This window comes from Mycobacterium sp. E796, from assembly GCF_001672815.1.
Lineage (GTDB): Bacteria > Actinomycetota > Actinomycetes > Mycobacteriales > Mycobacteriaceae > Mycobacterium.
Genome location: NZ_LZKK01000311.1, coordinates 1 through 49,620 on the forward strand (window position 1 = coordinate 1; position 49,620 = coordinate 49,620).

General features: G+C 68.8%; 35 protein-coding genes and 1 pseudogene. 23 read left to right on the forward strand and 13 right to left on the reverse strand.

Going from position 1 to position 49,620, the window contains the following annotated elements; all coding sequences use genetic code 11:
- Nucleotides 1–155 (forward strand): annotated as a pseudogene (locus tag A5706_RS33235) (sulfate ABC transporter ATP-binding protein); the annotation flags it as partial.
- Between the two features lie 6 nt (nucleotides 156–161).
- Here the strand turns inward: A5706_RS33235 and A5706_RS24585 are convergent.
- Nucleotides 162–2,093, reverse strand: a complete 1,932-nt coding sequence (locus A5706_RS24585; RefSeq protein ID WP_369831953.1) for a gamma-glutamyltransferase family protein — start codon at nucleotides 2,091–2,093, stop codon at nucleotides 162–164.
- Nucleotides 2,094–2,209: 116 nt separating this feature from the next.
- Between A5706_RS24585 and A5706_RS24590 the strand changes: the two genes are divergently transcribed.
- Nucleotides 2,210–2,398, forward strand: coding sequence for a hypothetical protein (locus A5706_RS24590; protein ID WP_068136617.1), 189 nt, complete (start codon nucleotides 2,210–2,212; stop codon nucleotides 2,396–2,398).
- A 35-nt stretch (nucleotides 2,399–2,433) separates the two neighbouring features.
- On the opposite strand, the gene A5706_RS24595 is transcribed toward A5706_RS24590, so the two are convergent.
- Genes A5706_RS24595 through A5706_RS24605 form a run of 3 tightly spaced genes read right to left on the reverse strand, consistent with a single transcriptional unit; the run spans nucleotide 2,434 to nucleotide 5,566 of the window.
- Nucleotides 2,434–3,165: a sirohydrochlorin chelatase gene (locus A5706_RS24595; RefSeq protein ID WP_068136621.1), complete on the reverse strand. Its 732-nt coding sequence runs from the start codon at nucleotides 3,163–3,165 to the stop codon at nucleotides 2,434–2,436.
- Nucleotides 3,144–3,887, reverse strand: a complete 744-nt coding sequence (locus A5706_RS24600) for a phosphoadenylyl-sulfate reductase (RefSeq protein WP_068136723.1) — start codon at nucleotides 3,885–3,887, stop codon at nucleotides 3,144–3,146. Before A5706_RS24600 ends, A5706_RS24595 begins: the two co-directional genes overlap by 22 nt.
- Nucleotides 3,887–5,566, reverse strand: coding sequence for a nitrite/sulfite reductase (locus tag A5706_RS24605; protein ID WP_068136624.1), 1,680 nt, complete (start codon nucleotides 5,564–5,566; stop codon nucleotides 3,887–3,889). Before A5706_RS24605 ends, A5706_RS24600 begins: the two co-directional genes overlap by 1 nt.
- A 422-nt stretch (nucleotides 5,567–5,988) precedes the next feature.
- Between A5706_RS24605 and hemW the strand changes: the two genes are divergently transcribed.
- Nucleotides 5,989–7,161: a radical SAM family heme chaperone HemW gene (hemW, locus tag A5706_RS24610; protein WP_068136735.1), complete on the forward strand. Its 1,173-nt coding sequence runs from the start codon at nucleotides 5,989–5,991 to the stop codon at nucleotides 7,159–7,161.
- Between the two features lie 24 nt (nucleotides 7,162–7,185).
- Here hemW and A5706_RS24615 read toward each other — a convergent pair whose 3' ends face one another.
- The 3 genes from A5706_RS24615 to A5706_RS24625 all read right to left on the reverse strand — a co-directional run bounded on the left by A5706_RS24615 (nucleotide 7,186) and on the right by A5706_RS24625 (nucleotide 12,170).
- On the reverse strand, nucleotides 7,186–9,030 hold the full coding sequence (locus A5706_RS24615) for a SulP family inorganic anion transporter (RefSeq protein WP_082964601.1): 1,845 nt from the start codon (nucleotides 9,028–9,030) through the stop codon (nucleotides 7,186–7,188).
- Nucleotides 9,031–9,455: 425 nt separating this feature from the next.
- The gene (locus A5706_RS24620; protein WP_068136631.1) at nucleotides 9,456–10,700 is read right to left on the reverse strand and encodes a sodium-dependent bicarbonate transport family permease; all 1,245 of its coding nucleotides are present in this window, start codon (nucleotides 10,698–10,700) and stop codon (nucleotides 9,456–9,458) included.
- Nucleotides 10,701–10,931: 231 nt separating this feature from the next.
- Complete coding sequence (locus A5706_RS24625) at nucleotides 10,932–12,170, reverse strand: sodium-dependent bicarbonate transport family permease (RefSeq protein WP_068136634.1); 1,239 nt, start codon at nucleotides 12,168–12,170, stop codon at nucleotides 10,932–10,934.
- Nucleotides 12,171–12,549: 379 nt separating this feature from the next.
- Here A5706_RS24625 and A5706_RS24630 point away from each other — a divergent pair, with 379 nt between their 5' ends.
- Together A5706_RS24630 and A5706_RS24635 are read left to right on the forward strand one after the other, a co-directional pair.
- The gene (locus tag A5706_RS24630; protein WP_068136638.1) at nucleotides 12,550–13,902 is read left to right on the forward strand and encodes a salicylate synthase; all 1,353 of its coding nucleotides are present in this window, start codon (nucleotides 12,550–12,552) and stop codon (nucleotides 13,900–13,902) included.
- Between the two features lie 168 nt (nucleotides 13,903–14,070).
- Nucleotides 14,071–15,087, forward strand: a complete 1,017-nt coding sequence (locus tag A5706_RS24635) for an acyl-ACP desaturase (protein WP_068136640.1) — start codon at nucleotides 14,071–14,073, stop codon at nucleotides 15,085–15,087.
- Here A5706_RS24635 and A5706_RS24640 read toward each other — a convergent pair.
- Nucleotides 15,084–16,727, reverse strand: a complete 1,644-nt coding sequence (locus A5706_RS24640) for a (2,3-dihydroxybenzoyl)adenylate synthase (protein WP_068136643.1) — start codon at nucleotides 16,725–16,727, stop codon at nucleotides 15,084–15,086. The two genes, A5706_RS24635 and A5706_RS24640, sit on opposite strands and share 4 nt — an antisense overlap.
- A 103-nt stretch (nucleotides 16,728–16,830) precedes the next feature.
- Between A5706_RS24640 and A5706_RS24645 the strand changes: the two genes are divergently transcribed.
- The 9 genes from A5706_RS24645 (at nucleotide 16,831) to A5706_RS24685 (ending at nucleotide 37,566) form a co-directional block, all read left to right on the forward strand.
- The gene (locus A5706_RS24645) at nucleotides 16,831–21,057 is read left to right on the forward strand and encodes a non-ribosomal peptide synthetase (protein WP_068136646.1); all 4,227 of its coding nucleotides are present in this window, start codon (nucleotides 16,831–16,833) and stop codon (nucleotides 21,055–21,057) included.
- Entirely contained in the window at nucleotides 21,047–22,360 is a 1,314-nt protein-coding gene (locus A5706_RS24650; protein WP_068136653.1) for a polyketide synthase, read from the forward strand. Before A5706_RS24645 ends, A5706_RS24650 begins: the two co-directional genes overlap by 11 nt.
- Nucleotides 22,350–25,349 carry a mycobactin polyketide synthase MbtD gene (gene mbtD, locus A5706_RS24655; RefSeq protein WP_068136659.1) on the forward strand — a complete coding sequence of 1,000 codons (3,000 nt, stop codon included), beginning with the start codon at nucleotides 22,350–22,352 and terminating at the stop codon, nucleotides 25,347–25,349. The genes A5706_RS24650 and mbtD overlap by 11 nt, the downstream gene beginning before the upstream one ends.
- Nucleotides 25,346–30,499, forward strand: coding sequence for a non-ribosomal peptide synthetase (locus tag A5706_RS24660; protein WP_068136660.1), 5,154 nt, complete (start codon nucleotides 25,346–25,348; stop codon nucleotides 30,497–30,499). The genes mbtD and A5706_RS24660 overlap by 4 nt, the downstream gene beginning before the upstream one ends.
- The gene (locus tag A5706_RS24665) at nucleotides 30,496–34,836 is read left to right on the forward strand and encodes a non-ribosomal peptide synthetase (RefSeq protein WP_197517966.1); all 4,341 of its coding nucleotides are present in this window, start codon (nucleotides 30,496–30,498) and stop codon (nucleotides 34,834–34,836) included. The genes A5706_RS24660 and A5706_RS24665 overlap by 4 nt, the downstream gene beginning before the upstream one ends.
- On the forward strand, nucleotides 34,833–36,137 hold the full coding sequence (gene mbtG, locus A5706_RS24670) for an NADPH-dependent L-lysine N(6)-monooxygenase MbtG (RefSeq protein ID WP_068136662.1): 1,305 nt from the start codon (nucleotides 34,833–34,835) through the stop codon (nucleotides 36,135–36,137). The genes A5706_RS24665 and mbtG overlap by 4 nt, the downstream gene beginning before the upstream one ends.
- Nucleotides 36,118–36,333 (forward strand): MbtH family protein, encoded by a 216-nt coding sequence (locus tag A5706_RS24675; protein WP_068136663.1) that lies wholly within the window; start codon nucleotides 36,118–36,120, stop codon nucleotides 36,331–36,333. The genes mbtG and A5706_RS24675 overlap by 20 nt, the downstream gene beginning before the upstream one ends.
- A gap of 106 nt (nucleotides 36,334–36,439) precedes the next feature.
- Nucleotides 36,440–36,913 carry a hypothetical protein gene (locus A5706_RS24680; protein ID WP_068136665.1) on the forward strand — a complete coding sequence of 158 codons (474 nt, stop codon included), beginning with the start codon at nucleotides 36,440–36,442 and terminating at the stop codon, nucleotides 36,911–36,913.
- 149 nt (nucleotides 36,914–37,062) lie between these two features.
- The gene (locus tag A5706_RS24685; protein WP_068136668.1) at nucleotides 37,063–37,566 is read left to right on the forward strand and encodes a hypothetical protein; all 504 of its coding nucleotides are present in this window, start codon (nucleotides 37,063–37,065) and stop codon (nucleotides 37,564–37,566) included.
- On the opposite strand, the gene A5706_RS24690 is transcribed toward A5706_RS24685, so the two are convergent.
- The 3 genes from A5706_RS24690 to A5706_RS24700 form a co-directional block, all read right to left on the reverse strand.
- Complete coding sequence (locus A5706_RS24690) at nucleotides 37,560–38,441, reverse strand: sigma-70 family RNA polymerase sigma factor (RefSeq protein WP_068136671.1); 882 nt, start codon at nucleotides 38,439–38,441, stop codon at nucleotides 37,560–37,562. The genes A5706_RS24685 and A5706_RS24690 overlap by 7 nt on opposite strands.
- On the reverse strand, nucleotides 38,438–39,034 hold the full coding sequence (locus tag A5706_RS24695; protein WP_068136674.1) for a carboxymuconolactone decarboxylase family protein: 597 nt from the start codon (nucleotides 39,032–39,034) through the stop codon (nucleotides 38,438–38,440). Before A5706_RS24695 ends, A5706_RS24690 begins: the two co-directional genes overlap by 4 nt.
- A 63-nt stretch (nucleotides 39,035–39,097) precedes the next feature.
- A complete protein-coding gene (locus A5706_RS24700) occupies nucleotides 39,098–39,412 on the reverse strand; it encodes a type II toxin-antitoxin system VapB family antitoxin (RefSeq protein WP_068136677.1) in 315 nt (104 codons plus the stop codon).
- 164 nt (nucleotides 39,413–39,576) lie between these two features.
- Between A5706_RS24700 and hrcA the strand changes: the two genes are divergently transcribed.
- The 9 genes from hrcA to A5706_RS24745 all read left to right on the forward strand — a co-directional run bounded on the left by hrcA (nucleotide 39,577) and on the right by A5706_RS24745 (nucleotide 47,657).
- Nucleotides 39,577–40,620, forward strand: coding sequence for a heat-inducible transcriptional repressor HrcA (hrcA, locus tag A5706_RS24705; protein ID WP_068136680.1), 1,044 nt, complete (start codon nucleotides 39,577–39,579; stop codon nucleotides 40,618–40,620).
- A gap of 70 nt (nucleotides 40,621–40,690) precedes the next feature.
- Nucleotides 40,691–41,836 carry a molecular chaperone DnaJ gene (gene dnaJ / locus A5706_RS24710; protein WP_068136683.1) on the forward strand — a complete coding sequence of 382 codons (1,146 nt, stop codon included), beginning with the start codon at nucleotides 40,691–40,693 and terminating at the stop codon, nucleotides 41,834–41,836.
- 18 nt (nucleotides 41,837–41,854) lie between these two features.
- On the forward strand, nucleotides 41,855–42,661 hold the full coding sequence (locus A5706_RS24715; protein WP_068136688.1) for a 16S rRNA (uracil(1498)-N(3))-methyltransferase: 807 nt from the start codon (nucleotides 41,855–41,857) through the stop codon (nucleotides 42,659–42,661).
- Nucleotides 42,662–42,718: 57 nt separating this feature from the next.
- Nucleotides 42,719–43,765 (forward strand): PhoH family protein, encoded by a 1,047-nt coding sequence (locus tag A5706_RS24720; RefSeq protein WP_068136695.1) that lies wholly within the window; start codon nucleotides 42,719–42,721, stop codon nucleotides 43,763–43,765.
- The gene (gene ybeY, locus A5706_RS24725; RefSeq protein ID WP_068136698.1) at nucleotides 43,762–44,295 is read left to right on the forward strand and encodes an rRNA maturation RNase YbeY; all 534 of its coding nucleotides are present in this window, start codon (nucleotides 43,762–43,764) and stop codon (nucleotides 44,293–44,295) included. Before A5706_RS24720 ends, ybeY begins: the two co-directional genes overlap by 4 nt.
- Nucleotides 44,292–45,599, forward strand: a complete 1,308-nt coding sequence (locus A5706_RS24730; protein ID WP_068136701.1) for a hemolysin family protein — start codon at nucleotides 44,292–44,294, stop codon at nucleotides 45,597–45,599. The genes ybeY and A5706_RS24730 overlap by 4 nt, the downstream gene beginning before the upstream one ends.
- Before the next feature lie 53 nt (nucleotides 45,600–45,652).
- Nucleotides 45,653–45,916 carry a cytidine deaminase gene (locus A5706_RS24735; protein WP_068136739.1) on the forward strand — a complete coding sequence of 88 codons (264 nt, stop codon included), beginning with the start codon at nucleotides 45,653–45,655 and terminating at the stop codon, nucleotides 45,914–45,916.
- Complete coding sequence (gene era / locus A5706_RS24740) at nucleotides 45,913–46,824, forward strand: GTPase Era (protein WP_068136708.1); 912 nt, start codon at nucleotides 45,913–45,915, stop codon at nucleotides 46,822–46,824. Before A5706_RS24735 ends, era begins: the two co-directional genes overlap by 4 nt.
- Before the next feature lie 41 nt (nucleotides 46,825–46,865).
- The gene (locus A5706_RS24745; RefSeq protein WP_068136711.1) at nucleotides 46,866–47,657 is read left to right on the forward strand and encodes an SDR family oxidoreductase; all 792 of its coding nucleotides are present in this window, start codon (nucleotides 46,866–46,868) and stop codon (nucleotides 47,655–47,657) included.
- Between the two features lies 1 nt (nucleotide 47,658).
- On the opposite strand, the gene A5706_RS24750 is transcribed toward A5706_RS24745, so the two are convergent.
- On the reverse strand, nucleotides 47,659–49,116 hold the full coding sequence (locus A5706_RS24750; protein WP_068136714.1) for an aminotransferase class I/II-fold pyridoxal phosphate-dependent enzyme: 1,458 nt from the start codon (nucleotides 49,114–49,116) through the stop codon (nucleotides 47,659–47,661).
- A 52-nt stretch (nucleotides 49,117–49,168) separates the two neighbouring features.
- Nucleotides 49,169–49,620 (reverse strand): amidase family protein (locus A5706_RS24755; RefSeq protein WP_255406337.1); only part of this gene is annotated, 452 nt, incomplete at its 5' end.

Genomic DNA, 49,620 nt, shown 5'->3' on the forward strand with positions numbered 1-49,620 from the left:
TCACCCGCGGCGACGCCGAGGCCCTGGCCCTGCGCGACGGCGACACCGTCTACGTGCGCGCCACCCGCGTGCCGCCCCTGCCGAGCGACGTCGTGATCACCCGTGGCGGAGTCGGAGACGCGGACGAGGATCAGAGCACGCTGACGTCGGCCTGAGCCGCGTTATCCGTTGTCGCCCATGACCGCACCCTCGCGGCGCGGGTCGGCGCCCCCGGTCCACTGCCCGGTGCTCTGAGCGCTTCGGGTGATCGCCGAAAGCCCGCTGGACTGGTCGGCCAGGTTGACCTGATGTCCCATCGCGCGCAGGCCAGCCACCAACGGGTCGTGGTCGCCGTTGTCGGAGGCGTTGATCTCGGGATCCTCGCCGCCGACGTTCGTCTGCGGTGAGTTTTGCGCACCGAAGTCGACCAGCGACACCGCCTGCTGCGGGTCCAGGCCCCAATCAAGCATCGCCACAAGCGCTTTCACGACGAACTGGATGATGGTCGAACCGCCCGGCGACCCCGCCACCGCGTACAACGCACCCCGTGCGCCCTGCCCACTTGGTGAGGCGTCGAATACCAGCGTCGGCGCCATCGAGCTTCGCGGCCGCTTGCCGGGCTGCACGCGGTTGGCCACCGGCGAACCGTCGGCCGCCCGGGGGTCGGCGGCGAAATCGGTGAGCTGGTTGTTCAGGACGAACCCGTCGACCATGTGGAACGAACCGAACGTCGATTCGACGGTCGTGGTGAACGCGGCCGCGTTGCCGTAGGAATCGATGACGCTGACGTGGCTGGTGCCGTGCTCCGTCCCCGGCGGTGCGACGCCGGTGGGCGCGCCGAAGTCTCCGGGCCTGGCGCTGCCCATGCTGCGCTGCGTTGAGATCAGCGCAGCGCGTCCGGCCAGATAGCCGGGGTCGATCAGCGCGCTGAGGGCACCGCCGGGCATCCCGACGAAATCGGGGTCGGCGACGTACTTGTCGCGGTCGGCGTAGGCCAGCCGCTCGGCTTCGGAGACGAGGTGGACGCCCATCACGCTCGGGCGACCGCCGTTGAGGTCGACGTTGGCGGGCGGGTAGTCGCCCATCGGGAAGTGCTCGAGGATGCCCAGCGTGGCGGCCACCGCGACGCCGCCCGACGACGGCGCGGGCATGCCGCAGATCTGCCGGCCGCGATACGTCATGCACAACGGGTCGCGCCTCTTGGCAACGTAGCTCGCCAGGTCCTGGTTGGTCATCAGGCTCGGCGTGCGGCCCTCCGAGGTGTCCGCCGCCGCGACGATGTCGTGCGCGATGTCGCCGGTGTAGAAGGCGTTGGCACCCGCGGAGGCGATGGCGGACAAGGTTTTTGCGTACGCCGGGTTCGTCAGCCGCGTGCCCGCCGCCTTGGGGCTGCCGTCCGGGTTGAGGAAATATGCGCGGGCCTGCGGGTCGACGCGCAGTGCTGCCGCCGAGTCGGCGATGGCGGCGGCCATCCGGGGGCTGATGTCGAATCCGTTGTCCGCCAACGCCGTCGCGGGGGCGAAGAGATCACGCCAGGGCAGGTGGCCGTGGTCGTCGTGCGCGAGCTCGAGCATTCGCGGAATGCCCGGGACCCCGATCGACCGTCCGGAGGCTCGCGCGTCGGGAATGGGCGCGGTGTGATCGGCGTCGCTGACCCAGCGCAGGTAGTTCTCGCCCGCCGCCGCCGGCGCGGTCTCGCGGCCGTCGTAGGCCTGAACGGAACCGGCGCGGGCGTCATAATAGAGTGCGAAGCCACCGCCGCCGAGCCCCGACGACTGCGGTTCGACCAAACCCAGGACCGCCTGGGCGACCACCATCGCGTCGGCGGCCGTGCCGCCGTCGCGCAGCACCCGGCACGCCGCCTGGGTGGACAGCGGGTTGGCGGTGGCCACCGCGAAGTGATCCGTTCGCACGACGGTCATGTCGCGGCGGTATCCGGTCGCGTTCTCGGGATTTGCCGCGGTGCCCGCCGAAGCCGAAGGCGCCGAAGGCTTTTGCGAAACGGGCGTGCCGTTGGGCACGATCTCACACGGGCCCGCCGCGGTGGGCGCGGCCGGATGCTTTGCGCTACACCCGGCCAGCACCACCAAAAGCGCGCCCAGCAATGCTCCGATCGAGCGGGTGTTCAAGGCACGAAGTTTACTGGACCAATTCGGCCCTCCGCGATGCGCGCCGGCGCGGCGAAACTGATAGCAACGCAAGGTCTTATTATCACTTAGCGATCTAAGTGATGATAAAAAGCGGTCAACTGAACATCGCGATCAGCAACGTCTACCGATACTTGGACCCGCTTGCTGAGGCCAACATAATCGTCGAGTTCACCGATCAGGCCCGTAATCGGGCCTGGCACGCGCCCGAAGTTCTTGGCGCGCTAGACGCCTTCGCGGAGCGCGCCGGCCGTAGAGCGCTGCTGTCGTGACGTTGGCGAGTCAGCGTGATCGGTCGACTCGAGTCTTAGGCGGCGACGCGGCGCGTCCGAGCCTTGCGTGCCTGGTCAAAGCGATCCAACACCGTCTCGGCCACCAACGGGTGCGCGCCCAACGGGGCCGCCAACTCGAGGCCGGCGTAGTCGGCGAACCTCCGCACCCGGTCCGGCAGCCGTCCCGGCGCCAGGAACCATGGCGCGATGACCACCCGCCGGGCCCCCTGTCGCCGCAGTCGGCCGGCGGCCTCGGGCAGCGACGGTTGCGGACGGGTCACCAAGGCCGTCGTCGCACCCGCCCAGCTCGTGCCCACCAGCAGACGGGACGCCACCTGTCGAGTCCGGGCGTTTGCCATGGGGTCGGACGACCCGATCGCCGCCACGAGCACGCCGACCCGCTCGTCGTGCCGGGAGACGCCCAACTCCGTCACGCGCCGGCGCAGCAGCGAGATCAGGCGGGGATCCTCGCCGAGCACGTCGGCTTGGGCGGCATCGACACCGGACCGGGCGATCTGGCGGGGAATGTCGACCTTGGCGTGGTAGGCGTTCGCCAACAACAGCGGGGTGACGACGGCGTCCCCGCAGTCGCCCAGCACGTCGACCAGGCCGGGCGTGTTCAGCTCGCAGAAGGCAAGCCGCACATCCAGGCCGGGCCGCATGCGCGCCACCCGACGGGCGACGGCCCGCGCGTTGGCGGCCGAGCGTGGATCCTCGCTTCCGTGCGCGGTGAGCACGAGGCTGGTCACGACGCGTGCAGCCCGCATTCCGTCTTGGCATGGCCTTGCCAGCGGCCGCTGCGCGGGTCGGCCTCGTCGATCGGCTTGGCCGTGCACGGGGCGCAACCGATCGACGGATAGCCTTCGTAGACAAGGGGATTGACCAGCACGTCGTTCTCGTCGATGTAATTCTGCATGTCGTCGTCGGTCCACGTGGCCAGCGGGTTGATCTTCACCAGCTTGTATCCCTCGTCGAAGCTGATCACCGGGGCGTTGGCGCGCGTCGGTGCGTCGCTGCGGCGCAGCCCGGTCACCCACGCTGAGTAGCCGCGCAGCGCCTTGCCCAACGGGGCGACCTTCCGCAGCCGGCAGCACTCGCCCGGGTCGCGCGCGAACAGGTCCTTGCCCATCAGCCTGTCCTGCTCGGCCACGGTGTGCTCGGGCGTGACGTTGACCACCCGGATGTCGTAGACGGATTCGATGGCGTCCCGGGTACCGATGGTCTCCACGAAGTGGTAGCCGGTGTCCAGGAACATCACCGGCACGCCCGGACGCACCTTGGCGGCCAGATCGATGAGCACGGCCTCCTGCATGCTGGACGCCACGACGTAGTTGCACGTCGCCCAGCCGCGCGGCCCGTTGATTCCGCCGAAGTTCTCGTCGGTCCAACGCAGCAGCTCGGTGGCGCTGGCGCCCTCGAGTTCGGCGGCGCCGCGGGCAGCCAACTCGCGCAGTTGAGCTTCCGTCGGCCTCGTCGTCATTTCTGAGATCATCGCAAGTCGCCTTCCTCGGCGCGAACGACCCACTGCGCGAATCGTTCACCGTCGCTTCGGTGCTTGATAAAGTTGCGTACCACTCGCTCGATGTAGTCGCCCAGCTCGTCGCTGGTGACCTTGTGCTGCCGCAGTTTTCGGCCGAATCCGCTGTCCAGGCCGAGGCTTCCGCCCAGGTGCACCTGGAACCCCTCGACCGAGCCGCCGTGGCCGTCGTCGACCATCTGACCCTTGAAGCCGATGTCGGCGACTTGAATCCGCGCGCACGAGTTCGGGCAACCGTTGATGTTGACCGTGATCGGCACGTCCAGCGCGGCGTTGAGGTCCTCCAGCCGACGCTCCAGCTCGGGCACCAAACCCTGTGCGCGCCCACGGGTTTCGGCGAACGACAACTTACAGAACTCGATCCCGGTGCACGCCATGAGATTTCGGCGCCAACGCGACGGGCGCGATTGAAGCCCCAGCGCCTCCGCGCCGGCGATCAGGTCATCGAGCTTCTCGTCGGGCACGTCGAGGACGATCAGCTTCTGATACGGGGTGAACCGGATGCGGTCCGAACCGGCCCGCTCGGCCAGGTCGGCCACGGCCGAGAGGATGGTGCCCGACACACGCCCGGCGATCGGGGCGAGCCCGACGGCGTTGAGCCCGTTCTTGAGCCGCTGCACTCCGACGTGATCGATCGGATGCGGGACCGGCTCGGGGGCGGGGCCGTCGATCAGCGGGCGCTTGAGGTATTCGGTCTCGAGGACTTCCCGGAACTTTTCGATGCCCCAGTCCTTGATCAGGAACTTCAGCCGGGCCTTGGCCCGCAGCCGCCGATAGCCGTAGTCGCGGAAGATCGAGGTCACCGCGGCCCACACCTCGGGCACCTCGTCCAGCGGAACCCAGGCGCCGACCCGCTGGGCCAGCATCGGGTTCGTCGACAGGCCGCCGCCCACCCACAGGTCCAGGCCGGGACCGTGCTCGGGATGGTTGACGCCGACGAACGCGATGTCGTTGATCTCGTGCACGACGTCCTGCAGGCCGGAGATGGCGGTCTTGTACTTGCGGGGCAGGTCGGCGAAGTCGGGCTTGCCGATGTAGCGGCGCACGATCTCGTCGATCGCCCAGCTGGGGTCGAGCACCTCGTCGAGGGACTCGCCGGCCAGGGGCGAGCCCAGGATCACGCGCGGGCAGTCACCACACGCCTCGGCGGTCTGCAGGCCGACCTCGGCCAGCCGTCGCCAGATATCGGGGACGTTTTCCACCTCGATCCAGTGCATCTGCACGTTCTGCCGGTCGGAGATGTCCGCGGTGTCCCGGCCGAATTCGGTCGAGATCTGGCCCACCGTGCGCAGCGCGGCCGTCGAGAGGGCCCCGCCGTCGCAGCGCACCCGCATCATGAAGTACTTGGCCTCGAGCAAGTCGGCGTTCTCGTCGCCGGTGAACGACCCGTCGTAACCCTGCTCGCGCTGCGTGTAGAGGCCCCACCAGCGAAAGCGGCCCCGCAGATCGGACTTATCGATGCTGTCGAATCCGTCCTTGGCGTAAACGTTTTCGATGCGTTCGCGCACGTCGAGCGGGGCGCCGGCCTGCTTCATCTCTTCGTTCGGATTCAGCGGCTCGCGATCGCCTAACGCCCACTGGCCCTCACTCCGGGCCTTGTTTTGGGCCCTGGCCGGACGGGCTGTGGTCATCGGGTCTCCTTCGCGAACATCGCAGGCTTGGACGCGCAGCACACCGCTTTTATTTCGGCTGCGCAGATCCGGCAGCCAGCTGAGTACAGGTGGGGCGGGTCTACGGCATCAAGGCAGACAGCAACAACAACAGCTGCATACGCGCTTGAGATCGATGTGCCGCCGGGCCACGAGGGCGATACGCAAGCTGCGATTGGCGACGGTCACGGCAGCCATTCTGCCATGGACCGCGGCAAGCTTTGCTATCAGGTCATATTTTTCCTCACGCTGACCCAAAGTAGGACGCGACCCTGGCGGCTCGGGCAGACGCAGCCGCGAATCACCTGGGATCGGCTCCCCCCGATCGAGCCTGCCTCACCCCGTGTGACCTGCCCCGATCGTCTGGCTCGACGGCGGGAGCGGTCGTCGTGGGAAAATTCGGCATGCCCTTTCCCGAGGCCCCGGTTGACCTGCCCGCCCTGCGGCCGAATCCCGGGCACCCGTTCGGGTTGTACATCCACGTCCCGTTCTGCATTACCCGCTGCGGATACTGCGACTTCAACACCTACACCCCGGCCGAGCTGGGCGGCGTCAACCCGGACGCCTGGCTGCAGGCACTGGGAACGGAGCTGCGGCTGGCGGCCGCACGGTTGGACGGACCGACCGTCAGCACGGTGTTCGTCGGCGGGGGCACCCCTTCGCTGCTGGGCGGCGCGCGCGTGGCCAAGCTGCTGGACATGGTGCGTGAGCACTTTGCCCTCGCGCCGGACGCCGAGATCACCACCGAGGCCAACCCGGAGTCGGCGTGGCCCGACTTTTTCGCGGCCGTCCGCGCCGCCGGGTTTACCCGGGTGTCGCTCGGCATGCAGTCGGTGTCTCCGCGGGTGCTCGGCGTCCTCGACCGGATACACACGCCGAACCGTTCGGCGGCCGCGGCCCGCGAGGCGTTAGCCGAGGGCTTCGAACACGTCAGCCTCGACCTGATCTATGGGACGCCGGGAGAGTCCGACGACGACCTGCTGCGCTCCGTCGACACCGCGATCGACACCGGCGTCGACCACGTCTCCGCCTATGCGCTGGTCGTGGAGGAGGGCACGGCGCTGGCGCGGCGGGTCCGGCGCGGGGAGCTGGCCGCCCCCGATGACGACGTGCTGGCGCACCGCTACGAATTGGTCGACGCCCGACTGTCCGAGGCGGGGCTGTCCTGGTACGAGGTGTCCAACTGGTGCCGACCGGGCGGTGAATGCCGGCACAACCTCGGTTACTGGGACGGCGGCCAGTGGTGGGGCGCAGGGCCGGGTGCGCACGGGTATGTCGGTGCGACGCGCTGGTGGAATGTCAAGCACCCCAATGCCTATGCGGAGAAGCTGGCCGGCGGCGAACTGCCGGTGGCCGGTTTCGAGCACTTGGACGGTGACGCGTTGCACACCGAGGAGGTGCTACTGAAAACCCGTCTGCGCCAAGGGCTTCCGCTGGATCGGTTGGGCGCAGCAGAACGCGAACGCGCCGAAACCTCCGTCGCGGACGGGTTGCTGGTATCCGAGGGCGACAACCTGGTGCTCACCCCGCGCGGCCGGCTGCTCGCCGACGCGGTGGTGCGTACTGTGCTGGGATAGTCGTCAGGCGCCCGAGAACCGCCGTCAATCCGTGGCCTGAGCGACCCTCAGCTCTTGTTCGGCTCTATCCATCGCGGCCACCTTCTCGAGATCGATGATGGCGACCTTCTCGATCTCTGTGAGGGCGACCTTTTTGATATCTGCGGAGGCGACCTTCTCGACGGCGGCTATGGCGATCCGCGTGCTCGTTTCGTGTTTGGACAGGGACCGCATGTGATCCCAGCCTTCGATCACCAGCCTCGGACTCTGGTCCTGCCCGCTGAACTCGTCCAGGTAATAACGGAGAGACTCACCCGTAGTGTGATCGACAAGAGGCACCCGGGAACTCAAGTGGAGATACACCGTCCGTGTGCCGTGCGGAAGCTGTCCCAGCTCCCGAATCATGTGGAACAGGTTGAAACACACCAGGGGACCATCCAGGTACAGGTGGTAGGTGTCTTCATCGACTTCTCGTTTGGACACCGGATTGCGGAAGAGACTGAGGAAACGCACGCCGAAATTCGGCTTGGCGCATTCCGACGCGCTGTTCAGGCTGTGCCAGAGGCCCACGTACCACAGGTTCAGTACCAACTCCAGGACGATGCCGGTGACGATGCCCACCAGCAGGTCCGTCGTCACGGTCACGAGCACTGTGGTGACGAAGACGACGAACTGCTCCGTCCCGATCCGCGCCATCTTGAGCCACAGCGCAGGCTTACAAAGCTTGTAGCCGATGAATACCAGGATGGCGCCCAGGACTGCCTTCGGGACCATGTTGATCACCTCACGGCCGAGCAGCACGAACGCCAGTAGGAAGCAGGCGTTGTAGAAGTTCGCCCATTGGGTCCGGCCGCCGGCCATGATGTTCGCCGTGCTCTTCACCATGCCGGGGATGATCGTCAGTCCACCGAGCAGGCTGGAGACGCCGTTGGACGCGCCCATCGCCAGCAAGGTCTTGTCCGGATCGGAGCGGCGGCGATATGGGTCGATATTGTCCACGGCAGCGATCGTTGCCAGGGACTCGGTCGCGTCGATCAAGATCAGGGTGAGAACCAGGTATGCCAAGGGCATCAGCAGTGCGGGGGTGCTGAATGCCTCGGCGAAGTGGGGGAAGACGATCCCGTGAAACAGCGAATCGGGCACGTTGATGAGCTTGGAACTATCGAGCTTCAGGATGAATGTGCTGACCACCGTGCCGCCGACGAACACCCAGACGGGCGCCGGCATGATCTTCAGCAGCCGCAGGGGTAGGGCCGACAGCACAAAGAGCGCCACCACGCAACCAACTCCAAGGGCGAAGCACTTGCCGCTCATCGACGAGAGGTGGCTGGGCACTTCCTCCAGGACCGTCAAGAATTCGTGGGCCTCGAACTTCACTCCCATGAAGTGAGGAATCTGCCTCACGATGATCATCAGGCCGATCGCCGTCAGCATGCCGTGGATGGCCGCGGCCGGGAAGATAGCGCTCAGGCGCGCCACCTTCAACTTGGCAAGGATCACCTGAATCACGCCAGCGATGGCGATCGCGACCAGGATCAGGGGGTAACCCACGGCCAGCAGATCAGATGTCGGGGCGCCGTGCCCGAGGCGGGCCTGTCCCAGGGTGATCATGCCGGCGAACAGGGTCGGCGCCAGTCCCGCGGCTGGGCCGCTGATGGTCACATACGAGCCACCCAACACCGGCAGGATGAACCCGGCGATGATCGCCGACATGATCCCGCAGACCGGCGGCGCACCCGAGGTGATTGCGATTCCCATCGAGAACGGAAGCGAGATCATCGCCACCGTGAGACCCGAGCGAAGGTCGTAGCGCCAGTGTTTGAGACCCGCCAGGCCGTTGCGGGGCTTTCCGGTCGGAACGGCTGCCGGAACGGTTGTGGCTCGTAGCACAGTGGGCGCCCTCTCGACAACGGCTCGAACGGTTTGTGGGCCGAATTCATATGGAACTCATGCAGTTTCCTCCCCGCGGCATCCGTGACGGCCTCAGTTAACCGGTCTTTACGAACAATTGACATCACTTTTACGAACGATCGACGCGCGCTGTGCAAGGTTGGAAACATCTCGGAAACATCCAGTCCGCCTTGGGGTGTCGAACCTTCGGCCTGCCTGGCGTCATCAGGGCGTTGGGTCGGCCCGCATCGGGCCCTGTGTCGTTTGGCGCGCACAGACACCTCACTCGCCGCGAGACAGGCTGCTCCTCACGCGGTGGCGGATCCTGTCTCGCGCTAAATCCGTTCTTAGCTCCCCGGAGATCGGTACCAGTGCGAGACCAGGCGGGCGATCTCGACTCGAGCGGGATTGCGAGACGACGTTCGTCAGACGCCCGGGAACCAGTGCGCGACTAGGCGATTGAACTCGATGTAGAGCGGGATCCCGATGGTGACGTTGTATGAGAACGTCAAACCCAGAGAAGCGGCCAGCGGCAGCGTCGGGCTGGCCTCGGGGATTGCCAGCCGCTGCACCGCCGGCACAGTGATGTAGGACGCCGCGCCGCACAGCACCGCGAACAGCACGTACGTGCCGGGCTGGAAGTGGGTGTCGGTGAGGTCGGCGTAGGTGTAGGCGGCCAGAATCCCCAGGGCCGCAAACAAGTTGGGCGCCAACAGGCCAAAGGCGATGAAACCGCGGCCGGCAAGCTTGAGGTCGTGCAACTTACGGGACGCCGTCATGCCCATCTCGAGTAGGAACAGGCACAGCACACCCTGGAACGCGGCGACGAAGAGCTCGTTCTGGTCGTGAACGACCTTCTGCCCCTGTAGTGCGCTGACGAAGCCGATGACGATGCCGCCGATCAGGAGGATGAGCCCGGGATTGAGGAACACCTCCTGCATCAGCTCCCTAGAGAAGATCGGCATCCTCTTGGCCTTCCCACGGGCCGGCCTGTCGTCGGGTTCCCAGTTCGGATGCTCCAGCTTTTCCAGCGAGAGTTCCAGCTCCTGCTCGACGCCTCGCTGGCCCTCGGCGCTGAGGCTCTCGCCGGGCAGGGGCCGCGCGGCGGTTCCGGGACCGACCCCGACGGTTACCGGTGCGACGTAGCCGGGCTCGTCGGGCATGTAGCCCGAATCGTTGAGACCCCGGTGGCGCAGCCGCATCACCAGGTACAGCGCCACCAGGCAGCCCGGAATCTCCATGATGGCCAACAGAACCGGCATGTAGGCGTTGAATGCGATACCCACGCCGGACAAGACGGCGACACACGTGGCGAAGGTTCCGGCCGAATCCGAACCGTAGTAGCCGGCGACCGTCGCGCGGTCGACTCGGCGCAGATGGGTCGTGTATTTCAGCACCACGTACGCCAGAACTCCGATGAGGAAGTTCAACGCGAAGCCCATCAACGCGAAGCCGGCGATGTTGTCGATGTCGGCCGGCTGGATCTTGGCGAGTTCTTCGCCCCCCTGCCAGCCGATCGACACCAGCAGATACATGGTCAGACCCTGATAGATCACATACGGAAACTCGAACCGCACCTTCATGATTGGGATCAGGAATCCGAAGTAGAAGAACAGCAGTAGCGGCTTGAAGAGATTGTGGGTGAAGTTCTCCCAGAACTCATGAAGCATTAGCGCCTCCGACGGTCAATACGGCGGTGCCGCGGGCAGCGTCCAACGCCGGGGAGTCCACGAACACCATTAGTACCTTGGGGACTCACAGGACTCGAGTCAACGGAGTGAAGCTGTCTTTACGAATCGTTAACAACGCGTAACCGGGGGACACAAACGTCCCGCCCGTCGCACCGGGTTAGACGCGACGCCGGCCAATGGCGTTGGGGGCCATCGGCCTTCGTCCAGGCTTTACGTGAACCAGTGCCCGACCAGGCGGTTGATCTCGATGTAGAGCGGGATTCCGATGGTGACGTTGTAGGAGAACGTCAAACCCAGCGATGCGGCCAGCGGCAGCGTCGGGCTCGCCTCCGGGATTGCCAGGCGCTGCACCGCCGGAACGGCGATGTAGGACGCCGCGCCACACAGCACCGCGAACAGCACGTAGGTCCCCGGCTTGAACTCGCTGTGGGTGAGGTAGGCATAGCTGTGCGCGACCAAGATCCCAAGCGGGGCAAAGATGTTTGGGGCAAGCAGCCCGAAGAAGATGAAACCGAGGCCGGCCGATCGCAGGTCCTTCAGCTTGCGTGACGCCGTCATGCCCATCTCGAGCAGGAAAAGGCACAGCACGCCTTGGAATGCCAAGACGAAGAACTTGTCGTCGTCGGCGACGACCTTCTGTCCCTGCAGCCCACTGATGAGGCCGATGAGGATGCCGCCCATCAGAAGCACGAGCCCGGGGTTGAGGAACACTTCCTGCAGCAACTCACGTGAGAAGATCGGCATCCGCTTGGGCTTGCCCAAGGCCGGGCTTTGATCGGGCTCCCAGTTCGGGTGCTCCAGCTTCTCCATCGAGAGCTCGAGCTCCTGCTCGACCCCCCGCTCGTTTTCGGCCGCGAGGCTCTGGCCGTGCGGCGGTCGCGCCGCGGTGCCGGGCCCGATCCCGACCTTGACCGGCGCGACGTAGCCGGGCTCGTCGGGCATGTAACCGGCTTCGCTCAGGCCGCGGTGGCGCAGCCGTGCCACCAGATACAGCGCGACCAGGCAGCCCGGAATCTCCATGACGGCCAACATGACCGGCATGTAGGCGTTGAACGCCATGCCGATGGCCGTCAGCACGGCCACGCAGGTGGCAAACGTTCCCGCCGAGTCCGACCCGTAATAGCCTGCGACCGTGGCCTTGTCGATTCGTCGCATCGAACTCATGCGCCCCAGGAGCAGGTAGGCCAACCCCCCGATCACGAAGTTCAACACGAAGCCCAGGACCAAGAAGCCCGTGATGGTGCCGATCTCGTCGGGCTTGATCTTGGCGAGCTCCTCACCGCCGTGCCAACCGATGGCCAGCAGCAGGTACATCGTCAAGCCTTGGTAGATCACGTACGGGAACTCGAACCGCACCTTCAGGATTGGGATGAGGAAGCCGAAGTAAAAGAACAGCAGCAGCGGCTTGAACAGGTTGTGGGTGAAGTTGTGCCAGAACTCCTGCAGCATTTGGTGCCTCTCTTCAGTGATCCGGTGACCAGGGAAAAAGCACCATCCGCGAGGGGGTCACCACGAACATCCCGATGATCGTGCAAGAATTTAGCCCCGCCGTCGGGGGCCCGCCACTCGGATATCGCCCGAAAAACCCGCATTTAACATCGCTGTGACGCAATATCGGGGGCCGCCAAAATCGGAGGTCACAGCGGTGCTGGTAGGGACAGGTAAAGCCCACTTGGCGTGAGTCCTCTGTGACTTTTCTGGGGATTGACTGTGTGCATGGGCGTGGCGGTGTCTCGGCGGGGGCGTGAGCCCGGTGGATTCGACGGGTCCGCGCCGGCCAAGGGAGGGGTTGCGCAGCCTTAGATAGGTTAGGCTACATTTACTAACCGTGACCGAGCTCAGCGTCGAGACGAATCCCGCCGGCTCCGCGTCACCGCTGATTCCGTTGCCTCCCGGCATCGATCCGGCCGACCTCGCGGCCCAGCTGGCCGCCGCGCTGCCCGAGCGCTCGGGCGAGCAATACCTCCTCTACGAGCGCAACGGACAATGGGTCCTGGCCAGCGGTGTGCGGGCGATGGTCGAGCTGGACAGCGACGAGCTGCGGGTGATCCGCGACGGCACCACCCAGCGGCAACACTGGTCCGGACGGCCCGGGCCCGTGCTGGGTGAAGCCATCGACCGGCTGCTGCTCGAAACCGAGCAGCTCTTCGGCTGGGTCGCCTTTGAATTCGGCGTCTACCGCTACGGGCTGCAGCAGCGACTGGCGCCGCAGACGCCGTTGGCGCGGCTGTTTTGGCCGCGCACCCGCATCGTGGTGAGCGAGGAGGGCGTTCACCTGCACGGCGCGGACGTCGCGCACGGCGAGGCGGTGCGCCGCTTGTTGATCGACGGCGTCGCCGGCATGCCGGCCGCCCGCACCATTGACTGGAGCGACGACCCCTCCGGCTACCGCGCCCGCGTGGCGGCGGCCGTCCGCGAGATCGCCGACGGCGAGTACCACAAGGTGATCCTGTCGCGCTGCGTCGAAGTGCCTTTCCCGCTTGACTTTCCGGCCACCTACCGGCTGGGCCGCCGGCACAACACGCCGGTGAGGTCCTTCTTGTTGCGGCTCGGCGGCATGCGCGCCGTGGGTTACAGCCCCGAGCTCGTGGCGGCCGTTCACCACGACGGGACGGTGGTGACCGAGCCGCTGGCCGGGACGCGCGCGCTCGGTCGGGGCGCGGCGCATGATCGTCAGGCCCGCGACGAATTGGAGTCGAACTCCAAAGAGATTGTCGAGCACGCCATTTCGGTGCGCAGCTCGCTACAGGAGATGTCCGAGATCGCCGAGCCCGGGACCTCGGTCGTCAGCGACTTCATGACCGTGCGGGAGCGGGGGAGCGTGCAGCACCTCGGCTCGACGGTCTGCGCCCGCCTGGACGCATCGAGGGACCGGATGGACGCGCTGGAGGCGCTCTTTCCGGCCGTCACGGCGTCGGGCATCCCGAAGGCGGCCGGCGTCGAGGCCATCCTGCGCCTCGACGAAGGACCGCGCGGCCTCTATTCCGGTGCCGTGGTGATGGTTTCGGCGGACGGCGGCCTGGATGCGGCGCTGACGCTGCGCGCGGCCTACGAATGCGACGGCAAGACCTGGTTGCGCGCCGGCGCGGGCATCATCGAAGAGTCGGAGCCGGAGCGCGAGTTCGAAGAGACCTGCGAAAAGCTGTCCACGCTCGCGCCTTACCTGATTCCCCGGCAATAACCTCCGAGGCCGCTGTCCCGCGGCCCCCCTTCCTCGGTGTGTCGCGGCTCTCCCAGCCATGGGACCTTTGGCCCTATTTCGCCTTTTCCCCGGCGTGTCATCTTGGTGTTACTGCATGACACAGTAAATTCAGTGTTACTGATCGCAACACATAACTGGGAGGGCTCCGTGTCCGACGGCTTGACCAACTTGCAGCTACTTCGCGAGCTAGAACCCGTGGTCGAAAAATTGCTCGACCGCCACCTTTCGCTGTTCAAGGAATGGAACCCGCACGACTACATCCCGTGGTCGGATGGCAAGAACTTCTACGCGCTGGACGGCCAGGACTGGGAGCCGGGGCAGAGCCGGCTGTCCGACGTGGCACAGGTCGCGATAGTGCAAAACCTGCTGACCGAGGACAATCTGCCGTCATATCACCGCGAGATCGCGATGAACTTCACCATGGACGGCCCGTGGGGGCAGTGGGTGAACCGCTGGACCGCCGAGGAGAACAGGCACAGCACCGCGTTGCGCGACTACCTCGTGGTCACGCGCGCGGTCGATCCGGTCGAGCTGGAGAAGCTACGGTTGGAGCAAATGACTCGAGGGTTCAGCCCCGGCCAGAACCACCAGGGCGACATGTTCGCTGACAGCCTGTTCGACTCGGTGATGTATGTGTCTTTTCAGGAGTTGGCCACCCGCGTTGCGCATCGCAACACGGGCAAAGTCGCCAACGACACCATCGCGGAACAGCTGATGGCCCAGGTGTCGCACGACGAGAACCTGCACATGATCTTCTACCGGGACGTCAGCGCCGCGGGTCTGGACATCGCGCCCAACCAGGCGATGCGCTCGGTGCACCGGATCCTGCGCAACTTCAAGATGCCCGGGTTCACCGTGCCGGAGTTTCGGCGCAAGGCCGTGATCATCGCGGTCGGCGGCGTCTACGACCCGCGCATTCATCTCGACGAGGTGGTCATGCCGGTGCTGAAGAAATGGCGCATCTTCGAACGCGATGACTTCACCGGCGAGGCGGCGCGGATGCGCGACGATCTCGGGGTGCTGGTCAAGGAACTCGAAGTGGCCAGCGACAAATTCGACGAATCCAAGCAGCGCTACCTCGAGCGGGAGGCCCGCAAGACCGAACGGATCACCGCTGACAAAGTCCTCAAAACCGAAGGGACGCTGACGCTTAGCGGGCGCTAGCCGTGGTCGTTCGCTCGCGCGATCGCCTTCTTGTCGACCTTGCCGATCGGCGTCGTGGGCAGCGCCGCCAGCGCGACCAGCACGTCGGGCCGGGCGTGGGCGGCCACGCCGCGCCCGTCGAGGTGGGCGTTGAGCTCGGCGAGGGTCAACGGTTCCCCTGCGAAAACGACCGCCGCGCAGATCTTCTCGCCAAGGTACGGATCCGGGAGCGGCACGGCCGCGGCCGAACGGATCGCGGGATGGCTCAGCATGTGCTCTTCGAGTTCGGCCGCCGCGATCGTTTCGCCGGCGCGGCAGATCACGTCCTTGATCCGGCCGGTGACCACCAGGTAGCCGTCGTCCCTGCGGCGGACGAGATCACCGCTGCGGTAGAAGCCATCGGGATCGAAGCAGCGCTCGTTGTCGCGTTCGGCGCGGAAGTAGCCGTTGAGTGTGTAGGGCCCGCGCACCAGCAGCTCACCCTCTTCGCCGGGCGCCACCGACAGGCCGGCGCCGTCGACGATGCGCAACTCGTCGGCGGCACACAGCGGCCGGCCCTGGGTGTTCTCGACGATTTCCGGCGGATCGTCCGGGCGGGTGTAGCAGAGCAGCCCCTCGGCCATCCCGAACACCTGCTGCACGCCCGGCGTCAGCGAGGCGCGCACCAGGCGGGCGTCCGCCGGCTCCAGCCTCGCCCCGCCAATCTGTAAGAGCCGCAATGACTTCGGCGTCACCGGCTCCCACTCACAGGCCTGGGCCCACAGCTTGGCCAGCGCCGGCACCAGGGCCGTCACGGTCACGCGGTGGCGCGCGATGGCCGCAAAGGCGGCCTCCGGACTGGGATCGGCGCCGAACACCGTCGTGGCGCCGACGGACATGGCGCCCAGCAGGCCGGGACAGGCCAGCGGAAAGTTGTGGCCCGCGGGCAGCACCGCGAGATAAACGTCGTCCGCCGTCAGCCGGCAGACCTCGGCGCTGGCCGTTGCGTTGAACACGTAGTCGTCGTGGGTGCGCGGGATCAGCTTGGGGGTGCCGGTGGTACCGCCCGAAACCAGCAGCAGCGCAGGCATTCCCGGGTCGGCCGGCGGGGACGGCGGATCGACGGTGCGTTGTTCGCACAGCTGCGTCCACCCCGTGAACTTCCCCGGGTCGCCGACGACGATCACATGCTTGAGCGCCGGGTGAGTATCGACGAGCTCACCCGCCATCGCCCGGTAGTCGAACCCGTTTGCGGCATCGGGTATCACGAGGGCCGTCGCGTCGCTGACGGTCGCGAAGTGGCCCAATTCGGCGGCCCGGTGGCCGGGCAGACACATCACCGGGATCGCGCCGGCCCGCAGCAGCCCGAACAGCGCCGCGGCGAATTCGCGGCCGTTCGGCAGCTGCAGCAGGACCCGGTCACCGGGCGCAACGCCCAGCGTGCGCAGCCCGATTGCGGCGCGGGTGGCCCGCTCGTCGAGGTCCGCGTAGCTGTATCCGGCGTCGGCCCTCGCGTCGACGACCGCGGTCCGGTTCGGCCAGCGGCGCGCCGCGTCGGTGAGGATCGTGTCCAGGGCGCGTCCCGTCCAGTAGCCCGCCGCGCGATACGACTCGGCCCGGCCGGCCGGGAACGGCACGAATCCCTCTAGGCCCGCCGATGGTCGCGTGAGGTTCGGGACCATCGGTCTCCTCGAGCTCGGGGGGTGGTAGCGGCGGCGCCAGGGATGAGGATAGGGTAACCAAACCAATAACTTAGGGCAGCCTTTGCTAATTCAGGGAGGATTCGTGGTGCGTGCCCCGGCGTGCTCGGAGGACATCCGCGCGGAGGTCGCCGAGCTGCTCGGCGTCGGCGCCGACGCGATTCACCCAGGTAGCAACCTCATCGGCCAGGGCCTGGATTCCATCCGGATGATGACGCTCGCCGGTCGGTGGCGCCGCCAGGGCATCGCCGTCGATTTCGCCGCCCTGGCCGCGGCGCCGACCATCGAGGCCTGGTCCGAGCTGGTAACGGCGAGCCCGGCCGCCGACGAACCGGCCCCGCCCGCCGACGCCGAACCATCGGGGGAGGGCGAGCCCTTCCCGCTGGCGCCGATGCAACACGCGATGTGGGTCGGCCGTCAGGACAACCAGCAGCTCGGTGGCGTGGCCGGGCACCTGTACGTCGAGTTCGACGGCGGCCCGATCGACCCGGACCGGCTGCGGGCGGCGGCCAGTCGGCTGGCCCTGCGCCATCCGATGCTGCGGGTGCGATTCTCAGCCGACGGCACGCAGCGCATCGCCGCGGCCGACGAGTGCGGGGACTTCCCGGTCACGGTGGTGGACCTGCGCGACCAGCGGGACCCGGTCGAGCCGCGCCTGGCGGCCCTGCGCGAGGCCAAATCGCACCAGCAGCTTGACGGCGCGGTGTTCGAACTCGCGGTGACGCTGCTGCCCGACGGGCGGTCCCGGCTGCACGTCGACCTGGACATGCAGGCCGCCGACGCGATGAGCTACCGCACGCTGATGGCCGACCTGGCCGCCCTCTATCTCGGCCGGGAACTGCCCGAATTGGGTTACAGCTACCGCGAATACCGCCGGGCCGTCGCGCGCCAGGAGGCGCAACCCCAACCGCAGCGCGACGCCGACCGGGATTGGTGGGCGCAGCGCATTCCCGAGTTGCCGGACCCGCCCGCGCCGCCGTCGACGGGCGGGCGGGGTTCACGCACCAGCACCCGTCGCTGGCACTGGCTCGACCCGGCGACCCGCGACGCGCTGTTCGCCCGCGCCCGAGCCCGCGGCATCACCCCGGCGATGACGCTTGCCGCGGCGTTCGCCGACGCGCTGGCCCGCTGGTCCTCGCCGCGGTTCCTGCTGAACGTGCCGCTGTTCGGGCGCCAGGCGTTGCACCCCGACGTCGAGAAGCTGGTCGGCGACTTCACCTCGTCGCTGCTGCTCGATGTCGACCTGACAGACGCCGACACCCCGGCCGCGCGGGCGCGCGCGGTGCAGGATGCAATGCGGACGGCCGCCGCCCATTCCTCCTATCCCGGGCTGTCCGTGCTGCGCGACCTCAGCCGCCACCGCGGCACCCAGGTCCTGGCGCCGGTCGTCTTCACCAGCGCGCTGGGGCTCGGGGAACTGTTCAGCGCTGATGTCACAACGCAATTCGGCGCCCCCGCGTGGATCATTTCCCAAGGACCGCAGGTGCTGCTCGACGCGCAGGTCACCGAGTTCGACGGCGGCGTCCTGGTGAACTGGGACGTGCGCGACGGTGTCTTCGCGCCGGGCGTCATCGACGCGATGTTCGCCCACCACATCGACGAACTGCTGCGGCTGGCGGCCAGCGACGACGCCTGGGACGCCGCCGCTGTGCCGGCGCTGCCGGACGCGCAACGCGCGGTGCGCAAGGCGGTCAACGGCCGCAGCGCCCCGCCGAGCGGGGAGGCCCTGCACGACGGGTTCTTCCGGCGCGCCGAGCACCAACCCGACGCGCCCGCCGTGTTCGCCAGCTCGGGCGACCTCACCTACGCGCAGCTCCGCGACCAGGCGCTGGCGCTGGCCGTGGCGTTGCGGGCGGCGGGAATCCGCGACGGCGACACCGTCGCAGTGATGGGTCCGAAGACCGCCGAACAGCTGCCGGCGCTGCTGGGCATCCTGGCCGCCGGCGGCGTGTACCTGCCCATCGGCGTCGACCAACCACGCGACCGTGCGGAGCGCATCCTGCACACCGGTGGGGTGCGGCTGGCCCTGGTGTGCGGCGGGCAGCCGCTGTCGCTGCCCGTCCGCGCGTTGGTGATCGCCGACGTGCTCCGCGAGCCGCCCGCGATCGCTGACTTTGCCTTCGTCAGAACGGATCCCGCCGAGCTCGCCTACGTGTTGTTCACGTCGGGCTCCACGGGCGAGCCCAAGGGCGTCGAGCTGACGCACGACGGCGCGATGAACACCGTCGAATTCCTCAGCCGCCACTTCGAGATCGGCGCGGCGGACCGTTGCCTGGCCCTCTCGACGCTGGAATGCGACCTGTCGGTGCTCGACGTCTTCGCAACCCTGCGGGCCGGCGGCGCGATCGTCGTGGTCGACGAGGCGCAGCGACGCGACCCGGACGCGTGGGCCCGGCTGATCGACACCCACCAGGTCACGGTGCTGAACTTCCTGCCCGGCTGGCTGGAGATGTTGGTCGAGGTCCAGGCGGGCAACCTGTCGTCGCTGCGGGTGGTGGCCACCGGCGGCGACTGGGTGCGCCCCGGCCTGGCCCGCCGGCTGCAGGCGCGGGCACCGCACATGCGCTTCGCCGGCTTGGGTGGTGCCACCGAAACGGCGGTCCATGCAACCATTTTCGAGGTCGACGCCGACATGCCCGAGGACTGGACCGCGGTGCCCTACGGCAAGCCGTTCCCCAACATCGCCTGCCGCGTCGTCGGCGACACCGGCACCGACTGCCCCGACTGGGTGGCCGGTGAGCTGTGGGTGTCCGGCCGCGGCGTCGCCCGGGGCTATCGCGGGCGCCCCGAGCTGACCGCCGAGCGCTTCGTCGTCCACGACGGCCGAACCTGGTACCGCACCGGCGATCTGGCGCGCTACTGGCCGGACGGCACCCTCGAGTTCGTCGGCCGCGCCGATCACCGGATCAAGGTCAGCGGGTATCGCGTCGAGCTCGGCGAGATCGAGGCGGCGATGCGCCGAGTGCCCGGGGTGCGAGCGGCCGTGGCCGCCCTCGTGCCCGGCTCCGGCAGCCCCGACGTGCTGGCCGCCTCCGTCCGTCCCGACGACGACGCGTTGACCGCACCGCGAATACGCCGGCTTCTGGCCGATCTCGTTCCCGCGCACATGGTTCCCCAGCACATTTCGCTGACCGACCGCATCCCGTTCACCGACGGCGGAAAGATCGACCGGCGCGCCGTCGGTCGTCAGCTGGCCGAGGCGGTCGGCTCCGGCGACGTGTCCGCGACCTATCAGGGCCCGCGCACGCAACTGGAACGGGCGCTGTGCCACATCATCGCGGACCTTCTCGACCGGGACCCCGATGCGGTGGGTGTGCACGACGACTTCTTCTCGCTCGGCGGCGATTCCGTCCTTGCGACGCAGGCCGTCGTCGGCATCCGCCAGTGGCTCGACTCGCCGAGCGTGATGGTCGCCGACGTCTTCGCCGCCCGGACCGTCGCCACGCTCGCCGACCTGCTGACCGGCCGGGAGGAGACCGGCGACCGGCTCGAGCGGGTGGCCGACGTGTATCTGGAGATCGCGGACATGTCGAGCTCCGACGTGTTGGCCGCGCTCGACGCCGCCCCCGAGCCGGCACGGCGCGAGTTCAAGCCGTGGGTGAAGCAGTTTACCGGCGCCACGGCGCGCGGCTCGGTCGTCGTGTTCCCACACGCCGGCGGCGCCGCGGCGGCGTATCGGTCGCTGGCGAAAGCGTTGTCGTCCAACGACGTCGACGCCTTCGTGGTGCAGTACCCGCAGCGGGCCGACCGGCGCAACCACCCCGCGGCCGAGAGCATCGACGCGCTCGCCCTCGAGTTGTTCGAGGCGGGCGACTGGAGCTCGGCGGCCCCGCTGAGCCTGTTCGGGCATTGCATGGGGGCCGTTGTGGCGTTCGAGTTCGCCCGGGTCGCCGAACGCAATGGCGTGCCGGTGCGCGTTTTGTGGGCCTCGGCCGGGCAGGCACCTTCGACGGTCGAAGCCTACGGACCGTTGCCGACCAGCGACAGCGGCGTGCTGGCGGACATGATCGATCTCGGCGGCACCGACCCCGAGCTGCTGGACGACGAGGAATTCATCGAACTGCTGGTGCGGGCGGTGCAGGCCGACTACCGGGCGCTGAACGCCTACTCGTGCCGCCCCGACGTGCGCATCGCCGCCGACATTCACGCCGTCGGTGGCGATCGCGATCACCGGATCAGCCGGGAAACCCTGGCGCGCTGGGAAACCCACACGTCCGGCCGATTCACGGTGTCGGAATTCGAGGGTGGCCACTTCTACCTCCACGATCACCTCGACGCGGTGGCCCGGATGGTGAGCGCCGATGTCCGATAACGACCCGGTCGTGATTGTCGGGTTCGCCCTCGAGGCGCCCGGCGGCGTGGAAACCGCCGACGACTTCTGGGCGTTGCTGTCGGAACAGCGCGAGGCGCTCGGCCCGTTCCCCACCGATCGGGGCTGGGCGCTTCGCGAGCTGTTCGACGGGTCCCGCCGGAACGGCTTCAAACCCATCCGCGACCTTGGCGGATTCCTTTCCAGCGCAACGACATTCGACCCGGAGTTCTTCGGCATCTCACGACGGGAAGCGACGGCCATGGACCCCCAGCAGCGGGTCGGGCTGCGGGTGGCGTGGCGGAGCGTGGAGAACAGCGGCATCAATCCCGACGACCTGGCCGGGCATGATGTGGGCTGCTACGTCGGCGCGTCCGCGCTGGAATATGGCCCAGCCCTTTCCGAATTCTCCGACCACAGCGGACATCTGATCACCGGGACGTCGCTGGGCGTCATCTCGGGGCGCATCGCCTACACGCTGGACCTGGCCGGGCCGGCGCTGACGATAGACACCGCCTGCTCGTCGGCGCTCGCGGCGTTTCACACCGCGGTCCAGGCGATCCGGGCCGGCGACTGCGACCTCGCGCTCGCCGGTGCGGTGTGCGTGATGGGCACCCCGGGCTATTTCGTCGAATTCTCCAAGAAGCATGCGCTCTCCGACGACGGCCATTGCCGGCCCTACAGCGCGCTCGCCAGCGGAACCGTCTGGGCCGAGGGCGCGGCCATGTTCGTGCTTCAGCGCCGGTCCCGGGCGGTGGCCGACGGGCGTCGCATCCTCGCCGAGGTGCGTGCCAGCTGCCTGAACTCTGACGGACGCAGCGACGGCCTGATGGCGCCCAGCGGCGCCGCGCAGCTGCGACTGTTTCGGCGCGCCATCGCGCAGGCCGGCGTCGAGCCCGTCGACGTCGGGATGGTCGAGGGGCACGCCACCGGCACCCGGCTCGGTGACCGGACGGAACTGTGCTCGCTGGCGGCCAGTTACGGGACCGCGCCGCCCGGACGCGGCCCGCTCTTGGGCTCGGTCAAGTCGAACATCGGCCATGCGCAGGCGGCCGCCGGCGCGCTGGGCCTCGCCAAGGTCATCCTGTCCGCCGAGCACGCCGCCGTTCCCCCGACCCTGCACGTCGACGAACCCAGCCGCGAAATCGACTGGGAGAAACAGGGTTTGCGGCTGGCCGACAAGCTGACACCGTGGCGGGCCGTCGACGGATGGCGAACCGCGGCGGTATCCGCGTTCGGGATGAGCGGCACCAACACCCATCTGATCGTCTCGATGCCGGATAACGGGTCGCCCGATGCCCCTTAACCGACTGCCCGACGGTCGCGTCCCGGTGCTCCTCAGCGCGCACGCCGACGATCTGGTTCGCAAGGACGCCGGCGCGATCGCCGACTACCTCGAGCGGTATCCGGAAACGACCGTGGATCGGGTGGGCCGTCAGCTGCTGCGGACCCGGCGGGTGCGCCGACACCGCGCGGTGCTGCGCGCCGCCGACCGCGCGGAGCTCATCGGTGGGCTGCGGGCGCTGGCCGCGGGGCGCGAGCATCCGCTGGTCGCGCGTTCCGCCGTGGATTCCGCGCCGCGGCAGGCCTTTGTGGTGCCCGGTCAGGGTGTGCACTGGCCGGGCATGGGCGCCGTCGGGTACCGGGCGCTGCCGACCTATCGGGCGGTGGCCGATGACTGCGTCGCGGCGTTCGAGGCCGCCGGCCACGTGTCACCGCTGCGCTACCTGACGGTCGGGGACGAGCCGCAGGCCTTCTCCGAAATCGAGGTCCAGGGCGCGCAATTCGTCCACGCGGTCGCGCTGGCGGAGGTTTGGCGGTCGTGCGGCGTGCTCGCCGACCTCACCATCGGCCAGAGCCTCGGTGAGGTCGCCGCGGCCTTCGTCGCCGGCGCCATGACTTTGCCGGACGCCGTCGCCGTCGTCGCCGCCCGGGCCGCCGTGGTGGACCGCCTTCCGGGTCGCTACGCGATGGCCACGCTGGGCGTCAGCGCCGACGCGGCCGGCGCGCTCATCGCGGCGGCGGACGGCTGGGTGGAGCTGGCGGTGGTGCACTCGGCGTCCACCGTGGCGGTGTCGGGCGAACGCGACGCGGTGCTGGCGATCGCCGACGCGGTGCGCTCGCGCGGTCAGTTCACCCGCGAGATCACCGCGGGCTTCCCGGGGCACACCAGCGTGCTCGAGCCGCTGCGCGACGAGTTCGTCGCGCGGCTGCCCGCCTCCGAATTCCTAGAGTCCCCGGTGCAATTCATCGGCGGCGCGACCGGCGACGTGGTGACAGCCGACGAGCCATTCGCTGACTACTGGTATGCGAACCTGCGCAACACGGTGCGATTGGACCGTGCGTTCGCCTCGGCGATCCGTTGCGGCGCGGGGTCCTTCGTCGAGTTGTCGGCCCATCCGGCGCTGCTGTTCACGATCGGCCAGACCTTCGAGGCGGACGCACCGGACGGTCCCGCGGTGCTGGTCGGCTCGGGCCACCGCGACGAGCCGATGCTCGAGGCGCTGTCGGCGAACATCCTCACCGCCGCCGTCGCCGACCGCGGTTACACCTGGGGCGACTACCTGGGCCTCTCGGCTACCGACGACGTTGGCCTACAAGCGTTTCCGAACGCTCCGATGCGCGCGATCCCAATGTGGGCGCACCCGGCCCCGCTGCCACCCGTGTCGGCGGCCAGAGCGCCCGACATCGTGATGGAGCACTGGCAGCGGGCGGTATTGCCCGCACCGGGGCCGCGCACGCGAATCGCGGTGATCAGCATTGGCGCCGAAAGCCCTTTGGCCGGAGCGCTGCGCGCGGCGATCGAGTCCCATCCCGCCGCCGAACTCGGCACACCGCGGGACGCGGAGGTCGTCGCGGTGATCGCGCCGACCTTCGACGGTGCCGGCGCGCAGCGGGCCGCCGAGGCGCTCACAAGCCTGGCCGCGGCAGGCCTGCTCGACTACGCGAACGCGCCGGGCCCCCGCTGCCACACCGTCTGCCTGCTCACCGTCGCCGCCGAGCGCATCGGCCCGCGCGACGCGCCGTCGTCGGCCGGCCACGCGGCGCTGGCCGCGATGCACCGCAGCGTCGGATTCGACCACCCCGAGAGGACTTTCACCCACCTGGACCTGCCGTCCTGGGAGCTGACGACCGTCGCCGGCTCCACCGTCGTCGACGCGTTGCTGTCCGGGGCCGGCGAGCTCGCGCTGCGCGGGCACGCGCTGTTCGAGCGGTCGTTCCGCGACGCGCCCGCCGCTGCGCAGTGGCCACTGGACTCCGGGGTGCTCGACGACGTCCTCATCACCGGCGGTGCCGGCGCCATCGGTCTGCACTACGCCCGCTATCTCGCCGAGCGCGGCGCGCGCCGCATCATCCTGCTGAGCCGCCGTAGTGCGGACCCGGGGGTGCTTAATGCCTTGGCGGCCGAGCACGGCACCGAGCTGGTGCCCGCGCCCTGCGACATCACCGATCGGGCCCAATTGGCGCTCACCGCAGCAAGATATGGAGCCGCCGGTGCGTCGGTGATCGTGCACGCGGCGGGCAGTGCCGCCTTCCGCGCGGGCGCCGTTCTCACGGAGGCGGCCCTCGCCGAGGCGTTCGCCGCCAAGGTCACCGGACTGACCCACCTCGCCGAGCTGTGGCCGGTGCGCGCCGGCGCGCGAATGCTGTTGTGCTCGTCGGTATCCGGGCTGTGGGGCGGACGCGGACACGCCGCCTACTCGGCCGCCAACAGCCTGCTGGACCACATGGCCGGCGAACTGCGCGCCGCGGGCCGGCACTGCGTGTCGGTGCGGTGGGGCCTGTGGCAACCGTCGTCCGGCGGCGAGTCGGGCCGGGGCATCCTGGATGCGGCCGAGGTGGAAAACATCGAGCGTTCTGGACTGCGGCCGATGAGGCCCCAGGACGCGATCGAGGCGAGCCTGCGTGATTGGCACGACGACCCGCTGGTGTTCTCGGCCGATGCGGCCCGGCTGCGAATCTTCGTGGACGGCAGGCGGTCCGAACCGGCCCAACGTGGCAACGCCGCAAAGCTTCCGGTCGTCGAGGTGGTGCGCAACCAGTTGGCGGCCGTCCTCGGGATCGACCGGGCCGGCGAATTGAACCTCGGTGAATCGCTTTTCGACCTGGGCGTCGACTCGATGCTGGCGCTGGACCTGCGCAAGCGCCTCAAAATGAGGATCGGCCGAACGGTATCGCTGGCGACATTGATGGGCGACATCACCGGCGCCGAACTTGTCGAACAACTCGAGGGCGCCGACGAGCGCTCCGGCAGAGCACAGAAGGTGGACCCAAAAGATGGACACAGTGCGTGACTGACATCGCCGACACCGGGGCCCGCCTGGAACTGCTTCGGCGCCGGCTCGCCGACCGCGGCCTCTCGGCCGACACCGGGGAGACCGCCGCTCCCGCCGACGACCGACTCTCCGACGGCCAGGCCCGAATGTGGTTCGTACACCTGGCCGATCCCAGCGGCGCGCTGCTTAACGTATGCGTCTCCTACCGGATCGCCGGCGACATCGACCTCGCGCGGCTGCACGACGCCGTCGACGCGGTCGCCCGCCGGCACCCGGTCTTGCGCACCACCTACACCGTCGGCGACGACGGCACCCCCCGCCCGAGCATGCATGACGATCTCCGCCCGGGCTGGGCGCAACACGACCTGACCGACCTGTCGGAACACGCGCGCCGGCTTCGGCTCGAGGTGCTCGCCCAGCGCGAATTCTCCACCCCCTTCGACCTTTCCGCCGACGCACCGCTACGGATCACCGCCGTGCGCATCGCGGCCGACGAACACGTGCTGCTGCTGGTGGCCCACCACATCGCCTGGGATGACGGCTCGTGGCGGATATTCTTCGGCGACCTCACCAACGCCTATGAGGGCGCCGAGCTGGCGTCCTACCGCCCGGCGGCGCCGTCAGTGCCCGACACCACCAAAGCCGACCTCGACTACTGGCGCGCCGTCATGGCCGACCCGCCGGAGCCGCTGGAGCTCCCCGGCCCGGCCGGGACGACCATGCCGACCAACTGGCGGGCCGCCCGCAGCGAGCTGCGGCTGTCCGGCGATACCGCACAGCGGGTGATCGCGCTAGCGCGCGACACCGGTTGCACCCCATACATGGTGCTGCTGGCCGTCTTCGGCGCCCTCATGCACCGCTACACCCACAGCGACGACTTCCTGGTGGCCGCACCGGTGCTCAACCGCGGCGCCGAAACCGACGACGCCATCGGTTATTTCGGCAACACGGTGGCGCTGCGGCTGCGACCCCGGCCGGCAATGAGCTTTCGCGAGTTGCTCAAGTCGACGCGCGACGTGGCAACCGGGGCGTTTGCGCACCAACGGGTCGGCCTCGATCGCGCCGTGCGCGAACTGAACCCCGATCGCCGCCACGGCGCGGAACGGATGACCCGGGTCAGCTTCGGATTCCGCGAGCCCGACGGCGGCGGCTTCCGCCCACCCGGCGTCGAGTGCGAGCGCTACGGCCTGCGCAGCAACCTCACCCAGCTGCCGCTGGGCTTCATGGTCGAATTCGACAGCACCGGTGCGCTGGTGGAGGCCGAACACCTGCTCGAGATCCTCGACCCCGCGCTGGTGCGCCAGATGCTGCATCACTTCGCCGTGCTGCTGGACGACGCACTGGCCGCACCGGACCGACCGTTGGCCGGGCTGGCGCTGCTGGACGAGGCCGACGCCGACTGGCTGCGTAAGGTGTCGCACGGCGAGGCGTTCCAGACCGCCCCCAAAACCCTGGCCGACCTGGTCTCCGAGCAGGCCGCGCGGACCCCCGACGCCGTCGCCGTCGCCTACGAAGGCCGCCGGTTCACCTACCGCGACATCAATGAGGCGGCAAACCGGTTGGCGCACTGGCTAATCGAGAAGGGGATCGGCAGCGAGGACCGCGTGGCCGTGTTGCTCGACAAGTCGCCGGACCTGGTCGTCACCGCGGTCGGCATCGCCAAGTCCGGCGCGGTATACGTACCGGTGGACCCCAGCTATCCGCGGGATCGACTCGAGTTCATCCTCGACGACTGCGACGCGAAGCTGGTGCTGCGCGAGCCGGTGGCCGGCCTCGCCGCGTACCGCGCCGACGACCCCACCGACGCGGACCGGGTCCGGCCGCTGCGGCCGGAAAACACCGCGTACCTGATCTACACGTCGGGCACCACCGGGTTGCCCAAAGGCGTTGCGGTGCCACACCGTCCCGTCGCCGAATACTTCGTCTGGTTCAAGGGCGAATACGGGGTGGACCACACCGACCGGCTGCTGCAGGTCGCCTCGCCAAGCTTCGACGTGTCGATCGCCGAGATCTTCGGCACGCTGGCGTGTGGGTCGCGGATGGTGATCCCGCGCCCCGGCGGGCTCAACGACATCGGCTACCTGACCGCCCTGCTGCGCGAAGAGGGAATCACGGCAATGCATTTCGTGCCCTCGTTGCTCGGCTTGTTCCTGTCGCTACCCGGCGTCAACCAGTGGCGGACGTTGCAGCGGGTGCCCATCGGGGGCGAACCGCTGCCCGGCGAGGTGGCCGACAAGTTCCACGCGACATTCGACGCGCTGCTGCACAACTTCTACGGTCCGACCGAGACCGTGATCAACGCCAGCCGGTTCAAGGTCGAGGGCCCGCAAGGCACCCGCATCGTGCCCATCGGCCGGCCCAAGATCAACACGACGATGCACCTGCTCGACGATTCGCTGCGACCCGTGCCGGACGGCGTGATCGGCGAGATCTACCTCGGCGGAACGCATCTGGCGCACGGATACCATCGCCGCGCCCGGCTGACCGCCGAGCGGTTCGTCGCCGACCCGTTCAATCCGGGCGCCCGGATGTACCGCACCGGGGACCTGGCGCGCCGCAACGCGGACGGCGACGTCGAGTTCGTGGGCCGCGCCGACGAACAGGTCAAGATCCGCGGCTTCCGGATCGAACTGGGTGACGTTGCCGCGGCCATCTCGGTCGACCCGACGGTCGGGCAGGCGGTCGTGGTGGTCAGCGACCTGCCGGGACTCGGCAAGAGCCTGGTTGGCTACGTGACGCCGGCCGCGGGAACGTCCGAGGTCGACCTCGACCGCATCCGGGCCCGAGTCGCCGCGGCGCTGCCCGAATACATGGTGCCGGCGGCATACGTTGTGCTCGACGAGATCCCGATCACGGCGCACGGCAAGATCGACCGTGCCGCGCTGCCGACCCCGGAGGTGAGTTCCGGCGCGGAGTTCCGCGAACCGGGATCGGCCACGGAGCGGCGCGTGGCCGAGCTGTTCGCCGAGCTGCTCGACCGCGACCGGGTTGGCGCCGACGACTCGTTCTTCGACCTGGGCGGCCACTCGCTGCTCGCGACGAAGTTGGTCGCGTCGGTGCGTAACGCGTTCGGCGTCGACATAGGCGTGCGCGAGGCTTTCGAACTCGCGACGGTGGCGCGGCTCGCCGCGCACATCGACGCCGCCGATCAGACGTCGGCGCGGCCACGGCTGATCGCGCTGGACCGCCGCGGGCCGGTCCCGCTCTCGTCGTCGCAGCTGCGTAGCTGGTTCACGTATCGCTTCGACGGGCCCAACGCCGTCAACAACATTCCGTTCGCGGCGGCGTTGCGGGGCCCCTGCGACACCGACGCGCTGGCTGCGGCCGTCACCGACGTCGTGACCCGGCACGAGATCCTGCGCACCACCTACCGCGAGATCGACGGCGTCCCGCACCAGATCGTCCACCCGCCCGCCGAGGTTCCGGTGCGCCGCGCCGACGGGCCCGACGAGGAATGGCTTGGGGCCCAACTGGATACCGAGCGCCGCTACGTCTTCGACCTGGAGACCGACCTGCCGATCCGGGCAGCGGTGCTGGGCACGCCGGACCGGAGCGTCCTGTCGGTGGTCATGCACCACATCGCCGGCGATCACTGGTCCGCCGGTGTGCTGTTCACCGACCTGCTCACCGCGTACCGCGCCCGCCGCGCCGGCCGAACCCCCGAGTGGGAACCGCTGCCGGTGCAATACGCCGACTACGCCGCGTGGCAGGCGGCGCTGCTGGACTACAGCGCCGGCATCGCCGGACCGCAGCGCGACTACTGGACCCGCCAACTCGAGGGGCTGGCCGAAGACAACGGTTTGCGTCCAGACTTCCCACGGCCGGCCGCGCTCACCGGCGCCGGTGCTGCCGTCGAGTTCGGCTTCGGCGCCGCAACCCGCGCCAAGCTGACCGCCCTGGCCCGCGAGCTCGGCATCACCGAGTTCATGCTCCTGCAGGCCGCCGTTGCGGTGGTGCTGCACAAGGCCGGCGGCGGCACGGATGTCCCGCTCGGCAGCCCGGTCGCCGGCCGCAACGAATCCGATCTGGACCGCCTCGTCGGGTTTTTCATCAACATCGTGGTGTTGCGGAATGACCTGCGTGGCAACCCCACACTGCGCGAGCTGCTGCAGCGGACCAGGGACATGGCGCTGGCCGCGTACGCACATCAGGACCTGCCGTTCGACCAGGTGGTGGACGCCGTCAGGCCCGCCCGGTCGCTGTCGCGCAACCCGCTGTTCGACGTGGTGGTGCACGTTCGCGAACAGTTGCCGCAAGACCGGGTGATCGACAGCGGTCCGGACGGCGACACCACGTTCACCGCGCTGGAGCCGGACTTCGACGTGGCGCACGCCGACATGTCGGTCAACTTCTTCGCGTCCGAAGACGGCTACCGCGGCCACGTCATCTATCGCCCCGAGCTGTACCGGCGCGCCACCGCGGAACGGTTCGCCGAGTGGCTGATCCGCGTCATCGAGGCGTTCGCCGACGACCCTGACCAACGGTTGCGCCACGTCGAGATCGCCAACGCGCAAGAAAGAGCGCGGATTCTGGCCCGGGCCACCGCGGGCGACGGGGCAGCTCGGGTGTACCTGCTGGACGCCTGGCTGAACCCCGTCCCGACCGGGGTGGCGGGCGACGTCTACTACGGTGGCGGCGCGGCGGTCATCGGCCGGCTGGCGCGGGCGTCGCTCACCGCGACCCGCTTCGTCGCCGATCCGTTTGCCGCCCAACCGGGTTCGAGGCTGTACCGCAACGGCGAACGCGGCATGTGGACCGACGACGGTCAACTCCAGTTGGTCGCCGACATCGAGCGACCCGCACCGACGCCGGCACCCGGGGGCCCGGCCGAACCGCCCGACACCGCCACCGAGCGGGCGCTCGCCGAAATCCTCGCCGACATGCTCGACACCTGCGAAATCGGGCGGCACGACGAGTTTTTCAATCTCGGCGGGGACAGCATCCTCGCCGTGCGTGTCGCCGCGCGGGCCCGCGATGCCGGCATGCCGCTGACCCCTCGGATGATTTTCGAGCATCCCGTGCTCCACGAGCTCGCCGCCGCCCTGGACGCCAAGTCGACGGCCGAAAGCGAACCCGAGAACGGCGGCTCCCACGCGCCGATGAGCACTTCGGGGCTTTCCGCAGACGAGCTGGCGGCCCTGACCTCGTCCTGGGGTGATCGGCCGTGACCCGAGCCGACCCGCGGCCGGCCATCGAGGATGTTATGGCGCTCAGCCCCCTGCAGCAGGGGCTGTTCTCGATGGCGACGCTGGCGTCCGAAGACGGCTCGGGCGCCGACCCGTACGTCATCGCGATGGCCGCCGATGTGGTGGGTTCGCTCGACGTCGCGTTGTTGCGCGAGTGCGCCGCGACGCTGCTGATACGGCATCCCAACCTGCGGGCAAGCTTCATCCACGGCGACCTGAGCCGGCCCGTCCAGGTGATACCGAGCAGCGCCGAGCTGCCGTGGCGGTGTGTGCCCGCCGAGCCGGACGAGGTCGAGGCGCTGGAAGCCGAAGAGCGCCAACGCCGTTTCGAGGTGGGTCGCGGCCCCCTCATCCGGTTCCTGCTCATCGAATTGCCGGAGCAGCGGTGGCATCTGGTCATCGTCGCGCACCACATCGTCATCGACGGGTGGTCGCTGCCGCTGCTGGTGTCCGAACTGCTGGCCCTGTATCGGGCCGGGGGAGACGCCGCCGCGCTGCCGCCACCGCCGCGGCCGTATCGCGACTACATCGGCTGGCTGGCCAACCGGGACCACGCCGCCAGCCGCGCCTTGTGGGCCGAGCACCTCGGCGGCACGGACGGGCCCACCCTGCTCTCGCCGGCGCTGACCGCCACCCCGCCAGCGGCGGGCGTACCGCGTCGCACCACGCTGCGCCTCGACCCCGAGGCCACCGCCGCGCTGGCCGACGCCGCCCGCACCCGCGGTGTCACCCTCAACACGCTCATCCAAATGGCCTGGGCGACAATACTATCGGTCTTCACCGACCGCGACGACGTGACGTTCGGCGTCACCGTGTCGGGCAGGCCGGGCGAACTGCCGGGCGTCGAATCGATGGTCGGCATGTTCATCAACACCGTCCCGTTGCGGGTCCGCCTGGACCCGCGCAAGCCCGCCGGAACGCAATGCCTTGCGTTGCAACGCGAATCCGCCGCGCTGCGGGACCACAGCTACCTGGGTCACGCCGAGCTGCGAGCCATCGCCGGCGTCGGTGAGATGTTCGACACCCTGCTGGTGTACGAAAACTTCCCGCCCGGTGAGGTCGTAGGGGCCACCGAATTCGTCGCGAACGGCGCGACCTTCCGTCCGGTGGCGCTGGAGAGCGTGTCGCATTTCCCGGTGACCATCGCCGCCCACCCGAGCGTCGACGGGCTCACGGTGCTAATCGAGGTGCTCGACGGTGCGCTGGGCGCGATGGCGCCCGAAGGCCTCGGCGATCGGCTGCTGGCCGTGGTGCAGCGGTTGGTGGACAAGTGGGACCGGCCGCTGCGCGAGGTCGACATCCTGCTCGACGGCGAGCGCGACCCGGCCCCCGTGGACCTGCCGGCTCCGGCGGTCGCGGTGCACGCCCGCTTCGCCCAAATCGCAACCGCGCAACCCGATTCGACGGCGGTCGGCTGGAAAGACGGGCGGCTGACCTACGGTGAGCTCGACGCGCTTGCCGATCGGCTGGCGGCCACACTGCAGCGCGCGGGCGCGGTCAGCGAGACCCCAGTGGCGGTCATGCTTCGCCGCGGCCCGCTCTATGTGGCCGCCATGCTGGCCGTCCTCAAAGCAGGCGGCATGATCGTGCCGCTGGACCCGGGCATGCCGGGCGAGCGGATCGCCGAGATCCTGCGCCAGACGTCGGCTCCGATCGTCGTCGACGAGGAATTCGTCGCCGATGCGACCGCCGAGTGCGCCGATCACCGGGCCGTCACGGTGCCGCCGGACCATGCGGCCTACACGGTCTTCACCTCGGGCACCACCGGCGCACCGAAGGGCGTCATCGGCACACACCGCGCGCTTGCGGCGTACGTCGACGACCACATTGAGCGCGTCCTTCGGCCCGCCGCCGCGCGCATCGGGCGACCGCTGCGCATCGCGCATGCCTGGTCGTTCACCTTCGACGCGGCGTGGCAACCGTTGGCGGCCTTGCTCGATGGGCACTCCGTGCACGTCGTCGACGACGACGATCAGCGTGACGCCGAGACGCTGGTCGACGTGATCGACCGCTTCGGCCTGGACATGATCGACACGACGCCGTCGATGTTCGGCCAGCTGCACAACGTGGGGCTGTTGAGCCGGGTGCCGCTGACGGTGCTCGCGCTCGGCGGCGAAGCCCTCGGTGTCGCAGCGTGGCGCGCGATCCAAACCGAATGCGCCCGAACGGCGATGACCGCCTTCAACTGCTACGGACCCACCGAGACCACGGTCGAGGCCGTCGTCGCGGCCATCGGCGAACACGCCCGGCCCACCATCGGGCGCCCGACCCGCAGCACCCGCGCCTACGTCCTGGACGCGTGGCTGCGGCCGGTGCCCGACGGCGCCGCCGGCGAGCTGTACCTGGCGGGCGATCAGCTGACCCGCGGCTACCTCGGGCGTGCGGCCGAAACCGCAACGCGTTTCGTCGCCGAACCGAACGGCCGGGGCACCCGGATGTACCGCACCGGAGATGTGGTGCGCCGCATGCCCGATGGTGGCCTCGAGTTCCTCGGGCGCAGCGACGACCAGCTCAAGATCCGCGGTTTCCGCGTCGAGCCCGGTGAGATCGTCGCCGTGCTTTGCGGCCACGGCGCAGTGCGCGGCGCCCACGTGATGACCCGCCACCACGCCAATGGGCCGCGGCTGACCGCCTATGTGGCAAGCGGCCCCGACCGGCCGGCGGTGGCCGAACTGCGCGCGATGCTGCTCGACCGGCTGCCGCGCTACCTGGTGCCTCATCACATCGTCGTCCTGGACGAGATGCCGCTGACCCCGCACGGGAAGATCGACGAAAAGGCTTTTCTGACAACCGATGTCGTTGATGGCCCCGCCGTCCCGCCCGATACGCCGACCGAGGCGGCGCTGGCCCAGGCGTTCACCGACGTCTTGGGCGGCGCCGACGTCGACGTCACGGCGAGCTTTCTGGAGCTGGGCCTGGACAGCATCTCGGCCCTGTCGGTCGTGCAGGCCGCCCGCCGTCGCGGTCTGGCGCTGCGGGCGCGGTCGATGGTGCAGTGTGACAGCATCCGCGAACTCGCGGCGGCGATCGACTCCGACGCCGCCCGGCACGCGGCCCCGGACGGCGCGGAACAGTCCGGCGAACCGATCCCGGTGTTGCCCAGCGTTCATTGGCTCTACCAGCACGGCGATGCCCGACGGCTCGCGCAGACCGAAGTCATCAGGCTGCCCGACACGATCACCCGAGACGGGCTGGAGGCCCTGCTGCGTGCAGTCATCGACGGGCACGAGGTGCTGCGATGCCGGCTGGACCGCGACGCGATGACGCTTGTCGCACAACCGAACGTCGACATCCTCGGCGAGGCGTGGGTGAGCGGCGAGCCGACCAACGACGTCGCCAAGCATGTCCTCGAGGCGGTGGAAAGCCTCGACCCGCAGGCCGGTCGGCTGCTGTCCGCGGTGTGGCTGCGCCGACCGGACGAGCCCGGGCTGCTGGTGCTGACGGCCCATGTGCTGGCGATGGACCCGGCCTCCTGGCGCATCGTGCTGGGCGAGCTCGATGCCGGCCTGCACGCCCTCGACGCGGGACGCGCGCCCACGCCGGCCCGCGAGCACACCACCTACCGGCAGTGGTCGCGCCTACTCGCCGAGCGGGCGAAAACACTGAACACCGAAGCCTTTTGGGCCGCCGAATTGCGAGGCGCCGATCCGCCGCTGGGCGCCCGCCGGTTGCGGCCCCAGACCGACCGCGCCGGCGACCTGGCGGTCACCGTCTCGGCCTGCGGGCCCGAGCTCACCGGGCGGCTGCTCGCGGCGGCGCAGCCGATCGGCGAACTGCTGATCACCGCGGCCGCCCGCACGGTCACCGCGTGGCGGCGGCGACGCGGTCAGCACACCCCGGCGCCGCTGCTGGCGCTGGAGACGCACGGCCGCACGGAAATCGGGCTCGACACCGATACCGGCGACACCGTCGGGCTGCTCAGCGCGATCTACCCGTTGCGCATCCACTCCGACGGGCCCACCGACCTGGCCCGAATCCCCGGCAGCGGTGTCGATTACGGCCTGCTGCGTTACCTGCGGCCCGATACCCGGCTGAGCGAACTCCCCGAACCGCAACTGCTGCTCAACTACCTCGGCAACCTCCACATCGGCGTCGGGGACCTCGAGCTGGATCGCGAGCTGATGGCCGAGGTCGGCCGGGTGCCCGAGCCCGAGCAGGCGGTGCGCCACGAACTGACCGTGGTGGCGGGCATCCTCTGGACCGGTGCCGCCCGCGTGCTGGCCACCCAGTGGCGGGCGCTGCCTGACATTCTGGCCGAAGCGGAAATCGCAGAGCTGCAAGGACTTTGGATCGAGACACTGCGGGAGATGGCGGAATGAGCACACTTGCGATCCTCGGCGCCGGAGCCAAGGCGGTGGCCGTCGCGGCCAAGGCATCGGTGCTGCGCGACATGGGCCCCGACATCCAAGAGGTCCCCGACATCGTCGCCGTCGAACGCATCGGGGTGGCGGCCAACTGGCAGGCCAGCGGCGGATGGACCGACGGCGCGCACCGGCTGGGCACCAGCCCGGAAAAAGACGTCGGGTTTCCCTACCGCTCTTCGCTGGTGCCGCGGCGCAACGCCGAGCTCGACGAGCGGATGACCCGCTACAGCTGGCAGTCGTACCTGATCGCCACCGCGTCGTTCGCCGAGTGGATCGACCGGGGCCGCCCGGCGCCGACCCATCGCCGGTGGAGCCAGTACCTCGGCTGGGTCGCCGACCAGGTCGGCCTGAACGTGGTGCACGGCGAGGTCGAACGGCTTGCGGTCGACGGCGACCGCTGGATGCTGCACACCCACGAAACGACCGTGCACGCCGACGCCCTGATGATCACCGGCCCCGGGCAGGCCGAAAAGTCCTTGCTGCCGGGCAATCCGCGCGTGCTGTCGATCGCCCAGTTCTGGGACCGGGCCGCGGCGGACGACCGGATCAGTGCCGAGCGGGTGGCGGTGATCGGTGGCGGTGAGACCGCCGCGTCGATGCTCAATGAGCTGTTCCGGCACCGGGTTTCCAGCATCACCGTCATCTCCCCGCAGGCGACGTTGTTCACCCGGGGCGAGGGATTCTTCGAGAACTCGCTGTTCTCCGACCCCACCGGCTGGACCGACCTGACGCTGGACGAGCGCCGCGATGCGCTGGCGCGCACCGACCGCGGGGTTTTTTCGGCGAACGTGCAGGAGGCGCTGCTGGCCGACGACCGCATCCACCACCTGCGCGGCCGGGTCGCCCACGCCGTGGGCCGCGACGGGCAGATCCGGCTGACGCTGTCCACCAACCGGGGCAGCGAGAACCTCGAGACGGTCCACGGTTTCGATCTGGTCATTGACGGCTCCGGCGCCGACCCGCTGTGGTTCACCTCGCTGTTCGGTCAGGACGCCCTCGATTTGCTCGAACTCGGGTTGGGTGGGCCGTTGACCGCCGACAGCCTGCAGGAGGCGATCGGCTACGACCTGGCCGTCACCGACGTAGCCCCGAAGCTGTTCCTGCCCAACCTTTCCGGACTCACCCAGGGCCCCGGCTTTCCCAACCTGAGCTGCCTCGGGTTGCTGTCCGACCGGGTGCTGGGTGCCGCCGGGCTGTCCGCACGTTCTGGGACCCAACGAACGATGAGGAGAAGCGATGAGCACCAACCCCTTTGATGACGACGACGGCGCCTTCTACGTGCTGATCAACGGCGAGGAGCAGCACAGCCTGTGGCCCGCGTTCGCCGAAATCCCGGACGGCTGGCGCGCGGTCTTCGGCGAAGCAAGCCGGTCGGCGTGCCTGGACTACGTCAACGAGAACTGGGCCGACCTGCGGCCCAAGACGCTGCGCGAGGCCATGGCGGGCGACTGAGCGCCGGGAGCGTGCCCGTACCGTGACCCGCCCGAGACCAAGAACAGCGGGCGCCGGAGGCAGAATCACAACTCTTACTCACCAGGGGGAGGACCTGACTATGAGAATGAAACCCTTGCAATCTTTGGCCGTCGGCGCGATAGCCATGGGCGCGGCGGCCGTCGGCGTGACGTCCGTCGCTCCCGCCGCCGCCGCACCGCTGCCACAGGATCCGCCGCCGGCGCCAGGACTGCCGAGCCCGGACCAGTTGTCCAACTTGTGCGTTCAAGCCACCGACCCCGGCGTGTCGTACACGACCAAGACCAACCTGGTCCAAAACGGTATCGCCCCGGATGAGGGCCACGTGGCAGACCATGATCTGCGAAAGGCGTACCGGAACGGAAACTTTCCGGAGACGTTCGCCGTCACGAACATTGCGCCGGCCGGCCCGAACATGGCCCAGGCCGACGTCGCCATCTCGGGTCCGAAGTTCGCCGGGCCGGTCGAAAAGCACCTCGCGTTCGTCAACGAGGGCGGCAACTGGATCCTGCAGCACGACGCCGCGATCGCCCTGATACAGGCCGCCACCGCGACCAACTAGCAAAGCCGAGCAGCCTGTGGCTCACACAGCACATGCACAGGCTGCTCACATGGCTTGGCCGTAACGTCCCGGTGCGCAAACACGAAACAACAATCGAAAAGACGCACATTGGCACGGTCCGTCGACGCGTGCCCGCCCAAGGGGGGACCATGAAAACCGTTAAATTCTTCGCCGGCGGTGCGGCAGCGCTGGCCGTCATCGGGGGAGCGGCCGCCGGCATCACGTCCATTGCGGCGCCGGGTGAGCAGGCCTCGGTGCGGCTGATCGCGGTCGGCGCGCCGTTGCCGATGGACCCGCCCCAGGCGGTAAACGTGCCCACGGCCAATCAGTTGACCGGTCTGCTGAACAGCCTTGCCGACCCCAGCGTTTCGTTCTCCAACAAGAGCAACCTGGTCGAAGGCGGCATCAGCGGGATCGAAGCGCACGTCGCCGACAAGAAGCTGCAGAAGGCGGCCAAGAACGGCGACCTGCCGCTGACGTTCGGCGTCTCCAACATCCAACCGACCGCAGCGGGATCCGCGACGGCCGACGTGGCGGTCTCGGGTCCCAAGCTGACCTCGCCGGTGACCCAGAACGTCACGTTCGTCAACCAGGGCGGCTGGGTGCTGTCGCGCTCCTCGGCGATGGAGTTGTTGCAGGCGGCCGGTCAGTGATCGGCGCGCACGGCGCGCAGGTCTAGTTTGGCGATCCGGTCCGGGTCGGCCAGCACATCGATGCTGGCCACCAGCCCGCCGCGTACCACGAATCCCATGATGGCCGTGGGCTCCCCGGCAACGAATATGACCGCGCCGGCGGCGCCGTTGACAATCGCCGGGCGCACCTCGCGCTCCGGTCCGGCGTAGCCGCGGGCGAGTTTGGCCACGGCTGCCGCGCCCTCGGCGCGGAACATGTTGGCGCCCTTGCCGAAATCGCCGCGCAAGACGACACCGGGATCGAGCACCGACACCAGCCGGTCGAAATCGCCGGCGCGGCCCGCGGCGAAGAACGCGTCGACGGCCTCACGTTGCGCGGCGACGCCGCCGTCGGGCGCCGGATCGGCCTCTTGGATGCGGCGACGCGCCCGGCTGGCCAGCTTGCGGGTCGCCTCCGGCGTCCGTTCCACGATGGGCGCGATCTGGTCGAACGGGACGGCGAACACGTCGTGCAGCACGAAGGCCAGCCGCTCGGCCGGCGGCAGCGTGTCCAGCACGACGAACAACGCCAGCCCCACGGCGTCGGCGAGCATCGCCCGGTGTTCGGGGTCGAATTCGCCCTCGGCATCGACGATCGGATCCGGCAGCTGCCCGACCGGCTCCTCCCGGCCGCGCCCATGGCGGTCGCGCAACGCATTCAGGCAGATGCGGGCCACCACGGTGGTCAGCCAGGCGTCGAGGTTCGCGATGTCCCCAGCGCCGCTGAGCCGCAGCCACGCCTCCTGCACGGCATCCTGGGCGTCGTCGACCGAGCCCAGCATGCGGTAGGCGAGGGCGCCCAGCCTCGGCCGCGCGGCCTCGAAGCGCGCGGACAGCGAATCGTCCGCCGCTGTCACGCGCGACCGGGCTCGGGCAGTGCGCAGACCCGATCACCGGAAAAGCCGGAGGACCCGATGTCGAGCGCGATGTTGAACCGGGCGCGCAGGTTCCCCAGCGTGATGACGTGGGTCAGCCCGACGAGTTGCGGCGTGTCGAAGTGGGCGCGCAGCGCCTCGAAGAGCCCGTCGCTCACCTCGACCGGGGTGCGGCTGATCGCGGTGGCGTACTCCAGGATCAGCTTGTCGAGCTCCGAGAAGCACGACGCGTTGCGGTAGTCGGCCATCCCGAGCAGCTCCTCGTCGGTGATTCCCCACTGGCGGGCGATTTGTGAGCCGAGGTCGATGCAATATTCGCAGCCGACGGTGGTCGCCGATTTCAACTCGGCCAGCGCGCGCTGGCGGGGGCTGAGGATATCCAGCTTCGACTCGGCCTGCTCCAGCTTGCCGTAGGCGTTGAGCAAGCGCGGGATGTGCGCGTACATGCGCAGCGGTTCCAGCATCCCCGCCGTCTCCAGCCCGGCCATCTGCGACAGCTTGCGCCTGGTGAAGAAGAAGGCGATCTTGGTGCCCAGCGTGGCGTCGCGGTCCGAGACTCCTTGCAGCCGAGGCATGGCGGTCCTCCTTGAATGTCGTCCTACTAGGTCGACACCGGGCGACGCCCAAACGTGACGCGGCTAGGTCTGCTGGCTCAGCGACATGTCCATGTCGAACACCCGGGCGTGCAACACCGTGCGGTTTCGCAGCGCGGCGCGCACCGCACGGTGCAGGCCGTCCTCCAGGTAGGTGATGCCCCGCCAGCGCACGGCGTGCGGGAAAAGGTCGCCGTAGAAGGTGGAATCCTCCGACAGCAGGCGGTCCAAGGCCAGCACGGTCGTTGTGGTGACCAACTCGTCGAGCCGGATCTGCTGGGGCGGTATTTGGGACCAGTCTTTGTAGGACAGCCCGTGATCCGGGTACGGCTTGCCGTCGCGCACACCCTTGAAGATCATTGGCGGGCCTTTTTCGACGTCCGCGCAGCGTCGCCTCGGCCCGACCGGTACATGCAGGACAGGCTAGCCGGGAACTCGCCGGAGTTCGCTGCCAGACGACGGCTAATGGCGGTTGGCACCCTTTGCGACCCGTAAAATGGACGCAATCAAGGAGGTGGGAGCCGATGGGAAGTGCCGACGAGCGTCGCTTTGAGGTGCTGCGCGCCATCGTCGCCGACTTCGTCGCCACCAAGGAACCGATCGGTTCGAAGTCATTGGTGGAGCGGCACAATCTGGGCGTCTCGCCCGCCACTGTCCGCAACGACATGGCGGTGCTGGAGGCCGAGGGGTACATCACCCAGCCGCACACCAGCTCCGGGCGGGTGCCCACCGAAAAGGGCTACCGCGAATTCGTGGACCGGCTCGACGAGGTCAAGCCGCTGTCCTCGGCCGAGCGGAGCGCGATCCAAAGCTTCCTGGAGTCCGGTGTCGACCTCGACGACGTGCTGCGCCGCGCGGTGCGCCTGCTGGCGCAGCTGACCCGCCAGGTGGCGGTGGTCCAGTACCCGACGTTGTCGACGTCGACCGTGCGCCATCTGGAGGTGGTCGGGCTGACGCCGGCGCGTCTGTTGATGGTGGTCATCACCGACTCCGGCCGGGTGGACCAGCGCATCGTCGAACTCGGCGACGTCATCGACGACCACCAGCTTTCCCAGCTGCGCGAGATGCTCGGCCAGGCCTTGGTGGGCAAGCGGCTTTCCGCCGCGTCCACCGCCGTCGCCGACTTGGCCGGCGAGCTGCACGGGCGCAGCGGACTGGCCAACAACCTCAGCGACGCCGTCGGCCGTTCGGCGACGGTATTGCTGGAGTCGCTGGTGGAGCACACCGAGGAACGCCTGCTGATGGGGGGCACCGCCAACCTGACCCGCAACGCCGCCGACTTCGGCGGCTCGCTGCGGTCCATCCTGGAGGCCCTCGAGGAGCAGGTGGTGGTGCTGCGGTTGCTGGCCGCCCAGCAGGAAGCCGGCAAGGTGACGGTGCGCATCGGCCACGAGACGGCCGCCGAGCAGATCGTCGGGGCCTCGATGGTGTCCACCGCGTACGGTCACTCCGATACCGTGTACGGCGGCATGGGTGTGCTGGGTCCCACCCGGATGGACTATCCGGGAACTATCGCCAGCGTGGCTGCGGTTGCGATGTATATCGGCGAAGTGTTGGGTGCCCGATGACCGTGCCCCCGCACCGGAGTTTGTGGACGGCCGCGTAGCCGCGGCTTAAGACGTTTCAGGAGAGTCAGGCGTGGCACGCGACTATTACGGGCTGCTCGGCGTAAGCAGGAATGCCAGCGATGCGGAGATCAAGCGCGCGTACCGCAAGTTGGCGCGCGAGCTGCATCCGGACGTCAACCCCGACGAGGCCGCGCAGGCGAAGTTCAAGGAGATCAGCGTCGCCTACGAGGTGCTGAGCGACCCGGAGAAGCGACGGATCGTCGACTTGGGCGGCGATCCGCTGGAGAACGCCGCCGCGGCCGGCGGGGGGTTCGGCGGCTTCGGGAACCTGGGCGACGTGTTCGAGGCCTTCTTCGGCGGCGGCTTCAGCGCGGGGTCTGCCTCGCGTGGGCCCATCGGGCGGGTCCGGCCCGGCTCGGACTCGCTGCTGCGGATGCGGCTGGACCTCGAAGAATGCGCGACCGGGGTGACCAAGCAGGTCACCGTCGACACCGCGGTCCTGTGCGACCGCTGCCAGGGCAAGGGCACCAATGGCGACTCCGTGCCCGTCCCCTGCGACACCTGCGGTGGCCGCGGCGAGGTGCAGACCGTGCAGCGTTCGCTGCTTGGCCAGATGGTGACGTCGCGGCCGTGTCCCACCTGCCGCGGTGTCGGGGTGGTCATTCCCGACCCGTGCCACCAGTGCATGGGCGACGGTCGGGTGCGGGCCCGCCGCGAGATCAGCGTCAAGATCCCGGCCGGCGTCGGCGAGGGCATGCGCGTGCGGCTCGCGGCCCAGGGCGAGGTCGGGCCCGGGGGCGGGCCGGCCGGTGACCTCTATGTCGAGGTCCACGAGCAGGCCCACGACATCTTCGTTCGCGACGGCGACGACCTGCACTGCACGGTCTCGGTGCCGATGGTCGACGCGGCGCTGGGCGTCACCATCACCATCGACGCCATCCTGGACGGCACCAGCGAGATCACCATCCCGCCGGGCACGCAGCCCGGCACCGTCATCACGTTGCGCGGTCACGGGATGCCGCACCTGCGCTCGGGCGCCCGGGGCAACCTGAACGTCCACGTCGAGGTGGTGGTGCCGACCCGCCTGGACCACCGCGACACCGAACTGCTGCGGGAGTTCAAGGACCGCCGCGGCCGTGATGTGGCCGAGGTCCGCTCGACGCACGCGGGCGGCGGGCTGTTCAGCCGGCTCCGCGAGACGTTTACCGGGCGCTAGTTCCCAGGAGCCCCGCACGTGGTGGCGACGCTGTTCTACGTTGACGCACTGCCTGATGCCGGCGAGCTGGCCGCCGTCGAGGGCGACGAGGGCTTCCACGCCGCCACCGTGCGGCGGATTCGTCCCGGCGAAGAACTGGTGCTCGGCGACGGCGCCGGAACCCTCGGCCGGTGCGTGGTGGAGCAATCGGGCCGCGACGGGCTGCGGGCCCGGGTCCTGGAGCGATGGACCGTCGAGCCGGCGCGTCCAGCGGTGACGGTGGTGCAGGCGCTGCCCAAGTCCGACCGCTCCGAGCTGGCGATCGAGTTGGCCACCGAAGCCGGCGCCGACGCGTTCCTGGCCTGGCAGGCGGCCCGCTGCGTGGCCAGCTGGGAGGGCCCGCGGGTCGACAAGGGCCTGCGCCGGTGGCGCGCCGTCGCCCGTTCGGCGGCCCGGCAGTCCCGCCGGGCGCACATCCCGCCCGTCGACGGCGTGGTGTCCACCGCGGCGCTGACGCAGCGGGTTCGCGACGAGGTGGCGGGCGGCTCCGCGGTGCTGGCCCTGCACGAGTCGGCGACCGACCGGCTCGCGGATAACCCTGTGGCCCAAGCCAATTCGATTTTTCTGGTGATCGGTCCCGAAGGAGGCATCGCGCCTGACGAGATCGCCGCGCTGACCGAGGCGGGCGCGGTTGCGGTCCGGCTCGGCCCGCAGGTGCTGCGGACGTCGAGCGCGGCCGCAGTGGCGCTCGGGGCGCTGGGCGTGCTCACCCCGCGATGGGACCAACATGCGGATACACAATCGCCCGCGGACGAACCGTTGGGACACAGTCCCGACCGGCGGTAGACTGCAAGCCAGGATTTCACCACGTCAGGACCCCAGAAGGCAGGCATCGGAAACCACGTGACGCCCCGCGAGACCAGCGCTGCTGACGCAGCATCGACCGCCCAGGTTCGCAGCAGCATCAACGTTCCGCCCGATCTCGTCGTGGGCCTGCTCGGTTCGGCAGACGAAAACCTGCGCGCCCTGGAACGCATCCTCAGCGCCGACCTGCACGTGCGGGGCAATGCCGTCACCATCTCCGGCGAGCCGGCCGACGTCGCGCTGGCCGAGCGGGCGGTCTCCGAGCTGGTGGCCATCGTGGCCAGCGGCCAGCCGATGACCCCGGAGGTGGTGCGCCACAGCGTGGCGATGCTCGTCGGCACCGGCAACGAATCACCCGCCGAGGTGCTCACCCTGGACATCCTGTCGCGCCGCGGCAACACGATCCGGCCCAAGACGCTCAACCAGAAGCGCTACGTCGACGCCATCGACGCCAACACGATCGTGTTCGGGGTCGGCCCCGCCGGCACCGGCAAGACGTACCTGGCCATGGCCAAGGCCGTGCACGCGCTGCAGACCAAGCAGGTCAGCCGGATCATCCTGACCCGCCCGGCGGTGGAAGCCGGTGAGCGCCTTGGCTTTTTGCCCGGGACGCTGAGCGAAAAGATCGACCCCTATCTGCGGCCGCTTTACGACGCGCTGTACGACATGATGGACGCCGAGCTAATTCCGAAGCTGATGTCCGCCGGGGTTATCGAGGTGGCCCCACTGGCGTATATGCGTGGGAGAACGCTTAATTCGGCATTCATCGTGCTCGACGAGGCGCAGAACACCACGGCTGAGCAAATGAAGATGTTCCTCACCCGACTGGGTTTCGGGTCCAAGATCGTCGTCACCGGGGACATGACCCAGATCGACCTCCCCGGCGGGGCCCGGTCCGGCCTGCGTTCGGCGGTAGACATCCTCGACAGCGTCGAGGACATCTATGTCGCGGAGCTGACCAGCGTGGATGTGGTGCGCCACCGGCTGGTTTCGGAGATTGTCGACGCCTACGCCCGCTACGAAGAGCCCGGCTCGGGGATGAACCGGGCTGCCCGGCGCGCCTCGGGTGGCCGCAGCCGCCGATGAGCATCGAAGTCTCCAACGAGTCGGGCATCGACGTCTCCGAAGCGGAATTGGTCAGCGTCGCGAAATTCGCGATCGCAAGGATGGACGTCAACCCGAGCGCCGAGCTGTCGATGGTGCTTCTCGACACCGCGGCCATGGCCGACCTGCACATGCGCTGGATGGACCTGCCCGGGCCGACCGACGTGATGAGCTTCCCGATGGACGAGCTCGAACCCGGCGGGCGGCCCGACGCGCCCGAGCCAGGCCCCTCGATGCTGGGCGACATCGTGCTGTGCCCGGAATTCGCAGCCGAACAGGCGGCCGCGGCGGGCCACAGCCTGGGACATGAGTTGGCGCTGTTGACAATTCACGGCGTGCTGCATCTGCTCGGCTACGATCACGGCGAGCCGGACGAGGAAAAAGAGATGTTCGCCCTGCAGGACCGGTTGCTCGAAGAATGGGTCGCCGAACAGGTCGAGGCCTACCAGCAGGATCGCCAACAAGAACGCGACCGCCGGTTGCTCGACAAATCAAGGTATTTCGACAATTGACCGGAGTGTCCCAGCTGCTCGGCGCGGTCGCCCTGATCGCTCTCGGCGGGCTTTTCGCGGCGATCGACGCCGCCGTCAGCACCGTTTCGATGGCCCGGGTGCAGGAACTGGTGCGAGAAGAGCGACCCGGCGCGGTGTCGCTGTTCAAAGTGATGAGCGAGCGACCCCGCTACATCAACTTGATGGTGCTGCTGCGCATCATCTGCGAGATCACCGCGACCGTCTTGTTGGTGGTGTTCCTTTACGACAACTGGGGCATCAAGTGGGGGTTGTTCGGCGCGGCCGCGATCATGGTGGTGACCAGCTTCGTCGTGATCGGAGTCGGACCCCGCACCCTCGGCCGCCAGCACGCGTATTCCATTTCCTTGGTGACGGCCCTTCCGCTGCGAGCGATTTCGTGGTTGCTGATGCCGCTCAGCCGGTTGCTGGTGGTCCTGGGCAACGCACTCACCCCGGGCCGGGGATTGCGCAACGGTCCGTTCGCCTCCGAGATCGAACTGCGCGAGGTCGTCGACCTCGCCCAGCAGCGCGGCGTGGTCGCCGCCGACGAACGCCGGATGATCGAGTCGGTCTTCGAGCTCGGTGACACGCCGGCCCGCGAGGTGATGGTGCCGCGCACCGAGATGATCTGGATCGAAAGCGACAAACTCGCCAGCCAGGCGATGAACCTCGCCGTGCGCAGCGGGCACTCCCGCATCCCGGTGATCGGCGAGAACGTCGACGACATCGTCGGGGTAGTGTATCTGAAAGACCTTGTCCAACGGGCCTTCTCGTCTCCCGACGGCGGCCGGGACACCAAGGTGTCGGAGGTGATGCGCCCGGCGGTCTTCGTACCGGACTCCAAGCCGCTGGACGCGCTGCTGCGGGAGATGCAGCGCGACCGCAACCATATGGCCCTGCTCGTCGACGAGTACGGCGCGATCGCCGGCCTGGTCAGCATCGAGGACGTGCTGGAAGAAATCGTCGGCGAGATCGCCGACGAGTACGACGAGGCGGAAACGGCCCCGGTAGAAGACTTGGGCGACAAACACTTTCGGGTTTCCGCGCGGCTGCCGATCGAAGACGTGGGGGAACTCTACGACGTGGAATTCGACGACGACCTCGACGTCGACACCGTAGGCGGCCTGGTCGCCCTGGAATTGGGCAGGGTGCCGCTGCCGGGGGCCGAGGTGGTCTCGCACGGCCTGCGGTTGCGCGCCGAGGGCGGCCCCGATCATCGCGGGCGAGTGCGCATCAACACCGTGCTGCTGAGCCCGGCCGAGCCCGACGGCGCCGACGGGTCGACGGACGGGGAGGCCGAGTGACTGAGGAACTGGACGCCGAGGACGCCAAGCTGGTGGTGCTGGCGCGCGCCGCGATGGCCCGCGCCGAAGCCGACAGCGGCGCGGCGGTGCGGGACGCCGATGGTCGCACGTATGCGGCCGCGCCGGTGGATTTGCCGGCGCTGAAGCTGAGCGGTCTGCAGGCCGCGGTCGCCGCCGCCGCGTCCAGCGGGGCGACCGGCCTCGAGGCGGCCGTCCTGGTGGCGGGATCCGCCGACGATCCCGGCATCGTGGCGGTCCGCGAACTGTCGCCGACGGCCGTGATCATCGTCACCGACCGCGCGGGCAACCTGCTATGAGCGCCGACACGCCCGAATTCCGTTCGGGTTTCGTATGTCTGGTCGGCCGGCCGAATACCGGCAAGTCGACGCTGACCAACGCGCTCGTCGGTGCCAAGGTGGCGATCACGTCGACGCGGCCGCAGACCACCCGGCACACCATCCGCGGCATCGTGCACCGCGAAAGCTTCCAGATCATCCTGGTCGACACCCCGGGCCTGCATCGGCCGCGCACCCTGCTGGGCAAGCGGCTCAACGACCTGGTCCGCGATACCTACGCCGAGGTCGACGTGATCGGGCTGTGCATCCCGGCCGACGAGGCCATCGGGCCGGGCGACCGCTGGATCGTCGAGCAGATCCGGGCGGTCGCGCCTAAGACCACGCTCGTCGCGGTCGTCACCAAGATCGACAAGGTGCCCAAAGACCGGGTGGCCGCGCAGCTCGTCGCCGTCAGCGAATTGGTCGGCGGCTCAGCCGAAATCGTGCCGGTGTCGGCGGTGACCGGCGCTCAGGTCGACGTGCTGATCGACGTGCTGGCCGCGGCGCTGCCCGTCGGCCCCGCGTACTACCCCGACGGCGAGCTGACCGATGAGCCCGAGGAGGTCCTGATGGCCGAGCTCATCCGCGAGGCCGCCCTGGAGGGGGTGCGCGACGAGCTGCCGCATTCGTTGGCGGTGGTGATCGACGAAATCAATCCGCGGGACGACCGGGACGATCTCATCGACGTGCACGCCATCCTCTACGTCGAGCGGGACAGCCAGAAGGGCATCGTGATCGGCAAGGGCGGCGCGCGGCTGCGGGAAGTGGGTACCGCCGCGCGGGCCCAGATCGAGAAGCTGCTGGGCACCAAGATCTACCTCGACCTGCGCGTCAAGGTGGCCAAGAATTGGCAGAGCGATCCCAAACAGCTTGGTCGGCTTGGTTTTTAGCGCTCAAGTTTTTTCTGCCGCGTAAAGGGTAGCCGCCCAGCATGACGCAACCACAACTCGCCCTGATAACCGGCGCGTCCAGCGGAATCGGGTTTGAACTGGCCAAGCAGTTCGCCCAACACGGCTACGACCTCGTCGTGGCGGCCGAGGACGATGCCATCCACGACGTACCCCAAAAGCTGTCCCAGTACAGCGCCGCCGTCCAGCCGGTGCAAGTCGACCTGCGCAATCCCGACGGGGTAGAGCACTTGTACCAGAGCACGATCGAAGGCGACCGCGTGCTGGCGGCCGCGGCGCTCAACGCGGGTGTCGGTCGCGGGGAGATGTTCCTCAAAAGTGAGCTCGCCGACGACCTCGCCATGGTCGATCTCAACGTGCGCTCGACGGTGCATCTGGCCAAGCTGGTGCTGCGCGACATGGCGAACCGTGATGAGGGCAAAGTGCTTTTCATCTCGTCCATCGCGTCTCAGATGCCGGGTTCCTATCAGCCCGTCTACAACGCATCGAAGTCGTTCATCCAGTCGTTGGCCGAGGCGCTCCGCGACGAATTGCGCGACACCTCAATCACTGTCACGGCCCTGATGCCCGGCCCGACGGACACCAACTTTTTCGGCCGCGCCAAGATGGTCGATTCACTGATGGGCAAGATGCCCAAGGACGGCCCCGCTCAGGTCGCACGTCAGGGGTTCGAGGCGCTGATGCGCGGCGATCAGAAAGTCGTTGCGGGCTCGGTCTTTTCCAAGGTGATGGGGGCCGCGAACCGCGTGCTGCCCGACGAGGTCAAAGCCATCGGTAACCGGGTCATGTCGATGCCGCGCGGTAACGGCAACTGAGTCAGGCGAGCACCCGGATGGTCTCCATCGACGGATCGGCCGCGTCGGGCACGTTCATCCCGGCCCGCACGCCGGAGCGCAAGTAGTCCAGCACCGCCTCGTTGAGGCACTCGCCGGGAATGACGGCCGGAATGCCGGGCGGGTAGGGCGTGACCTGCTCGGCGGAGACCCGTCCGGCCGCCCGATCGCTCGGCACCGTCTCGACGCGCCCGAAGAACGCGTCCCGCGGCAGGCAGACGTTCTCCAACTGCAGATCGTCGGGCGACGGCAGGTCGATTTGCGGCGGAGGTTCGAAATCGTCGGCCGCCTTGCGCCATTCGCCCAGCGCCTGGGTGAGACGGTCGGCGGTGGTCTTGTCGTCGGCGAAGGACAGCGTCGCCAGGATGCGGCGGTGATCGCTCATCCCGATGTCGACGTGAGCGTGCGCGCGCAGCCAGTCGGCGGCCTGGTAACCCGAAGTGCCCGTGGCCGATACGTCCATCAGCACCTGCATTCGGTCCAGGTCGTGTGACGCCTGCACCCCGAGCAGCTCGTCGTCGAGCACCTCCACATCGGGAATGCATTCGATCTCGTCGCGTAGCTGATGTGTCAAATCCAGTGCGGCGCCGAGCAATTCGTGGCCCTTTTCCACCATCTGCCGCCGCCAACCGTCCATCGCCGAATACACCAGCACGTTGGGGCTGGTGGTCATCAGCAGGTCCGCGCACGCCGAGAGGCGCTTCTGATCGATCAGATCGCCCTGCAGGTGAAACACCGAGCCCTGCTCGAAGCCCGCCCCCATCTTGTGCACGCTGACCACGCAGACGTCCGCACCGGCGTCCATCGCCCAGGTGGGCAGGTCCTCATGGAATGGCAGATGCGCACCCCACGCCTCGTCGATGATCAGCGGCTTGCCGCGCGCGTGGCACACCTCGGCGATTCCGGCGATGTCGGCGCAGGTCCCGTACGGGCTGGGGCTCACGATCAGCGCACCGGCGGCGTCGGGGTACTTCTTCCACGTCTCCTCCACCTCGTGCGGGGAGGGCGGATGCGAGAAGTGATGCTCGGCGTCCCAGCGAGGAGTGATCCAACGGGGCTGCAGGCCCGAGAAAATCAGACCCGCCACGATGGACTTGTGGCTGTCCCGGCCGACCAGCAGGCTTCCGTCACCGCCGGCCACGGCCATCATCGCCGCCTTCACCGACAGCGAACTGCCGCAGGTGGAAAACCAGGCGACGTCCGCGCCGACGGCGTCGGCCATCAGGTCCTCCGCGCGCTTCAGGAATTCGTTGCTGGTCTTGCGGTCATCGAGGCCGCCGCTGGCCAGCACGTCGTCGAGGAACGGCTCGCGCCCCAGCACCGCCAGCACGCGGTCGTCGGTGCCGCGGCCCTGCCGATGACCCGGTGGCGTGAATCCGTAGCGGTTCTTGTCGCGGTAGTCGGCCAGCGCGTTCAGTAGTGGAGCATCGGATTGATCCATTGCAGGGGGATACCCGGGTTGTCACGGGCTATGTGCACAGCCCGCGGGGCGACTATCTGCGCGGCGGCGCGCCGGCGGGCGGCGTGTCGCTGCCGGCATGCCACCAGATCGTCGGCTGCTTGGTCGACCAGCCGCAGACGGCCTCCAGCTCGGCGGCCAGCGAGATGAGCAGCCCCTCGCTGTTTGCCGGGCCCATGAGCTGCACGCCGATCGGCAAACCGTCGGAGGTGAATCCCGCCGGCACGTTGATGGACGGCCACCCCAGCAGGTTCCACGGCCAGGTCAACGGGCACGCGGCGATCATGGCGCGGTCGGTGCCGAAGCCGCCCAATCGGTCGAAGGCGCGCGCCAGCGGCGGTGGCTGGGCGGTGGTCGGCGCGAGTACCACGTCGACGATGTCGAATATCGAGCCGACCCGGCGCTGGTCGGCGGCTTCGTGGCGGCGCGCGCTGCGCAGGATCGCCTCGCCCATCACGTGGCCCACCCGCAGATTGGACAGCGTGC

Coding starts and splice junctions, on each gene's coding strand:
- mbtG (WP_068136662.1), top strand. CDS start 34,833: ATGAGCACACTTGCGATCCTCGGCGCCGGAGCCAAGGCGGTGGCCGTC.
- ybeY (WP_068136698.1), top strand. CDS start 43,762: ATGAGCATCGAAGTCTCCAACGAGTCGGGCATCGACGTCTCCGAAGCG.
- A5706_RS24735 (WP_068136739.1), top strand. CDS start 45,653: ATGGCCCGCGCCGAAGCCGACAGCGGCGCGGCGGTGCGGGACGCCGAT.
- hrcA (WP_068136680.1), top strand. CDS start 39,577: ATGGGAAGTGCCGACGAGCGTCGCTTTGAGGTGCTGCGCGCCATCGTC.
- A5706_RS24695 (WP_068136674.1), bottom strand. CDS start 39,034: ATGCCTCGGCTGCAAGGAGTCTCGGACCGCGACGCCACGCTGGGCACC.
- A5706_RS24680 (WP_068136665.1), top strand. CDS start 36,440: ATGAAACCCTTGCAATCTTTGGCCGTCGGCGCGATAGCCATGGGCGCG.
- A5706_RS24750 (WP_068136714.1), bottom strand. CDS start 49,116: ATGGATCAATCCGATGCTCCACTACTGAACGCGCTGGCCGACTACCGC.
- A5706_RS24620 (WP_068136631.1), bottom strand. CDS start 10,700: ATGCTTCATGAGTTCTGGGAGAACTTCACCCACAATCTCTTCAAGCCG.
- A5706_RS24745 (WP_068136711.1), top strand. CDS start 46,866: ATGACGCAACCACAACTCGCCCTGATAACCGGCGCGTCCAGCGGAATC.
- mbtD (WP_068136659.1), top strand. CDS start 22,350: ATGCCCCTTAACCGACTGCCCGACGGTCGCGTCCCGGTGCTCCTCAGC.
- hemW (WP_068136735.1), top strand. CDS start 5,989: ATGCCCTTTCCCGAGGCCCCGGTTGACCTGCCCGCCCTGCGGCCGAAT.
- A5706_RS24625 (WP_068136634.1), bottom strand. CDS start 12,170: ATGCTGCAGGAGTTCTGGCACAACTTCACCCACAACCTGTTCAAGCCG.
- A5706_RS24650 (WP_068136653.1), top strand. CDS start 21,047: ATGTCCGATAACGACCCGGTCGTGATTGTCGGGTTCGCCCTCGAGGCG.
- A5706_RS24605 (WP_068136624.1), bottom strand. CDS start 5,566: ATGACCACAGCCCGTCCGGCCAGGGCCCAAAACAAGGCCCGGAGTGAG.
- A5706_RS24700 (WP_068136677.1), bottom strand. CDS start 39,412: ATGATCTTCAAGGGTGTGCGCGACGGCAAGCCGTACCCGGATCACGGG.
- A5706_RS24595 (WP_068136621.1), bottom strand. CDS start 3,165: ATGCGGGCTGCACGCGTCGTGACCAGCCTCGTGCTCACCGCGCACGGA.
- era (WP_068136708.1), top strand. CDS start 45,913: ATGAGCGCCGACACGCCCGAATTCCGTTCGGGTTTCGTATGTCTGGTC.
- A5706_RS24685 (WP_068136668.1), top strand. CDS start 37,063: ATGAAAACCGTTAAATTCTTCGCCGGCGGTGCGGCAGCGCTGGCCGTC.
- A5706_RS24675 (WP_068136663.1), top strand. CDS start 36,118: ATGAGCACCAACCCCTTTGATGACGACGACGGCGCCTTCTACGTGCTG.
- A5706_RS24590 (WP_068136617.1), top strand. CDS start 2,210: ATGATAAAAAGCGGTCAACTGAACATCGCGATCAGCAACGTCTACCGA.
- A5706_RS24640 (WP_068136643.1), bottom strand. CDS start 16,727: ATGGTCCCGAACCTCACGCGACCATCGGCGGGCCTAGAGGGATTCGTG.